Raw genomic sequence first — 57,671 nt, forward strand, 5'->3', positions numbered from 1 at the left:
GCCAATTCACTTAAGCGACTCATCTTCTTAACTTAGTTTAGTAAGCTAAGGCTTGAAGCCCTGTCCGTGTCAGCGAGGGCGTATATTAAGGATCTACAGATTTTGTGCAACCCTTTTTTGAAGAAAATTGAAATTAATTTAAAATCAATAGAGAAGAGCGCATAGACGACTTTATAACTGGACGATACGCAGCTCTTTCGGCATAGAAAAAGAGACATTCTCTTCTCTACCCTGTAACTCTTTAGGGGCGAGCCCCCCTTCACTTACAAGGCGATCAATGACTTCATTAACCAACACTTCAGGCGCTGATGCGCCCGCTGTCACGCCCACACTACTAACACCGTCTAACCAAGCAGGATTGATCTCAGCAGCACTATCAATTAAATGAGCAACAGCCCCCATACGCTCGGCCAACTCTCTTAATCTGTTGGAATTAGAGCTATTTACCGAGCCAACAACCAACACAAGCTGCGACTCTACCGCTAGAGTTTTTACCGCATCTTGTCGGTTCTGTGTCGCATAACAAATATCGTCCTTTTTAGGACCGGTAATCTTAGGGAAATGTGCTTTTAATGCATCAATAACGACTGAAGTGTCATCCATAGACAAGGTCGTTTGGGTCACAAACGCCAGACGCTCTGGATTCTTTACTGGAAGACTGACAACATCGTCAGGGTGCTCAACCAAATAAATAGCCCCTCCCTGACGATTATCATATTGCCCCATTGTACCTTCTACTTCCGGATGGCCATCGTGACCAATCAGAACACACTCCATTCCGTCTCGAGAATAACGAACAACTTCTAAATGCACCTTGGTGACCAAAGGGCAAGTTGCGTCGAATACTTTTAAACCACGATCTGTCGCTTCGTCACGCACTGCCTTAGAAACACCATGAGCACTAAAGATAACAATATTATCATCTGGCACTTGATCTAGCTCATCAACAAACACAGCACCACGAGACTTAAGAGACTCAACGACAAATTTATTATGGACTACCTCATGACGTACATAGATAGGCGCTTCAAACAAATCTAGACACCGATTGACGATCTCAATAGCACGATCTACACCAGCACAAAAACCTCGTGGATTCGCGAGCTGAATAGCAAAGCTCATGCTGCATCCTCAATCGAAATGATTTGTACGCGGAATGTCAATGATCGTCCGGCAAGAGGATGATTGAAGTCCACCAACACCTCTTTCTCACCAATCTCTGCAATAACGCCTGGTAGCTCGTTTTTACTGACATCCGCAAATGAAACCACCATGCCTTCCTCAAGATCCATCGAGAATTGAGTACGCGAAATTCGTTGGATATTACTCTCATTATGGACACCAAACGAATCCTCGGGCGCCATAGTAAATGATGCCTCTTGACCCACTGACATACCTAACAACGCCTTCTCAAAAGCAGGCAACAAACTACCATCACCAAACATAAAGCTCGCGGGTGTTTTAGAAAAATTAGAATCTACAATTTGGCCGTCTTCAAGTGACAACTCAAAATGCAACGTGACTCGACTTTCTGCCGTAACTACACTCATTTTTTTGCATCCTCTTGCTTTTTCGTCACAAAACCTTCGATTAACATCAGAACAACTCCGATTGTGATGGCACTATCAGCAACGTTAAACGCTGGGAAATACCAAGACTGCTGCCAATGAACTTGGATAAAGTCAACCACATGACCGTACACTAACCGATCATAAAGATTGCCAATTGCCCCGCCCAAAATAAAGGTCAAGGCAAGTGACTCCAATCGGTTCGTATTTGCTATTTTCACCAGCCGCCAACTTATTCCTATTACGACAGCTAGGGCGATGACAGAGAAAAACCAACGTTGCCAACCACCCGCTTGCGCAAGAAAACTAAAGGCAGCCCCTGTGTTGTATCTCAGGGTAAGGTCAAAAAACGGTAAAACCGTAATCTCTTGGCCATAGTATAAGTTGGCTTCAACAGCCTGCTTACTAACCCAGTCAACAACAAATAACACGAGTGCCAGCAGCCACCAGCGCTGAACTCTTCTCCAAACAGTCGACACCGTCATTAGGCGTAAAGGCGCTTTTCACCTTCCCCATTAGGCAAATTAGAAATACAGCGATCACACAACTCAGGGTGTGCTTCACGATGCCCCACTTCCTCTCGGTGATGCCAGCAACGTACACATTTTGTGTTCTTACTCAGCTCAACGTGTACTTTTAAACCCTCTAAGTCTGTCGCCACAGCTTCTCCCGTGGCGGCAGAAAGTGGTAGCACTTTCACTTCAGACGCAATTAATACAAAACGCAACTCTTCACCCAACTGGTTTAACGTCGCTTGCAAAGAGTCATCACAATACAGAGTAATCTCAGCACTCAGACTGGCCTTCATTTTGCCTTCACTGCGTGCTGCTTCTAATACTTTGTTAATGGCTACTTTGGATTCTAAAATTTTCTTCCAAAATTCACGCCCCATCAATTCATCGCCTTTTAGCTCTTCAAGCCCTTGGTACCAAGTCTCCAAAAAGATGGATTCACTACGCTTACCAGGCAAGGTTTGCCAAATTTCGTCTGCCGTAAAACTCAAAATAGGAGCAATCCAACGAGAGAAGGCTTCCATCACATGATAAAGAGCCGTTTGAGCAGAACGACGCGCCAAGCTGTTTTCTTGCGTTGTATATTGACGGTCTTTGATGACATCAAGGTAAAAACCACCCAAATCTACAGAACAGAAATTCTGGATTTTCTGGTTTACCGTATGAAATTGATATTCATTGTAAGCAGTATTCAATTCTTTTTGTAACAATGCTGCACGATCTACAATCCAACAATCTAGGGCGATCATATCACTCGATGGCACCATGTCAGTGGCTGGATTAAAACCATTCAAATTCGCCATCATAAAGCGCGCTGTGTTACGAATACGTCGATATGAATCAGCAACGCGTTTTAAAATTTCATCAGATACCGTCATTTCCGTCGTGTAGTCCGTCGCTGCAACCCACAAGCGAATAATATCGGCACCCAAGGTATCCATTACTTTTTGAGGTGATAAAACATTGCCCAGTGATTTGGACATTTTACGACCATCACCATCTACGGTAAAACCGTGAGTCAGTACTTGCTTATAAGGCGGTACACCGCGGATTGCTATAGACGTTTTCAACGAAGACTGGAACCAACCACGATGTTGATCGGAGCCTTCCAAGTACAAATCCGCTGGGAAACGTAATTCGTCACGTTGATCAATAACAGAATAATGCGTTACGCCAGAATCAAACCATACATCGAGCGTATCGGTGACCTTGCTGTACTTATCCGCGTCTTCTCCAAGCAACTCTGCTGCATCCATTTCGAACCAAGCATCAATGCCTTCTTTCTCGATACGTTTTGCCACTTCCTCAATAAGATGGGGTGTTTCTGGATGTAATTCTTGAGTTTCTTTGTTAATAAACAAAGCAATCGGCACACCCCAAGTACGCTGACGAGATACACACCAATCAGGACTGTTATTCAACATCCCTTCCATGCGATTTTGGCCCCAGCTTGGCACCCATTTCACGCCTTCCACGGCGTGTTTAGCCGCATCCAACAAACCTTCTTTGGTCATGCTGATAAACCACTGAGGCGTGGCACGGAAAATCAATGGCGTTTTGGTACGCCAGCAATGTGGATAACTGTGGAAAATCTTTGTTTCAAGTACTAAAGCATGATTACGGTTCAGCGCCTCTAACACCGCACCATCGACTTTATAAACATGCAAACCAGCGAATTCACCTGCCGCTTCGGAGTACACACCGTTGTCCTGCACTAGGTTAATCGTACCGATACCATTTTCACGACCAACGTTGAAGTCATCCACCCCATGGTCTGGCGCTGTGTGTACACAACCCGTACCCGCTTCGGTGGTGACATGCTCACCAAGAATGATAGGGATGTCCCGCTCTAAGAAAGGGTGGTTCAACACAGTACCTTTCAACTCAGCACCCACCGTGTGGCCAACAACAGCAAAGTCAGTTACGCCGTAACGCGCCATCAAACCTTCAACCATATCTTCAGCAACGATCAAGCGCTCTTTGCCTAAGCCCATATCCACTTCAACAAGCGCATAATTAAATTCAGGATGTACAGATACAGCTTGGCTTGCAGGAAGCGTCCAAGGCGTGGTTGTCCAAATAACCACAGACACTTTGCCTTCACCAACCACATCCGCAAATTTCGCTAATAGCGCCGCTTCGTCTTGAGGCATATAACGCACATCGAGAGACAAGGACGTTTTATCTTGGTATTCCACTTCTGCTTCCGCTAAAGCAGAACCGCCGACCACACTCCAGTAAACTGGCTTGAAGCCTTTTACCAAGTGTCCGTTCTCAGCGATTTTACCCAGTGCACGAACAATATTAGCTTCCGTTTGGAAGTTCATGGTTAGATAAGGATTTTCCCAATCACCCATTACACCCAAGCGGATAAAATCTTTCTTTTGCTCTTCTATTTGCGTGTAAGCATATTCACGGCATTTCGCGCGAAACTCTTTATAAGAAACTTTTGCACCGGCCTTACCAATAAGCTGTTCAACTTTGTGCTCGATCGGCAAGCCGTGGCAATCCCAACCTGGAATATAAGGCGCATCAAAACCACTCACGGTTTTGGACTTAACAATAATATCTTTGAGGATTTTGTTAACCGCATGACCAATATGGATACTACCATTTGCGTATGGAGGGCCATCATGGAGCACAAAAGACGGACGCCCTTTACTGACTTCGCGCACTTTTTGGTAAAGATCCATATCCTGCCAACGCTTCAACATTGCAGGCTCACGTTTTGCCAAATCTCCACGCATTGGGAAGGTCGTATCTGGCAAATTCAGTGTCGGTTTGTAATCACTCATGGTTTATCGATTTATCCTCAAAGATCATCTTTTCACTGATTAGCAAAGAAACGTATTGCTTCTTCTTTATCACATTGAATTTGTTTTTCCAGCTCACTTAAGCCGGCCATTTTTCGCTCTGCCCTAATAAATTGACAGAAAGTTACTCGAGCATACTTGTCATACAAGTCACCCTTAAAATCCAGTAAATGCACTTCTAATAGGGCTGTTTTTCCATTCACTGTTGGACGAACACCAATATTGGCAACACCATCATGGCTCTCACCATCGACATCCAACGTGACAGCATACACACCTGACAAAGCCGATCGAACACCTTTTAGGTTAATGTTTGCCGTTGGGAACCCTAGTTTTCGACCCAATTTCTGGCCATGAATAATTCGACCACTTAAGGTTACCGAATGCCCCATGTTCATTTTTGCAGAAACAACGTCACCTCGTTCTAAAGCCTGACGTATCACGGTACTACTGACGCGTTCATTATTGACATTTAAGACAGACGGGGTGTTTTCAACCGCGAAGTCATGTTGTCGGCCAAACACTTGTAGATAATCAAAATCACCTTGTCGATCGCAGCCAAAACGAAAATCATCCCCTACAACTAAATGCTTAATAGACAAGCCATCTAGTAGGATTTTTTGGCAGAACGCCTGAGCATTAAGCTGTTGCAACTTAGGGTTAAAAGGCATGCACAGTACATAATCAATGCCCTGCCCCTGCAGCAAAGCCACTTTATCCCGTAGACGCCCTATTCGCCCTGGCGCAGTATCCGGTGCAAAAAACTCTCTTGGCTGTGGTTCAAAGATCATGATCGCGGCTGGCGCATTGTATTGCTTTGCCAACGTCTTTACACGAGCCAAAATAGCACTGTGGCCTAAGTGAACGCCGTCAAAGTTGCCTATCGTTAGCACACATTTTTGATGCCTTGAACGGATATTATGAATACCGCGAATTAACTCCATATCACCCCGTACAAAAACATTAAGCTGAGTATTGAAAAAATACCCGCGATTATATAGCAGTTAACGACCTTAAGGTAGGCCAGAACTTGAACAAGGACGCTCTCACGCTCGCATTGTCATAAGATCCACTGACCACTAGACAGAGTGCTTTAGACTTGCAGGTCGTAACCCAGCGACGATCGCCGTCACACCATATACAACAACACCCGCCACTACGATCATAAACGTATAACCCACTCTTTCCCAATCACTCATCTGGACCCACTGCCAACCTTGCTGTGAAAAAACATAAAGTGTTGCCCCTAAAGCAAAGGTTGCACTTAACAAAATACGCAACAAGCGCCGCCAATGAACTGAAAACACATGAAAAGATTGCTGATGAAGACCTCGCCATAGCAAGTACGCATTTAACGCGGCAGACAAACTGGTCGCTAACGCTAAACCTACATGACCAAACGGCCATACTAGAATTAGATTAAAGACCATATTAGACACCATCGCGATGATCCCAATACGCACGGGCGTTTTAACGTCTTGCCTTGCGTAATACCCAGGTGCAAGCACTTTAATCAGCATCATAAACACCAACCCTAACGAATACGCCTGTAAACTTTGCGCCGCCATGGTCACATCATTCACCGTCAGCGCTCCACGATAAAAGATCGTTGCGATTAAAGGTTCTGCCAACATAAACAAAGCCAATGATGAAGGAATAGCAATGAGCAATAAAAGACGTAGCGCCCAATCTAAGGTGCCTGAAAACTGACTCGCATCACCGCCTGAAAAACTTCGCGATAAGGACGGCAAAATAACCGTACTGATTGCAATCGCGAAAATACCTAACGGCAATTCATAAAGGCGATCGGATAAATACAACCAAGTAATACTGCCCGTTTGCAAAAATGACGCTAGCACGGTATCCAACAACAAGTTAATTTGACTGACTGAGACACCGAATAAAGCCGGCCCCATCAATATCAGAATACGCCTTACGCCTGGGTGTGAGAAATTTAAACTGGGCATCGGCAACAACTTCAATCTTGCCAGAAAAGGCACCTGAAACAACAACTGGATCAAGCCTGCAGCAAACACCCCCCAAGCCACCGCGATTTCTGATTGCGCAGCAGATTGCGCGAAAAACAAGGTCGCTACAATGAGAGACAAATTAAGGAAAATAGGCGTAATAGCTGGCACAGCGTATTCCCCGTGCGCATTGAGTATGCCGCCAGCCAATGCGGTTAAAGAAATAAACATCAAATAGGGAAAGGTAATGACCAACAAATCCGCTGCTAAAACTGTCTGCTCCACATTTCCAGCAAAACCTGGCGCGAACACATAAACAACCCAAGGCGCACACAGCATAAACAATATGGTCACACACAATAGAACCAATGCCAGTGAACCACTTACGGCAGAAATCAGCGCCCTCACCTCGCTCGGTCCTTCTTTGACGCGATAATCACTTAAAACGGGAACAAACGCTTGAGCGAACGCTCCCTCAGCAAATAACCTTCGGAAGAAGTTAGGGATTTTAAACGCCACATAAAATGCGTCGGCACTTCCACTGGCACCTAACACATAGGCCAACGCCGCATCACGCACCAACCCAAGGATACGCGACAGGAAAGTACACACTGATACTAAGACACCAGAACGCAATAAAGGCAAAGACTTACGTGGTTTATTCAAGCTCACTTTTTTTTCAGACATACCGTTTTCTATTTAAAAGACAAGACAGACAATATAAAGAGCGGACAAAACACCCTAAGAATAACACCGGCTTCACTTTGAGCGCAGTCAAATATATCCGCTCATTTGATTAATATTTGTATAATAGGGTTGTGACCGCGCTAAAAACTGGTAAAATCCGCCGCGAGATTTCAAAGTTAAAACTTGACAATAATTTCATGGCGTAGCAAATTGCTAGGCCATTTCGTATTTAAAAATTAAAGGAGCCAGACCGTGGCAAATTCCGCCGGTTCAAAAAAACGCGCGCGCCAAGCAATCAAAAGCCGCGCTCACAATGGTAGCCTTCGTTCAATGGTTCGCACATACTTGAAAAAAGTAGATGCGGCTATCGAAGCAGGCAATCAAGCTGACGCACAAGCAGCTTACGTTCTAGCAACTTCTAAGCTAGACAAAGCCGCTGACAAAGGCCTATATCACAAAAACAAAGCAGCTCGCCATAAGAGCCGCTTGAGTGCTAAAATCAAAGCACTGGCTTAATACCTATAAAAAACCGGCTTAGCCGGTTTTTTTATGTCTTTTTATTTATGCAAACACATCAAAGCCAAAACACTGACGCTAATCGGCAAATAAAATAAGCAACCAAACAACGCCCGCCAAGAAAAGCGTCAACATCACGGCAGCAGAACCTAGATCTTTTGCGCGACCAGACAGTTCATGATGCTCATTACTAATGCGATCCACGACAGCTTCAACACTTGAGTTAAGTGTTTCTACCACCAACACCATACCAACAGAAAAAATCAGCACAGCCTGCTCTAGCCCTGTATCGCCCAACCAAATGGCCAACGGCAAAGCAATAAGAAACAAAAACGTTTCTTGTCGGAACGCGGCCTCATGACGCCATTGAGCACGCAAACCTTGATAAGAATATTTACTGGCGTCTAAGATGCGCTCTAAGCCTGATTTACCTGGTTTTGCCATTACTGCCTCTTCTGTTTGCGCCTAAATACACTAAAGAATAACCAAATCATCACGATGAATAAGCTCAGACTCGCCTTGATAACCTAGAATGTCACCAATGCTCGACGAAGGCTGACCTAACAACTTCAATGTTTCAGCAACACTGTAATTGACAAGACCTCGTGCCACCAACACACCTTTCGTGTCGACACAAATCACCATATCACCGCGTGAAAATGAACCTTGAGCATCTTTAACACCCACAGACAGAAGACTGGTCCCTTCTTCGCGCAATGCATTGACAGCGCCTTCATCTAATACCAGTGCTCCTCGACTTTTCAGGTGCCCCGCAAGCCACTGCTTGCGCGCAGTCACTCGACAATGCTCTGGTTGCAACCAAGTACCTAACAGCTCACCAGACGCCACCCTAGTAATCACATCCTCCACTCGCCCTGAGGCGATTAAAGTATCAGCACCAGAACGCGCCGCCAGCCGTGCTGCACGCACCTTTGTTAACATGCCGCCACTGCCTAGCACACCCGCACCACCACTTGCCATCGACTCTAAACGATCATCTGAAGCCGAAATATGCGAAATGAGCTGCGCATCTTGGTAATCACGAGGGTTCTTATCAAATAATCCAAGTTGATCGGTCAAAATAATCAACGCATCCGCTTCAACCAAGTTGGCCACCAAGGCACCAAGCGTATCATTATCGCCAAAACGAATTTCGTCGGTCACAACCGTATCGTTTTCATTCACAATGGGTACAACACCAAAGCCAAGCAGAGTACGCAACGAAGAACGTGCATTTAGATAACGTCGGCGATTAGATAGGTCATCATGTGTTAGCAAGATTTGAGCGGTGCATAAATTATGTTTTTCAAAATGCGACTCATACACTCCCACTAACTCCATCTGACCAACCGCTGCCGCGGCCTGCAATTCGTTCACCTGAGTGGGACGAGAGGAAAAGCCCAAACGCTTCATGCCAGCCGCAATTGAGCCAGAGGACACCAGAACCACTTCTTTACCTTGCGCACGCAGTTGAGCAATTTGCGCTACCCAAAGCCCGATTCGAGCCACATCCAAGCCTTGACCATCGTTTGTTAATAAGGCACTACCAATCTTCACCACGACGCGTTGCGCTTGCGCTATTTTCTCTCGCATATCCATGATTTACTGCTTTTCCACTCGCTAGATTAACTTACGTATTCCACTTCCACATCGTAATCGTCTTCGTCAAAATCATCGTCATCCAACGCTTTGCCAGCTAAGCGGCGCTTTTCACGTAGTGACATGATACGATTCCGACCTTCTTCATCGATCAGAGCACGAACCGCTTTCTCTTTCTCTCGCGCTTCTGGGCTTTCTGCCAACAGTTCACGCTGCTCTTCTAATGCTGTCATCAGATCCAGACACAATACTTCTGTGCCTTCCCCTGAAATCGCGGAAATACGGTATGCTTTGCCTTCCCAACCAAGCGCATCAATAACGCTTTGACAACGCTCTTCCAATTCTTCTTCCGGCACCATATCGGTTTTATTCAACACTAACCAACGATCTCGTTCCGCCAAAGCAGGACTAAACTGATGCAGCTCGTTCACCGCAATCACGGCCGCTTCTGCCGGCGTAATTTCATCCCATGGCGCTAAATCGACAATGTGCAATAAAATACGGTTGCGCACCAAGTGCTTCAAAAAGCGAATCCCTAGTCCTGCCCCCTCTGATGCCCCTTCGATGATCCCAGGAATATCGGCAATAACAAAACTCTGATGCTTCTTAACCTTAACCACACCTAGGTTTGGTACTAACGTTGTGAAAGGATAATCAGCGACCTTTGGTTTTGCCGACGACACAGAGCGAATAAAAGTCGATTTACCCGCATTCGGCAAACCAAGCAAACCTACATCCGCCAACACTTTCATTTCAAGCTTTAATGTACGCTCTTCCCCAACCGTGCCTTTTGTCGTTTGACGAGGAGCCCGGTTTGTACTGGATTTGAAACGGGTGTTGCCTAAACCATGATGACCGCCTTGTGCCACTTTGAGTGTTTGACCGTCTCGGACAAGATCACCTAGCGTTTCCCCTGTGTCATCGTCGATCACTGTTGTTCCGACAGGCACCTTGATTTCTAAATCTGGGCCTTTTGACCCCGTCATATCACGGCCTTGGCCACCTTGACCACTTTCCGCGATGTACTTTTTCGTAAAGCGAAAGTCAATCAGGGTATTAAGCGCTTCATCCGCCACCAACACCACACTGCCGCCATTACCGCCATCACCGCCGTCAGGGCCACCTTTCGCAACAAATTTCTCACGCCAAAAACTTAGCGCACCATTTCCGCCTTTACCCGCTCTTACATAGATACTGGCTTCATCAACAAATTTCACAGGAACACCTCTTAGGTGGTTTAATCAATTTCAATGCATTGATTATAGAATTCTTCCAAAAAAAAAGCCCCGCGTCGCGGAGCTTTTTTTAAGTTTTTAGCAAGTAATTACGCAGCAACGACAGAAACTGTACGACGCTTCAACTTACCTTTCACTTCAAACTTCACTTGGCCTTCTGCAACAGCAAACAAAGTGTGATCTTTACCAATTTGAACACCAACACCAGGGTGGAACTGAGTACCACGCTGACGAACAAGGATGTTACCTGGGATCACAACTTGACCACCAAAACGTTTGACACCTAATCGTTTCGACTCGGAATCGCGACCGTTACGAGTACTACCACCCGCCTTTTTATGAGCCATGACTTACTCCTTAAAATTTAATTTAGTTAGGGCTTAGCTAATGCCAGTAATTTTCACTTCTGTGAACCACTGACGATGACCCATACGCTTCATAGAGTGCTTACGACGACGGAATTTCAAGATTTTCACCTTGTCTCCACGGCCATGAGCAACAACTTCTGCTGTTACTTTCGCGCCTTCTACGATAGGTGCGCCAACTTTAACGTCGTCGCCATTGCTAACAAGAAGAACATCATCGAAATTAATCGCACTGCCTTCTTCAAACGCTAGTTTTTCAACTTTAAGGGTTTGGCCTTCTTCTACACGGTATTGCTTACCGCCAGTTTTGATCACTGCAAACATGTTCTTCTCCAATTAGATTTGCCCGGCTACTGAAATTGAATTTGACCTACTTCTAGTGGCAATAAGTCTTCGACCGAATCGGACTAAAATCACTAACCATATGATAGGGAGCAAAATGTGGGCAAATCGGACGCGAGATTGTACAAAATCGCACCATTTAATACAAGTGAATTGCAAATGCTTAGTACATTTTTTGCATTTTGGGTTGACCCTGACACAAGCCTTACCTAGCATGGAGCTAACTTGCTCATTAGCTTGAGAATCTTTAGCCGCGGAACCCCCATGCAACCGACACAAATACACGATGTTGTGGCCAATGAATTTGGTCAAGTGAACGATTACATAATGTCACAACTTAGCAGTGACATTCCCCTTATTGAACAGATTGGTTACTACATTATCAGTAATGGCGGCAAACGGCTTAGACCCTTGCTTGTTTTACTGGCAGCCAAAGCAAGCACACCCTTAGACGACACCCAACAACATCAAGCCATTCAGATGGCAACGATTATCGAATTTATCCATACCTCTACCCTGCTTCATGACGACGTTGTTGATGAGTCTGATATGCGCCGCGGCAAAAAAACCGCGAACGAAGAATGGGGCAATGCACCCAGCGTTCTTGTTGGTGATTTTTTATACTCACGTGCCTTTCAAATCATGGTCGATGTTGGCAGCATGCAATGCATGAGCATTCTTGCAAAAACAACCAATGTCATCGCAGAAGGTGAAGTTCAGCAGCTAATCAATTGTGGCGACCCTGACACCTCAGAAGACAGTTATTTAAAAGTCATCCAGTATAAAACAGCGAAGCTCTTTGAAGGTGCAGCCTTATGTGGTGCGGTCATTGCCAGCGCACCGCCTGAGCATCAAAAAGCCTTACAAGACTTTGGTATGTATGTTGGAACCGCGTTTCAACTTATCGATGATGTGATGGATTACACCAGTACCGCTGAAGAAATGGGGAAAAGTGTCGGTGACGATCTAGCGGAAGGCAAGCCTACTCTGCCTCTCATCTACACAATGCAACATGGCGATGACGAAGCGGTTGAACGTGTCAAACAAGCTATTCTGACTGGAGGCTTGGAACAGCTAGACACCATTATTAAAGATGTACAAGGTTGTGGTGCCATTGAGTACACTCAACAAAGAGCCCAAGAACAAGCAGATCTAGCCATCACGGCTATTGCATGCTTGCCTGACTCTACCTACAAAACAGCGCTTATTGCTTTAGCTAACGCATCCGTCAAACGCCGCAACTAGTTTTGTGCGGCGTTACGGGTCTATGCGATCTATAAAAATCAGCCTACAAAAGGCTCAAGACTTTTTGCGCGGTTGCTTCACTGTACTGTTGCATAAAGCAATGCCCACCTTCCACTTCTATCACACGAATATTGGGGTTTAAGCTCACCGCCAGTTGGTACGCTTCTTTTAAGTAATCAAAGGTTTCCTTGCCCTGCAGAATAACGGTAGGGACTTTCAAGTTCGCAACGGCATGCCACAGCCCCTTGGGGTAACTGGAGAAAATCGCTTCTTCCATCCAAGTAGGGCATGTTAATTGACACTGACCTTGCTCCTCTTGCTTAATCGACGCTTTAATATAATCCTCTAGACATTCTGGCTCCCAGCCTTTAAACGTACCCCGCTCAAAAAAGCTCTTTCGCACGTCATCAATATGATTCCATTGCGTCCGTCGCCGTCTTGCTTGTCTTGCTAAAGGAAAGCGACTTTTTAAACCCGCCATGGTTGCGCCTCGCATCATCCAAATAAGTCGAGGTGGGAACAAAGCAGGGTCTAGCAACACCAACTGGTCAAATAGCTCGGGTTGTTGTTCACTCATCAACAGTGTCATACAACCACCAAAACTGTGCCCCATACCAATGAGTTTTGCTTGAGACAGTTGTGCTCTCTGCGCCTGTAATGCAAGAGAAAAGCGTAAAGCCGTTTTATTCCAACCGACAAACTTCTCACCTGCTGAAGAGCCACCGTGCCCTGCCGCGTCTTGCATGATCAAATTATAGCCTTTTAATTGAGACAAAAAGCGACAGTATGTTTTGACGGCAAAACCGTTTCCATGCAAAAAGTGTACGGTAGGAGAGCCCGCCTCTACAGGTGTCATATACCCTTGAATATGCCTATCTTCAAAAGCATGGCGCCACGTAATGAGATTGTCTTTATTGTTATTTTGATCGCGAATAGAACTCATCATTCTGCCTAAAAACGGATTAGATATAATCTACAACAATACCTGACTATGAAATAAAATCAAAAATGTCATAACAAACGCTTTCCAAAGCCTCTATAAAACCGCTAAATTCGATTGTTGTGTTAGGAAACACAAAGAAATGATTGTTTTTCGTGCAGCAAGATTGGTTTTTTTAGGCTCAAACATTCATATTGGAGTTCCAAACCGCTATAATCAGCTGGATTTTTTTACTGAAAACTGGACCACACCAATCCGCCTGACTACTTTTAGGTCAATGGCTGGACGTGGATATAGGACTATAATGACTACAGCTTCCTCTTTTGAAAAAGACGAACTATTAAAATGCGGCCACGGTGAAATGTTTGGTGCAGGTAACGCCCAACTTCCTGTCGGCAATATGCTAATGATGGATCGCATTACACACATCTCAGCTGAAGGCGGGGAATTTGGTAAAGGCGAAATTTTCGCTGAACTGGATATTAATCCAGACCTGTGGTTCTTTGCATGCCATTTCCCTGGCGATCCGGTTATGCCAGGCTGCTTAGGCCTAGACGCGATGTGGCAACTCGTCGGCTTTTTCCTAGGCTGGAAAGGCAACAAAGGTCGAGGTCGCGCACTGGGTTCTGGCGAAGTCAAATTCACGGGACAAATTCTTCCAACTGCAAAAAAAGTCACCTTTCATATCACATTAAAGCGTGTTATCGAACGCAAATTAGTGATGGGTATTGCAGATGGTAGTGTTAAAGTTGATGGTCGTGAAATCTACACAGCAAAAGATTTGCGTGTTGGTTTGTTTACCTCAACAGATAACTTCTAAAGATTAAGAATGAAAGAGGCACATTTATGCGTCGTGTAGTAGTAACAGGTCTTGGTATTGTTAGCTGCCTAGGCAATGACAAAGAAAGCGTTCTAAACTCCTTGCGCGAAGGCCAATCTGGTATTCGTTTTGCTGAAGATTACAAAGAACATGGCTTTCGCAGCCAAGTATGTGGTCGTATTGACCTTGATGCAGAAGGCATCGACCGTAAGGTTCGCCGTTTCATGGGTGACGCTGCAACGTATGCTTATGTTTCTATGCAACAGGCTATTACCGATGCTGGCTTAACCGAAGAGCAAGTATCAAATGTCCGTACCGGCTTAGTAGCAGGTTCTGGCGGCGCATCTGCGAAGAACTTAGTCGATTCTGCAGACACACTTCGTGCCAAAGGCGTGAAGCGTGTTGGGCCATACCGTGTCACTCAAACAATGGGAAGCACGGTATCTGCGTGTTTGGCGACACCGTTCAAAATTAAGGGTGTTAACTACTCTATTACCTCGGCTTGTTCTACCAGTGCTCACTGTATTGGTAACGCAATGGAGCTGATCCAGCTTGGCAAACAAGATATTGTCTTTGCCGGCGGCGGTGAGGAAGAAAGCTGGACGCAAACCTGCATGTTTGACGCAATGGGCGCGCTGTCTTCTAAATACAACGAGACACCAGAGAAAGCGTCTCGTGCTTACGATGCTAACCGTGACGGTTTTGTTATTGCTGGCGGTGGCGGTATGCTGGTTATTGAAGAGCTTGAACACGCTAAAGCACGTGGTGCAAAAATCTACGCTGAATTAGTAGGTTACGGCGCAACATCTGACGGCTATGACATGGTTGCTCCTTCCGGTGAAGGCGCAGTACGTTGTATGCAAATGGCTATGAGCACCATTGATGGCGACATCGATTATATCAACACCCATGGCACAAGTACGCCTGCTGGTGATATGAAAGAGCTTGAGGCGGTTAACACAACCTTCGGTAAAAATATTCCATTGATCAGCTCTACCAAATCTTTATCCGGTCACTCTTTGGGCGCAGCAGGCGTTCATGAAGCGGTCTACTGTTTGCTAATGATGGAAAATAAATTCATCGCAGCATCAGCGAATATTGATGAGCTTGATCCTGCAGCGGGTGATATTCCTGTTGTTACAACACGTAAAGACGATGCTGATCTTAACCTGATCATGTCGAACAGCTTTGGCTTTGGCGGTACAAACGCTAGCTTGGTATTCAAAAAATACTCAGCATAAGCTAAGCCGTAACGGATCCAAAAAAAACACCAGCCTTAAGCTGGTGTTTTTTTATGTCTCTTTTTCGTGTCGTTTACTTTTAGAGCGCATAGAAAAATCGCTGCATCGATTTTTTACTCTAACGTGTCATTGCCCTTTGGCAATTTTGCCATTTCTGCTCGCATCCAGGTGTCCATTTCATCATGCAAGGCAGAGGTCTTCTTACCTTCTGACTCAATAATAGGCCCAATAACCACACGAATGGACCCTGGAAACTTACGCCAGCGTTTACCAGGCCAGGTATAACCCGCGTTATGAACCACCGGTAAGATAGGTACGCCTGCTGACGTCGCTAACATCGCTGCACCTTTGTTAAACGGTTGCTCTTCATTAGGCGCAATACGTGTCCCTTCGGGAAAGATCAGTACAGAACGACCATCCTCTAAACGCTCTTTACCTTGACTCATGATCTGCTTCAACGCATTAGTACGCTGTGATCGGTCAATGGCAATAGGCTGAACCATACGCAACCCCCAACCAAAAAAAGGCACAGATAAAAGCTCTTTTTTTAGTACTGTCGAGACAGGCGCCATAAGTACCTGCAACACATAAGTCTCCCATTCACTTTGATGATTCGCTACCAATACAACAGGACGATTCTTGTTGATGTGCTCTTGCCCAATGATCTCAACCTTTACGCCACACACCACACGAAAAACGAACAACAACCCTTTATTGTGCAGATTGAGCACAGGTTGCCGAGCATTTTTTGGTAGCAACAACGTAGCGAAAGGAGCGAGTACGCCAAAAAGAATGGTGGACATCATATAGTAAATGGCAAATATGGTTGAGCCAAGCCACGACCTTAATACGCTCATTATTCCCTTACTCCCATTTTATTATCGAATGATTCTTGAGCTTATTCGCCCTATTATTTTGCCAAGTAAGCTTGCTGTTGCTTAAGTGGATTCGCGTACATAGACAAGACGGTTTCTCGTATATCTTGGGGACAACGGTCAAGATAGCTCGAAAAAACACGATCGGGCGACGGCAGTCCTTGCTGAATAGCCAAGGCCGCTTTATTACTCGAATGAATGGCATAATGTGAAATAATTTGACGATCAACCTCAGCCACAAACGCTTCTGGCGTCTCAAAGTCCTCTTTCATCACGTCTCCAAACGTGACAACGACCTTACCTTTCTGACCAACAATGCCGTTTTTGATGCTATCAATGTCTTCGAATTCGGCTTTCTCATAATTACCTGTCGTTGACTTTTGATGCAGCTCACGTGCTTTGTCAAAGGCACAAGGATCGTATTCATAGGAAATGGAAACAGGAACGATTTTTAGATTTGCCATGGCTTGAGAAAAAGGGATTTTCTCTTTCTTTTGGCTAATATAGAACATTTTGATAATCGCAGGATCTGTCTGGTCCAAACCGTCTTTTGCACGCCCTTCTTTTTGAGCAATCCAAATATTGGCTTGATCCTTAATTAGCGAATGCGAAATATACGCTGACAATTGACCAAACGCGGCCATCATCTCACGAATACCATTAGCTGAGCGCTTTACAATAAAGCTCTTATTCAAACGCATCAAATCAGATACAAACGGTCGGCGTAACAAATTATCACCAATCGCAATGCGTACTGTATTTAACCCTGAAAGATAAAGACCGTAGTTCACAAACGCAGGGTCCATGGCAATGTCTCTGTGGTTAGACAGAAACAAATAACCTGTATTTTTATCGAGTTTTTCAATGCCTCGATATTCCACGTTTGTCGTCGTGGTTTTGATCATACGTTCCATGTAGTTGGCAACGATCATTTGAAAGTCGTGTACATTTTTAATCTTGGCAATCTGTCGCTTTAACGCCAATTTCACTCCAAACGCCAAAGGCGCTTGGAGGAATTTAGGCCATTTTGCAAAACGAAAACCAATAATCGTATTAATGAAATCTGGCATTTCTACCAAATTATAAAGCACCTCGGCGACCTCATCGTCGTTGTAGGGGCGTATATCATGAAACTGATCCATTTAATTTTCCGTCAGTAAAAACTGTTGCGTTTTCTTTATTGTAAAAAGGTCTTACAAGGTCTGAATATCAAACCCTATGCTTTCTAGTTCAGCGCGTTTAGACGTTGACGTCACCACCGCTGTGTTTTCATTTTCCTTGGTTAAATACGTCTTAGCGACCTGCTTAAGCTGCTCAAGTGTGACAGCCAAAATTTTGGCACGAAACGCCTCACGATAAGCCAAACTACGACCATGCAGTTGCACATAGAAGTCGCTCTGCGCCTCTCCTGCCGGTGAGCTTGGTTTGTCCATTGAACCAATCACACCCAGAATCGCTTCTTCTAATGCATCTTCACTGTGTGACTCTGTTAATAGCCACTCGATCGATGCGTCAAAATCTGACAAGGTCTCTGTTAAACGAGGGTCGCGGTAAGAATAAAAACGGAACGATCCTGAGCTACCGTCAAAGGTAGCACCGCCACCATACGCACCACCTTGCTCACGAATGGCTCGGTGCAAGAAGCCGTTGCGTAAAAAGCCACCCAATACCGTCAATGCGGCCACATCAGGGTGCTCACCAAAGGCTGTACGATAAGCTTTACTGCAGAAATTAACTTGTGTCGATGTCAACCAAGCTACGTTAATTCGCTCGTCAACAGAGGGAATCGCAAAATCGGACTGAGCCGTTCCAGCAGGGATGTCCGCAAAAGCACTTTGTGTCTCTTCGATAATACTGGATTCATGTTGTGGCTCTGCCACTAATAACACCTGCTTAGAAGCGTGCAATAATTTGCCATGCAAGCGCTTAAATATTGCAAGTACGCGATCAACGGCTTGATCATCGGCTTTCATCGCATCATCCAATGCAATCGCTGAACGAATGCCGGACATACCACCCCATTTCTCTTGCTGTGCCGCCAGACCAGATAACCTGCTGGATGCTGCTGTCATCGCTAAAACATGACCTTGGCCTGTGATGGACTGCTCACGACGCGCGCGTCGCTGAGCAACCAGTTCTTTCACTCGGCTTACTTCATCAAAACGTACATTTAACATGGTGTCTTTGAGCAGTTCGCTCATCGCTTTTACGTTTGACACTAACGCTTTTGAGGACAGAATAAAGTAACCGTTTAACGCTTGTCGGTTCTCAATCGTCGCACGAATGGAATTAGAAGCACCTAATCCACCACACACCTGAGCCTGTCTTTCTTGCACGGCTAAGTAATCGTCTTCACCAATGCCCAACTCGGTCATCATAGAGGAAAACAATGGCAAGTATTCCAACTCTTCTTCGTCTAACGCTGGCAAATCCACCACTAATTGTTGATACACCAAACCATTGGTACCCTGTGGATAAAAGGTAACAGGTAAATCACCTGCCACTTTCTCACAGTCGTATTCAGGCAGACGTGCCGGCACATCCTCTAAGCCAACTTTTGGTAAGATACTCATATCATCAACCTGTGATTGACGCACTTTTAGCGCCGCACTGCGATCGATGATTTGCTGCTTTTCTTCAGCAGATAAAGCGGCTTTTATCTGGCTTAATCGATCTTTTTCTGCTTGGTTACGTCGTGTTTCGAGTGCGTCATCAGGGCTCAGCGTAATGGTTACACGGTGCGCATTAGACAATAACAAGTGCTGAATCAGGTTTGGAATATAGTCCTTGTCTTGTACTTTTTCGCGCATCGCATCAATAACAGGATCAAGATCAAGCTGTGCAATCACGTCACCAGAATGTACCGCTGTGGACAACCCTGCCAAAATAAGCTGCAAACCGTACGGATAACTGCCGCCGCCTATTTCGCGTTGGCTTAACTCCAACTGATGCAACATGGCGTCTACCATATCTTGAGGCACGCCTTTCGATGCAATGTCTTCAAGAGTGGATAAAACTAAGGCTTCAACGTTTGCCGTGTTTTCACGTTTCACGCCTTCTAGACCACACATGAAACTCATTTCTTTATTACTGTCTTCAAGGCCACATAATGGTGAAGGTGCACGTCCCAAATCACTGTTTTCAAGTACGCGCAATAAAGGCGATGCACTGTTGTCCAGTAATACACTCGACAACAGCTGTGCTTCAAATTGTTCGGTCAAATCGGTGCTTTCGCCTAACAACCAACCAACCACAACGTGACTACCGTCTTCTTTTACTTCTTCCGCTGCATACCCTTCTTCAACACGAACAGGCGAAAAATAACGCTTCGCTTTAGGAACGCTGACTTGTTCTTCTAATCGCTCAAAACGACTCAAGACTTTTGTTTCAAATTCTGCCTGTAAGCTTTCAGCAGGAATGTCGCCAAACGTCATAAATACCGCGTTGGAAGGGTGATAATGCGTACGATAAAACGCCAATAAATCCTGGTAAGACAAGTCAGGAATATCACTTGGCTCGCCACCAGAGTTAAAATGATAAGTGTTATTTGGGAATAAATACTTGGTCAGGGTTTGCCACAAGACAGACGTTGTCGAGCTCATTGCGCCCTTCATTTCGTTGAATACAACGCCTTTGAAAGTGAGGTCTGATTCCGCATTGTCTGGCTCAGCAAATTCCAATCGATGGCCTTCCTGAGAAAAATCTAATTCGTCTAGGCGCGAGAAAAACACCGCATCAAGATACACACCTAGAAGATTGTTGAAATCTTTTTTGTTTTTGCTGGCAAATGGGTAAGCCGTCCAATCAGACGATGTAAACGCATTCATAAAGGTATTCAATGAACGCCGAATCATCATAAAGAAGGGATCACGCACAGGAAAGCGCTCAGACCCACACAATACGGTGTGCTCTAGAATGTGTGCAACACCGCAAGAGTCAGTGGGAACGGTTTTCAAACCAACAAGAAACACGTTTTCATCATTGTCGGATGCAATATGGAAATGCTTGGCACCCGTTACCTTGTGTTCAAACTCTTGAACGGTGACATTTAAAGCGTCGATAAATTCACTGCGAAGAAACGTAAACGCAGGATGGTGCGCAGGGCTATTTGCCATTCTCAACCTCGATAAATTAGAATTCGTTGATTACAATATTTTGGGGCAGCTTGAGTAATCTCAAGTCAGCAAAGTGGCGGGATTATAGCAAAAATATCGCTTTTACTGCACGAACTAACGCGTTTACCTAAAGACTACACGTTTCTACGCTTAACGTTTCTGATGTTTTTCCCAATCATCTAGACGCGCCTTCTCTGTCTTTTTGAATAAAATATACACAGCACCTAAGCCGCCGTGATAACGTTGCGCCGTGTGAAACGCCATGACCTGATCAAGGTCTCTCAACCATTTATTAACATAGCTTTTTAACATGGCACGATTATCTGGGTCAGGCGTTCTTTCCCCCTTACCGTGCACTAAAATAGCAACGCGAATATCATTTCGCATACAGTCATCAGCAAACTGATACACTTGCTCACGAGCTTGCGCGACCGTATGGCGATGTAGGTCTAAGCGTGCCTCAATGCCATACTTGCCTTGCCGTAAACGCTTAAACACACCATCCTGAACACCAGCGCGTTTAAATTCCAACATATCATTAGGATCAACCTTTTCGACGAAATCGTGGGTCAAATGGTTTCGATCAGCCTCAGTCACCATGATGGCAGCACTTTGCCGTTCATGAAAATCCACTTGTGGTCCTTTTTTTCTCAAGTAGATTTCACTTTTCTTGAGAGGCTTAATATCGGCTACCTCCTGAGCAAACAAAGATACATCATCGTCACCCACTGAATCTTCTTTTCCTCTCATAACCTGTCACCTATAAAACAACTAAAGCCCCAAAATAGGGGCTTTCTGCTGTACATCATTAAATATTCACTCATTGATGTTCGCGTTAAACCATCAAGATGCTCTTAATACTGAAACGATTTATCAAGAGCGCTGTGATAAAAAGCATAGGTTAACGTTTTTTATCGATCAATGGCACAACCAAAACGGGCACTCGAGATCTTGACAGGACATTTTTTGCCACACTGCCTAGAAACGTTTCAACAAAGCCTTTTTCATGAGTCCCCATCACAATGAGATCCGCATGCAAATCACGCGACGCGTTTAAAATCGCTTCTACAGGATACGATTCAATCACCTTAAGGGATTTCACTTTATCACGAAATACCCGATCCTCTGGTGTAACCTGTGACCAAAACTCATCTTGCTTTTTTTCCAGCTTAGCTAGCGCTTGCCGTTTACGTGCCCTAAGTATAAAAAAAGAAATGCAAAATAAAAAAGCCCCTTAAATGAAGTGACCCCATAAAAGGAGCTTTTTCGTCAACACTAACAGTGACTGCCTATGCATTCCTCAAAAAGGAATGTCATCATCGAAATCGTCAAAATTTGGCGCTGGTTGTGGCTTAGCTTCAGGCGGTCGTTGTTGAGGCTGCGGAGCGGCTTGTTGTGGTGCAGGTTGCGCTGGCGCTTGCTGTGGCGCACTGCCCCAACTACCAAAAGATTGTGGCTGAGCAGGTGCTTGCTGAGGAGCAGATTGTTGCGGTGCTGGCTGTTGAGCATATCCGCCCTGCGGTTGATTAAAGCCCTGCTGTGGCTGCTGACCGTAACCGCCTTGTTGAGGTTGCTGATTGCCATAGCCGCCTTGCGCGCCTGCGTCATAACCACCTTGTTGACCGCCAGCGTTATCACCACGCCCGTCTAAGAGTTGCATCTCATTAGCGATGATCTCCGTTGTATAACGTTTAATCCCGTCTTTTTCCCACTCACGGGTACGTAATGAGCCTTCAACGTAGACTTTTGACCCTTTTTTGATGAAATCACCTGCGATTTGACCCAAGCGATAGTTTCCACGGTCCATAAACGCAACACGATGCCATTCTGTTCGTTCTTGCATTTGTCCACTTTGCTTGTCGCGCCAGCTTTCCGATGTCGCTAAGCTAACATTGGCAACCGCAGCACCTGATGGCATGAAGCGAACTTCAGCATCATTACCCGCGTTTCCAATTAAAATGACCTTGTTAATTCCACGTGCCATGACGTTGTTCTCCAACTAAAAATCAAATAATACGTTTTAAAGACGAATCTGCGGAGCAATGCGCAGTAAAGCGTCTTTATCTAATGTCTTTTTATCTACCTTAAGATAAGCAGTTTGCTCATCTTGGAATATTTGCATACCTTCCACTCCTTGGACTTTTTCAAGCTGATCCGACAACTTGGATAATGTTTCTTCTGTCATATTAGGCGTACTGAACGCAATACTGCTTAGCTGAGGCGGCGCCGGTTGTAAAAAACACACGAATGTCCACACCAGAAAAATAACGCCCACAACCCAAAAGACACCACCATTTGGCGCATACTGGAGCAACCAGCCGCCACCAACACCACCGATAAACGACCCCATAAACTGATGGGTCGAAAACACGCCCATTGCGGTCCCACGGTAACCGACAGGCGCCAATTTACTTACCATCGAAGGCAATAGAGCCTCTAAGGCATTAAAACCGACAAAATAAACCCATAGTAACAACCCAAAGACCCAAAGATACGGTGCCATTTGAAGAAAAATAGAGCTCAGTGCCAATAATAAAAGCACGCCCGTCAGCACACCCTGCATCTTGCCTTTTGATTCCGCAATGATGACTAATGGTAGCATACCTACAAAAGCAAAACCCATGATGACAAGGTACAACCAGCTGTGCTCATCCAATGATAAGTCATAGGTTTGAATAAGTAGATTAGGCACGGCCACAAACAAGGCGGTCAAACTCGCATGTAAAAACAAAACACTGACGTTAAGAAACCTTAACCGGCCGTCTTTCAATACTGCCCCAAGGGCTTGCCAACTGGGTGTTGTGTCTCGACGAAACGCATGTTGAACAATGTTTGGCACAGCAAATACAATGAGAGCAATGCCCAATAAAGACAAAATAAAAGACAAATAAAACAAGCCAGACAAACCAACCAGTGCAAATAACCACGGACCCAGCACGAGAGACAACATAAAAGAAGCGCCAATGCTCACACCGACCATGGCCATCGCTTTACCTCGGTTTTGCTCCCGGGTCACGTCACTCAATAAGGCCATCAAGGTGCTCGCGATAGCACCAGCACCTTGCACCGCACGTCCAACAATTAAGGTGTTAATATCATTCGCATTTGCACAAATTAAACTGCCGACCGCGAACAATAACAAACCGATCACAATCACTCGCTTTCGACCAATCTTGTCTGACCACATGCCCATAGGAATTTGCAAACTTGCCTGAGTCAGGCCATAAACCCCTATCGCTGTACCAATGAGCGCCGCATCAGCACCGGTTAAACCATCTGCCGCAACACTGATAACCGGCATAATAAGGAACAGACCCAGCATTCTAAATAAGTAGACCAAGGCCAAAGCAAGCACTGAACGCCGTTCTAAAAGATCCATAAAGAGGTCACAACCACTTAGCTTAAAGGTTTGAAGAGAAAGATCGTCATTTTACAAAAAATACCGTTGAAGCTCCATTTCAAGTACTGTAAAAATAGACAGTTATTTCATTTACTAACAGATTCATGTCTGTTGATCGACTTCACATTGGAGACTCATGGATACCATTACAATACGTGGGGCCCGCACTCATAATTTAAAGAATGTGGACCTAGACATCCCAAGAGACAAACTGGTCGTTATCACAGGGCTGTCTGGCTCAGGTAAATCTTCTTTGGCTTTTGACACGCTCTACGCAGAAGGCCAACGCCGCTATGTAGAATCGCTGTCAACCTATGCTAGACAGTTCCTTTCTATGATGGAAAAGCCTGACATTGACCACATAGAAGGGCTCTCCCCTGCCATCTCTATCGAGCAAAAATCGACCTCTCATAACCCAAGGTCGACGGTGGGTACCATCACCGAAATTTACGATTATCTTCGCCTCTTATTTGCGCGAGCAGGCCAACCTCGTTGCCCTGATCATGGCGAGCCTTTGGAAGCGCAGACCATATCACAGATGGTCGATAAAGTGATATCGCTCCCTGAAGAGACCAAAATGATGCTGCTTGCCCCCATTGTCAAGGACAGAAAAGGTGAGCAACTTCATGTTATTAGTGACCTGCTATCGAAAGGCTTTATAAGAGCAAGGATAGACGGAATCGTTGTTGATCTCGATGACGCACCAGCGCTAGAAAAAAACAAAAAGCACACGATTGAAGTTGTTATCGATCGTTTTAAAGTACGCTCAGATTTGCAACTTAGATTAGCTGAGTCGTTTGAAACCTGCCTAGGGTTGTCTGACGGTATCGCTAAAGTCATCAACATGGATGATGACCAAGAAGAATACATTTTCTCAAGCAAATTTGCCTGCCCCGTTTGTGGTTATAGCTTGACCGAATTAGAACCACGTTTATTCTCCTTCAATAACCCGAATGGTGCATGCCAAACCTGTGATGGTTTAGGCACTCATCAAATGTTCGATCCAGACAGAATCATTCAAGATGAAACATTGACTCTGGCCGAAGGTGCTATTCGTGGTTGGGGGCGTCGCAGCATTTTTTATTATCAGCAGCTAAACGCACTAGCAAAGCATTACGGCTTTGATATTGAAGCGAAGTATAAAGACATACCTAGCGAGTTCAAAAAGCGCATCTTAAATGGCTCTGGCAAAGACGCAATTGATTTTGTTTATATCAATGAGCGCGGCGATAAGATGACACGCTCGCACCCTTTTGAAGGGGTGATACCAAATTTGCAGCGCCGTTATCATGAAACAGAGTCTGACAGCGTTAGAGATGATTTGTCTCAGTACATTAGCGTACAACCTTGTCCAGACTGTCACGGTTCACGCCTTAATCGAGCAGCAAGAAACGTCTTTATTCAAGAACAAACCTTACCTGAGGTTGTCACCTACCCGATTGCTGAGTGTCTTCGCTACTTTGAGACCTTAGAACTCCCTGGTGCTCGAGGCGAAATTGCCTCTAAAATATTAAAAGAAATACGTGACCGTCTCACTTTCTTAGTCAATGTAGGCTTAGACTATTTAACATTAGACCGTAAAGCAGATTCACTGTCTGGTGGTGAAGCACAACGTATTCGGCTTGCCAGTCAAATTGGAGCTGGACTTGTTGGTGTCATGTACATTTTAGATGAACCCTCAATCGGCCTACATCAACGGGACAACGAACGTCTTATCGCAACACTAACGCGCCTAAGAGATCTAGGAAACACCGTTATCGTTGTAGAACACGATGAAGACGCTATTCGTGTTGCAGATTTTGTCGTTGATATTGGTCCAGGAGCAGGCATACATGGTGGGCAGGTTATCGCCAGCGGTACACCAAAAGACATCATGAAATGCCCTGAGTCGGTAACGGGACAATACCTAACCGGTAAACGCAGTATTGAAGTGCCTTCCATTCGACATCCAGCGAAAGATCAACAATATTTAAACTTGCTGGGTGCAACCGGTAATAATCTAAACAATGTCGACCTCAAAATACCCGTAGGTGTCATGACGTGCGTAACAGGTGTATCGGGATCAGGGAAATCTACCTTAATCAATGGCACCCTATACCCTTTAGCGGCCACAGCGCTGAACGGAGCGACGACACTCAAAGCAGCACCACACGAGAAAATAGAGGGGTTAGCGCTGTTCGACAAATGTGTCGACATCGACCAAAGCCCTATCGGACGCACACCAAGATCGAACCCAGCGACTTACACCGGAATCTTCACGCCAATGCGTGAGTTGTTTGCTGCCACACAAGAGTCTCGCTCCCGTGGCTATAAACCAGGACGATTTAGCTTTAACGTGAAAGGCGGACGCTGTGAAGCCTGTCAAGGTGATGGTGTTATCAAAGTAGAAATGCACTTTTTACCTGACGTATATGTCCCGTGCGATACCTGTAAGGGAAAACGTTATAATCGCGAAACATTAGAGGTTTTATATAAGGGTAAAAATATACATCAGTGCCTGGAAATGACCATTGAAGACGCGCGCGAGTTCTTTGATCCTGTTCCATCTATAGCAAGAAAGCTGCAGACACTAATCGATGTTGGCTTAGGCTATATACGCTTAGGGCAAGCGGCAACAACGTTATCCGGCGGTGAAGCACAACGAGTGAAACTTGCTAAAGAATTATCCAAACGTGACACAGGAACCACGCTTTATATTCTCGATGAACCCACAACCGGACTGCACTTTGCAGACATAGAGCAGCTACTAAAAGTATTGCATAGGTTAAGAGATCACGGAAACACAGTTGTGGTAATAGAACATAACCTTGATGTCATAAAAACAGCGGATTGGATAGTGGATTTAGGACCAGAAGGTGGTAGTGGGGGTGGCTATATCATTGGTGAAGGGACTCCCGAACACATCACTACAATAGACCAGTCGCATACCGGTCGCTTCTTAAAAACAATGCTCAACTCATAAGAGTAGTGAGTGGCTTTGAGCTGACATTGACAAATAAGTCTCTAAGTCAGCTCAAAGCATGGCTTACAAATTCTTTTTAGACCATAAATTTTGTTGAGACCAAAAAAAGCCGAGCATATAGCTCGGCTTTTTTATTACAAACTGATGTTACTCAGCGGCTTCGTCAGCAACTGGACGATCGACCAGTTCAACATAAGCCATAGGTGCATTGTCACCAGAACGGAAGCCACATTTCAAAATGCGAACATAACCGCCAGGACGAGCTTGGTAACGAGGACCAAGTTCTGCGAACAATTTACCTACTGCATCTTTGCTACGAGTACGAGCAAAGGCAAGACGACGATTCGCTACGGAATCAACTTTCGCCAATGTGATCAAAGGCTCAGCAACACGACGTAATTCTTTTGCTTTAGGCAATGTAGTCTTAATGACTTCATGCTCAAACAAAGACGCTGCCATGTTTTTAAACATAGCTTTACGATGTGAGCTAGTACGGTTTAAGTGACGTCCACTCTTACGATGACGCATTTTATATTCCTTACCAAACTACGGTGGCCAGGGAACAATGACCTAGCGAGCTAGAACTTTGCTATCGTCTTTCAAACTAGCCGGTGGCCAATTCTCTAAACGCATTCCCAAAGACAAACCACGCTGTGCTAAAACATCTTTGATTTCAGTTAACGACTTCTTACCAAGGTTTGGCGTCTTAAGAAGCTCAACCTCAGTGCGTTGAATCAAATCACCGATGTAATAAATGTTCTCTGCTTTTAAACAGTTAGCACTGCGAACGGTCAATTCAAGATCATCAACCGGGCGTAGCAAAATTGGATCAATCTCATCCTCTTCTTCTACAACAGGTGCTTCGCTCTCGCTTTCAAGGGCGACGAACACAGCAATTTGTTGTTGTAGAATAGTCGCTGCACGACGAATAGCTTCTTCAGGGTCAATTGTACCATTAGACTCGATGTCTAAAACCAACTTATCTAAATCAGTACGTTGCTCTACACGAGCATTATCGACACTGTAAGCAACACGGCGAACAGGGCTGAATGAGGCATCCAGCTGCAAGCGACCAATTGGACGAGTCTCATCGTCGCCAGCAACACGAGCATCAGCAGGCTCATAACCACGACCACGAGCGACTTTGATCTGCATAGTTAACTCTGCAGTATCATCTAAGTGCGCAATCACATGATCAGGGTTAGCGATCTCTGCATCGGCAACTAACTGAATATCTCCAGCAGTTACGATACCAGGACCTTTTTTACTTAAAGTAAGAGTTGCTTCATCTTGCCCGTGTAGAGCGATCGCAACTCCTTTCAGGTTAAGAAGAATTTCAATTACATCTTCCTTAACCCCTTCGATTGCGCTGTATTCGTGTAATACACCGTCGATTTCGACTTCAACAATCGCACAACCTGGCATTGAAGATAAAAGAATACGGCGCAACGCATTACCTAGAGTATGACCGAAACCACGTTCAAGTGGTTGCAGTGTAACTTTAGCGCGAGTATTGCCTAATTCCTGCACTTCAATGTTGCGTGGGGTTAACAATTCGCTCACTGAACGCTGCATAGATCCACCTATTTCTTAATCCTAGCTACCGACTTACTTAGAGTAAAGTTCGACAATTAGGTTCTCATTAATTTCAGCTGACAAATCGGCACGTTCTGGTACGGCTTTGTAAGTCGCTTCCAGTTTAGTTGCATCAACTTCGATCCAATGGATCGGTGCACGACTTTTAGATAGCTCTAGTGCGCTTTGTACACGCAATTGCTTCTTAGCTTTTTCACGAATTGACACAACGTCACCAGCTTTCACTTGGTAAGACGGAATGTTAACCGTTGCGCCATTAACTAGAATGCCTTTGTGGCCTACTAGCTGACGAGCTTCCGCACGTGTAGAACCAAAACCTGCGCGATATACAACGTTATCTAAACGCGATTCCAAAAGTTGCAGAAGGTTCTCACCAGTTGCACCTTTGATACGAGCAGCAGATTTGTAGTAGTTGCGGAATTGTTTCTCAAGTACACCGTACATACGACGTACTTTTTGTTTTTCACGTAACTGTAAGCCGTAATCAGAAAGACGACCGCGACGTGCGCCATGCACACCTGGTACTGTCTCTGCTTTACATTTCGACTCAAGAGCGCGTGAACCGCTCTTCAATTGCAAGTCGGTACCTTCACGACGAGACAACTTACAAGTTGGACCTATATAACGAGCCATGTATCTGTCTCCTCAATTAAACGCGACGTTTCTTAGGTGGACGGCAACCATTGTGCGGGATTGGCGTCACATCTGTGATGTTGTTAATACGTAAACCTAAAGAGTTCAATGCGCGAACTGCAGACTCACGACCAGGACCAGGGCCCTTAATCATTACATCAACGTTTTTAAGGCCAAATTCTTGTGCGACAGTACCGGCACGCTCCGCTGCTACTTGAGCTGCGAAAGGCGTACTTTTACGAGATCCACGAAAACCAGAACCACCGGCAGTAGCCCAAGACAACGCATTGCCTTGACGGTCGGTGATGGTCACGATCGTGTTATTAAATGAAGCATGTACATGAGCAACACCATCGACGACCGTCTTTTTGACTTTCTTCTTAGTGTTGCGCGTAGCTGGCTTAGCCATATTGCACTTTCCTATTTAATGCTCAGCTTTAGCAAACTTAGTGGCTAAAGCGAAACGCGTTCAAATTACTTACGAATAGGCTTACGAGGGCCTTTTCGTGTACGGGCGTTCGTTTTGGTACGTTGACCACGAACTGGTAGGCTGCGGCGATGACGAATCCCGCGATTACAACCTAAGTCCATCAAGCGTTTGATAGACATACTGACTTCACGACGTAAGTCACCCTCTACAGTATACTTAGCAACTTCGCCACGAAGCTCATCAAGCACTACATCGCTTAATGAACCTATTTTCGCAGTTTCTGCAACACCTGTAGCAGCGCAAATAGCGCGTGAACGAGTGCGACCGATTCCGAAGATGTAAGTCAGAGAAATGACCGCATGTTTATTGTCAGGAATATTGACACCGGCTATACGAGCCATTCACTTTACTCCGTTGTTATTGATGATTAAATATTAATTCATCTTTTACTATCATGAGGGCGGCAGATTATGCCTATCTTTAGGCAATAAATCAACCACCCTTTCCTATCATCGAGCGAGCTCGCTATTAACCTTGACGCTGTTTGTGACGAGGCTCAATGCAAATCACTCGAACTGAACCGTTACGACGAACGATTTTGCAGTTACGACAGATTTTCTTTACAGATGCACGTACTTTCATGTTCAACTCCAACCTATGCATAGCGCCTTAGCGCATTAGGCCATTTGGACCATAACCAGTCAGATTAGATTTCTTCATTAACGACTCATATTGCTGGCTCATCAAATGACTTTGTACTTGCGACATAAAGTCCATGACAACAACAACTACGATTAACATAGATGTACCGCCAAAGTAGAATGGAACATTCCACGCAACAACAAAGAACTGAGGCATCAAAGACACAAGAGTGATGTACAAAGCACCAAACAATGTCAAACGAGTCATTACACCATCAATATATCGAGCGGTATGATCGCCTGGGCGAATACCCGGCAAAAACGCACCGGATTTTTTCAAATTATCTGCCACATCTTTAGGGTTGAACACTAGCGCTGTGTAGAAAAAGCAAAAGAAAACAATTGCTATCGCAAATAACAGCACATAGAGCGGTTGCCCTGGAGCGAGAGCTAAAGAGATATTTTGCAGCCATTCCATACCCTCACCTTGACCAAACCACTGTCCGATCGAAGCAGGGAACAAAAGGATACTTGAAGCAAAAATAGGAGGAATAACACCCGCCATGTTTACTTTAAGTGGCAAATGACTCTTTTGCGCGGCAAATACTTTTTTACCTTGCTGGCGTTTAGCATAATTGACTGTAATACGACGTTGACCACGTTCGATGAAAACAACGAATGCAATAGTCGCTATAGCCAAAACACCAATAAGCAGCAAAGCTAGGATATTGATATCACCTTGACGAGCCGATTCAAACGAACGACCTAAAGCAGAAGGCAGGCCAGCTACGATGCCCGCAAAGATAAGAATGGAAATACCATTACCAATACCTTTCTCAGTTACCTGCTCACCCAACCACATTAAAAAGACCGTACCAGCTACCAAGGTAACCACAGCAACAGCATAAAACTCTAAACCGCTGCTGAATGATATACCTTGACTCGCCAAGCCTACTGCCATACTGGCAGACTGAACAAGAGCAAGTAACACCGTACCGTAGCGAGTATATTGAGTAATCTTACGACGACCCGCCTCACCTTCTTTTTTAAGCTGCTCTAGCTGCGGACTCACAACGGTCAATAACTGCATAATAATAGAGGCAGAAATGTAGGGTAAAATCCCAAGCGCAAAAATACTCATGCGTTCGAGCGCGCCCCCTGAGAATACGTTGAATAAACTCAGAATTGTGCCTTCATTTTGATCAAACAACGCAGAAAGCCTGTCAGGGTTAATACCCGGAACAGGGATATGCGCACCGATTCGGTATACAATAATTGCCAGAAACACAAAACGGATGCGAGACCAAAGCTCGCTTAAACCGTTCTGCATACCAGCGGGTAGTGAGCCACGCTTTGCCATTTATTCCTCGACTTTTCCGCCAGCTGCTTCAATAGCGGCACGAGCACCTTTAGTCACTTTAAGACCACGAACCGTGACGGCTTTGTCGATTGAACCAGACAAAATCACACGAGCTGTCTTAATTTGATGACCAAGAATGTCGGCGCCTTTAAGAGCAGCCAAATCTACAACTTCAGCATTTACAGCAGCAAGCTCGTTAAGACGAACTTCAGCAACATACTTTGCCTGACGTGAAGTAAAACCGAATTTTGGCAGACGTTTCTGCAAAGGCATTTGACCACCTTCAAAACCAGGTTTCACTGAGCCACCAGAGCGAGACTTAAGACCTTTATGGCCACGTCCGCCGGTTTTGCCCAAGCCGCTACCAATGCCGCGACCAACACGTTTAGGAGCATGTTTGCTACCTTCGCCAGGACGAAGTGTATTTAAGAACATGTTATTCTCCTATCACTTTAACCATATAATAAACTTTATTGACCATACCACGAACAGAAGGAGTATCTTCCAACTGACGAGTTTGACCAACTTTACGTAAACCCAAGCCTTTAACAGTTTCACGGTGCTTTGGAAGACGACCGATCGGGCTGCGGGTTAGTTGAACTGTGATGGTATTATTCGCCATAACACATTACCCCAAAATTTGATCGACTGACTTACCGCGTTTCGCTGCGATTTGTTCAGGTGCTTTCATGTCCTGCAAACCTTTAATCGTAGCGCGAACTACGTTTACTGGGTTTGTAGATCCGTAACATTTCGCCAATACGTTGTGAACACCAGCGATTTCAAGAACCGCACGCATTGCACCACCGGCGATGATACCAGTACCTTGAGAGGCAGGCTGCATGTAAACTTTAGATGCACCGTGGTTTGCTTTAACAGGATACTGAAGCGTATCGCCATCAAGCTGTACGGACACCATGTTACGGCGAGCTTGTTCCATTGCTTTTTGGATGGCCTGAGGCACTTCACGTGCTTTACCACGACCAAAGCCTACTTTACCATTTCCATCACCAACGACTGTCAAAGCTGTGAAAGAGAAGATACGACCACCCTTTACAACTTTAGCAACGCGGTTTACTTGAACTAGCTTCTCTTGGAGGTCGCTAGTTTGTTGATCATTAACTGCCATTTGCTACCCCTTAAAACTCTAGACCGGCTTCACGCGCCGCGTCAGCAAGTACTTGAACGCGACCATGATATTTGAAGCCAGAACGATCAAAAGCGACCGAAGTGACACCTGCTTCTTTAGCACGAGTAGCAATCAAAGTACCAACTTCTTTAGCTGCCGCTTTGTTACCAGTCGCTGTAGCACGTAGAGCTTCTTCAAGAGTAGAAGCACTAGCAAGTACTTTACTACCACAAGGAGAAATCACTTGAGCATACATATGGCGTGGTGTGCGATGTACAGTAAGACGATTCGCACCTAATTCACGAATATGCAAGCGAGCACGACGTGCGCGACGAATTCGAGATTGTTTTTTAGTGTTCATGAATGCTTACCTACTTCTTCTTAGCTTCTTTACGACGAATGACTTCATCAGAATAGCGAACACCTTTACCTTTATAAGGCTCTGGTGGACGGAAACCGCGAACTTCTGCAGCGACTTGACCAACGGCTTGTTTATCAACACCTCTGATCACGACTTCTGTTTGAGAAGCACATTCAGCTGTGATGCCTTCAGGTAGTTCGTAATCTACTGGATGAGAAAAACCCAGAGATAGGTTCAGTACGTTGCCTTTAAGCGCAGCACGATAACCAACACCTTGAAGAAGCAATCGCTTCTCAAAACCTTGACTAACACCAACAACCATGTTGTTAACCAAAGCACGAGTAGTACCAGCTAAGGCACGGCTTTGTTTTGCACCATCGCGCGCAGCGAAAGTGATTACATTATCTTCTTTAGACACAACAACGCTTGTGTGAACATTAAACTCTAATGAACCTTTGCCGCCTTTAACAACAACATTTTGGCCATTAAGAGTTAAATCTACACCACTAGGAAGCGTCACGGGACTATTAGCAACTCGAGACATACTAACTCCTAGAATACAGTGCAGATTACTTCGCCACCAATACCAGCAGCGCGAGCTGCACGGTCTGTCATTACACCTTTAGAGGTAGAAATGATTGCAACACCAAGACCAGCTTCCACTTTAGGTAGAGCAGCTGTGCCTTTGTATTGACGCAAACTTGGGCGAGATGCGCGTTTAATTTGTTCAATAACCGGCTTACCTTCGTAGTATTTCAACTCGATTGTAAGTGTCGGCTTCACTGCTTCATCTACGGAAAAGTCACCAACGTAACCTTCTTCGCGTAGTACAGCAGCAATTGATGACTTCATTTTTGATGAAGGCATGCTCACAGAAGTCTTTGAAGCCATCTGTGCATTACGAATACGCGTAAACATATCCGCAAGGGTATCTTGCATACTCATTTAAGAGCTCCTAATTTAAAAACCATTGTGCAGCAAATAGAGCTCGCGCATAGTACACAGCAGCGAGCAGAATGTCCAGTATTTAGACAATCCACTCACTGCAATGTATTATGATAGCGCTCTACTTGCTTACCAACTAGCTTTCTTCAAGCCTGGCACATCACCACGCATCGCTGCTTCACGCAACTTGATACGAGACAGACCGAAGCGACGGTATACACCGTGCGGACGACCTGTTACTTGGCAACGATTACGCTGGCGAGAAGAAGATGAATCGCGTGGAAGTGCTTGCAATTTAAGCGTTGCTTCCCACTTTTCATCGTCCGATGCATTAACGTCACTAATGATCGCCTTTAGAGCCGCACGCTTCTCAGCGAACTTAGCTACTAATTTGGTACGTTTTGCTTCGCGCTGAATCATTGAAATTTTAGCCATGATTCCTACCTCTTATTTCTTGAAAGGGAAACTAAAGGCGGCTAACAAAGCACGACCTTCTTCATCGGTACGAGCAGTCGTTGTGATGGTAATATCCATACCACGTACACGATCTACTTTATCGTAATCGATCTCAGGGAAGATGATCTGCTCTTTAACACCCATACTGTAGTTACCACGACCGTCGAAAGACTTAGGATTAAGTCCACGGAAGTCACGGATACGTGGAATTGCAACATCAACCAAACGGTCAAAGAAATCCCACATACGCTCACCACGTAGAGTCACTTTACAACCGATCGGGTAACCGTCACGGATTTTAAAGCCTGCTACTGATTTACGCGCCTTAGTTACTACAACTTTTTGGCCGCTAAGTGCTTCTAGATCATTTACCGCATGCTCAAGAAGTTTCTTGTCTGCGATAGCTTCACCAACACCCATATTTAATGTGATTTTAGTGATTTTAGGCACTTCCATCACGTTCTTGTAGCTAAACTCTTCAGTAAGAGCTGCTACAACTGTATCTTTATAAACTTGCTTAAGTCTCGCCATGGCTATAATTCTCGCTCTTAGGCGTCGATCGCTTCACTATTTGATTTGAAGATACGTACTTTTGTACCGTCTTCATTCAATTTAAAGCCGACGCGATCCGCTTTACCCGTAGCATTGTTAAAAATGGCTACATTAGAAACCTGGATAGGTGCTTCTTGTTCAACGATGCCACCAGTTGAACCCTTCATAGGGTTTGGCTTCTCGTGTTTCTTAACAGTATTAATGCCAGAAACTAGAACTCGGTTTTCGTCTACTACCTTAACAACTTTACCACGTTTGCCTTTGTCTTTACCGGCAATTACGATAACTTCGTCGTCACGTTTGATTTTGCGCATAATGTCCCCTCTCCCTCTTACAGCACTTCAGGTGCAAGAGAAACAATTTTCATGAACTGCTCATTTCGCAATTCACGTGTTACAGGGCCAAAGATACGAGTACCAATAGGCTGTCCTGAAGCATTCAATAGAACCGCTGAGTTTACATCAAAACGGATTACTGAACCATCGGAACGACGAACACCTTTCTTAGTTCTAACGACAACAGCGTTTAGAACCTGCCCTTTTTTAACACGACCACGAGGGATCGCTTCTTTCACTGTGACTTTAATAATGTCACCGATAGCAGCATAACGACGATGTGAGCCACCCAGTACTTTAATACACTGAACACGCTTTGCGCCGCTGTTATCTGCAACATCAAGCATCGATTCTGTTTGAATCATTACTGCTCTCCAATCAAATTAGATAACAAGTCTCACGAAGGAAGGAGCAGCTTATACAGCTGCTGCTTTCTCAACAACTTGAACGAGATTCCAAGTCTTAGACTTAGAGTAAGGACGAGTTTCCACGACCTTAACGGTATCACCGATCTGGCATTCGTTGTTTTCATCATGAGCGTGTAGTTTAGTCGAACGACGTACAAACTTACCGTATAAAGGGTGTTTCTCTGTACGCTCAACTAGCACTGTAATGGTTTTATCCATCTTATCGCTTACTACTTTACCAGTAGCCATACGCGCTTTTGTTTCTGCCATCTTAGTTACCTGCCTTATCATTTAGCACGGTTTTAACACGTGCGATATTGCGGCGAACCTGCGAGAGCAAATGAGTTTGCGCTAATTGACCTGTCGCCTTCTGCATACGCAAAGTAAATTGCTCGCGAAGTAATTCGACTAGGGTCGCTTGTAGCTCAGCTACAGACTTTTCTTGCAGTTCTTTTGCTTTCATCTACATCACCGTACGCGTTACGAAAGTTGTGGACAGAGGAAGCTTAGCAGCAGCCAACGCGAACGCCTCGCGAGCTAGCTGTTCTGAAACGCCCTCAACTTCATAAAGCATTTTTCCAGGTTGAATCTGAGCAACCCAGTATTCTACGCTACCCTTACCTTTACCCTGACGCACTTCTAGAGGCTTCTGAGTAATCGGCTTATCAGGGAACACACGAATCCAAATTTTACCACCACGCTTGATGTGACGAGTCATTGCACGACGCGCCGCTTCAATTTGACGAGCAGTAAGACGACCACGTTCTGTGGACTTCAATCCGAATTCACCAAAGCTGACTTGGTTCCCGCGAAGTGCTAGACCGCGGTTACGGCCTTTCTGCATCTTGCGGAACTTAGTACGTTTCGGTTGTAACATGACTTACCCCCTACTTAGACTTCTTCTTTTGTGCGCCTTTATCAGCACGCACTTGTTCAATACCGCCCAAGATCTCGCCTTTGAAGACCCAAACTTTAACACCAATGATGCCGTAAGTTGTGGATGCTTCATAAGTAGAGTAGTCAATGTCAGCGCGTAGAGTGTGTAGAGGTACACGACCTTCACGGTACCACTCAGCACGTGCAATTTCAGCACCGCCTAAACGACCACTAACCTGAACCTTGATACCTTTCGCGCCTGCACGCATGGCATTTTGTACCGCACGCTTCATAGCACGACGGAACATAACACGACGCTCAAGTTGGCTCGCAATATTTTGCGCAACCAATTTCGCATCCATTTCAGGCTTACGAATTTCTTCGATGTTGATGTGAACTGGAACGCCCATCATTTCAGAAACGGCATTACGTAGTTTCTCAACATCTTCGCCTTTCTTACCGATCACAATGCCTGGACGGGCAGTGTGAATTGTAATGCGAGCAGTTTGAGCAGGACGCTGAATCTCAATACGAGAAACAGATGCCTGAACCAATTTTTTCTCCAAGAACGCACGAACCTGAAGATCGTTTAACAATAGCTTAGAGTAGTTTTGATTGTTCGCATACCAAGTAGAAGTATGATCTTTAACTATCCCTAGGCGTATACCAGTTGGATGAACCTTCTGACCCATTGGGTTTCTCCTAATTAGTCAGCGACTTTAACTGTGATATGACAACCGCGTTTTAGAATACGGTCAGCACGGCCTTTGGCACGTGGCATGATACGCTTTAGAGTCATAGCCTCATCAACGTATGCCGTAGAAACACGCAAGTCATCTACATCAGCACCTTCGTTATGCTCAGCGTTAGCTATCGCAGACTCCAGTACTTTCTTGACAATTACTGCCGCCTTTTTAGGACTGAACGTTAAAATGTTCAGTGCTTCGCTAACAGATTTGCCGCGGATTTGATCTACAACCAAACGGGCCTTCTGCGCTGAGAGGCGAGCACCCTTCAATGAAGCGCTTACTTCACTCATGTTAATACCCCTTATTACCGTTTGGCTTTCTTGTCCGCAGCATGACCACGATATGTACGGGTCGGAGCGAACTCACCCAATTTATGACCGACCATGTCTTCAGTTACAAGAACTGGAACATGCTGGCGACCATTATGGACAGCGATAGTCAACCCTACAAAATCAGGGAAGATAGTAGAACGGCGCGACCAAGTTTTAATTGGACGGCGTTCGTTTTTCTCTACCGCAGCCTCTACCTTTTTCAACAAATGAAGGTCGATAAAAGGACCTTTTTTTAGTGAACGTGGCACAGTCGTTTCCTCTTATTACTTAGTACGGCGACGTACAATAAGTTTATCAGTACGCTTGTTACTGCGCGTTTTGTAACCTTTAGTAGGCACACCCCATGGCGTAACTGGGTGACGACCACCTTTGCTACGACCTTCACCACCACCGTGTGGGTGATCAACTGGGTTCATCGCCGCACCGCGAACGGTAGGACGAACACCACGCCAACGCGTAGCACCAGCTTTACCAAGCACCTTCAAGCTATGCTCAGAGTTTGATACTTCACCCAAAGTAGCACGACATTCAGTCAATACTTTACGCATTTCACCTGAACGTAGACGAAGTGTCACATAACGACCTTCACGAGCTACTAACTGAGCTGATGCACCAGCAGAACGTGCAACTTGTGCACCTTTACCAGGCTTAAGCTCAATACAGTGTACAGTACTACCAACCGGAATATTTTGCAGAGGCAAAGTATTACCCGCTTTGATAGGCGCATCTGCACCACTAAAGACAACATTGCCAGCTGCCATACCTTTGGAAGCGATAATGTAACGACGCTCACCATCAGCATACATAATTAATGCAATATTTGCAGAACGGTTTGGATCATACTCCAAACGCTCAACTACCGCAGGAATCCCATCTTTATTACGACGAAAATCAACCATACGATAATGCTGCTTATGACCACCACCTACGTGACGCGTAGTGATGCGTCCGTTATTGTTACGTCCACCTGATTTGCTTTTTTTATCTAGCAAAGGAGCATATGGCGCGCCTTTGTGCAAATCGTTGTTAGTAACTTTAACAACGTGACGACGGCCTGCAGACGTTGGCTTACTTTTTACAACAGCCATTGACCTATCTCCCCTTATTCAGCGACCATGAAATCAATGTCTTGGCCTTCTGCCAAACGTACGTACGCTTTTTTAACGTCTTTACGTTTGCCTAGACCACGAACTGTGCGCTTCGTTTTACCTTTATGGTTCAACGTGCGAACAGACTCAACTTTGACTTCAAACAGCGCTTCGATAGCTTGTTTGATTTCAGGTTTTGTTGCATCACCTGTTACGCGAAAAACATATTGACCGTTGCCTTCAGCTACGATCGTTGCTTTTTCGGAAATATGTGGGCCTAACAAAACTTTATAAATGCGTTCGCCGATCATGCTAGTGCCTCCTCAACTTGTTTCAGAGCACCAACTGTCACCAACACTTTGTCGTAAGCAATCAAGCTAACAGGATCAATAGACGCCGCATCACGAACATCTACGTTAGGAATATTGCGAGCCGCTAGGAAAAGATTATCATCTAAGTCATTAGAAATAATCAAAGCGTTCTCAATATTCAAATCTGCCATTTTTGCTATGAAGAGCTTAGTTTTTGGAGCTTCCAATTTAAGTTCTTCAACCACAACAAGACGGTCTTTACGTACAAGTTCAGACCAGATGGTGCGCATTGCTGCACGGTACATCTTCTTGTTCACTTTCTGAGAGTGATCTTGTGGTTTCGCAGCGAAAGTAACACCACCTGAGCGCCATAGAGGGCTACGGATAGTACCTGCGCGTGCACGACCAGAACCTTTTTGTTTCCAAGGTTTGCGTCCACCACCTGCTACTTCAGAGCGAGTTTTTTGAGCGCGTGAGCCTTGACGAGCGCCAGCCAAGTAAGATGTAACTACTTGGTGAACTAGAGCTTCGTTATACTCACGAGCAAAGGCTACGTCAGAAACTTCAACTGTTCCTTCTGTGCCTGTTAGATTCAAGTTCATTGTCTACCCCTCTTAGCGAGCTTTAACAGCTGATTGAAGAATAACATCACCATTCACTGCACCAGGTACGGCACCTTTCACTAGGATAAGGTTACGTTCTGTGTCTACACGAACCACTTCTAGTGATTGTGTAGTGACTTGTGCAGCACCCATATGGCCAGCCATCTTCTTGCCTTTCCAAACACGACCAGGTGTTTGACATTGACCGATGGAACCAGGTGCACGGTGAGACAACGAGTTACCATGTGTAGCGTCTTGCATACTGAAATTATGACGCTTAATGGCACCTTGAAACCCTTTACCCTTTGATTGACCTGTTACGTCAACAACTTGGATAGTTTCGAAATCAGCAACAGTTAGCTCATCACCAACATTGATTTCTTTTTCGTCACCCGCCAGGCGGAACTCCCACAAACCACGACCTGCTTCAACGTTTGCTTTTGCGTAATGTCCTGCAGCAGCTTTGTTTACACGGCTCGAACGGCGAGAACCTACAGTAACCTGAATAGCTTGATAGCCATCAGTTTCTGCTGTTTTCACCTGAGTAACGCGGTTCGGTTCAACCTCGATGACGGTTACTGGCACGGATACACCTTCTTCATTAAAGATACGTGTCATTCCGGCTTTGCGTCCGACTAATTGAATAGTCATTTTTTACCTCATTTGCCAGTTGTGTATGGGGCTATCACCCGCTACGGCTGACCATTCCAGATCATTCCACTATTGTGCATAAGCCGACTGATAACCAGCCGGTTCTCGCACCCCAATACTTTGAGTGATTAACCCAAAGAAATTTGTACTTCCACGCCTGCCGCAAGGTCTAGCTTCATCAAAGCATCAACTGTTTTTTCAGTTGGCTCAACGATGTCTAGAACACGTTTATGCGTACGGATTTCATATTGGTCACGCGCATCTTTGTTTACGTGTGGAGAAATCAATACTGTATAACGTTCTTTGCGAGTAGGAAGTGGAATCGGTCCACGTACTTGCGCACCTGTGCGTTTCGCTGTGTCCACAATCTCTTGTGTTGAAGCATCGATCAGACGATGATCAAACGCTTTCAAACGAATACGGATTTTTTGGCTTTGCATTTCCAACTCCAAATACAATGTTTTAATGGCTTAACTGTACATTTATTAAACCACTATCCTTTTTTAAGGACGGCGAATATTAGCCATTCGAAAACTGGTTGTCAAGTAACCAATTCCAGAACAAACAAAATAAGCCACAAATATAAAAAGGCCACTCGGAGTGCGAGTGGCCTTTTCGACATCAAATAGAATAAGTTAACTACTTATTACTTAATGATTTTCGCTACAACACCAGCACCTACTGTACGACCACCTTCACGGATCGCAAAACGTAGACCTTCGTCCATTGCGATTGGGTGAATTAGTTCAACAGTCATCTGGATGTTGTCACCAGGCATAACCATTTCTACGCCTTCTGGAAGAGAACAAGCACCAGTTACGTCAGTTGTACGGAAGTAGAACTGTGGACGGTAGCCTTTGAAGAATGGTGTGTGACGACCACCTTCATCTTTACCCAACACGTACACTTCAGCTTCAAACTCAGTGTGAGGAGTGATTGAACCAGGCTTAGCCAATACTTGACCACGCTGCACATCTTCACGCTTAGTACCACGTAGAAGAATACCACAGTTCTCACCAGCACGACCTTCGTCTAGAAGCTTACGGAACATCTCAACACCAGTACAAGTTGTCTTTGTAGTATCAACGATACCAACAATTTCAACTTCTTCTTGAATTTTGATGATACCGCGCTCAACACGACCAGTAACAACCGTACCACGACCTTGGATAGAGAATACGTCCTCGATAGGCATGATGAAAGCACCATCGATAGCACGCTCTGGCTCAGGAATGTACTCGTCTAGAGTTTCAACCAATTTCTTAACGGCAGTAGTACCCATTTCATTGTCGTCTTCGCCGTTCAATGCCATCAAAGCAGAACCTGGGATGATTGGAGTGTCATCACCTGGGAAGTCGTATTCAGAAAGAAGGTCACGTAGTTCCATCTCAACCAATTCTAGCATTTCTGCGTATTCTTCAGAATCCGCACCGCCACAGTCTTCAGCCAACAAGTCAGACTTGTTAAGGAAAACTACGATGTATGGAACACCTACTTGGCGAGAAAGAAGGATGTGCTCACGTGTCTGAGGCATAGGGCCGTCAGTCGCACCACAAACAAGGATAGCGCCGTCCATTTGAGCAGCACCAGTGATCATGTTTTTAACATAATCGGCGTGTCCTGGGCAGTCTACGTGTGCGTAGTGACGAGTTGGAGAATCATACTCTACGTGTGAAGTAGAGATAGTGATACCACGCTCACGCTCTTCTGGAGCATTATCGATACCGTCAAAAGCAACAGCGGTTCCGCCGAATACTTCTGCACATACGCGAGTCAATGCTGCAGTTAGGGTTGTTTTACCATGGTCAACGTGACCAATTGTGCCAACGTTAACGTGCGGTTTATTACGTTCAAATTTACTCTTTGCCATGATACATACACCTTAAGAATTAGTAAGTATGATGATTAATCTTCATTTTTGATGATCGCGTCTGCCACACTAGCCGGTGCTTCAGCGTATTTCTCAAACTCCATTGCATAACTCGCACGCCCTTGCGACAAGCTACGCACGTCAGTTGCGTATCCGAACATCTCCCCTAAAGGAACTTCTGCACGAATAATCTTCCCTGACGGGGAATCGTCCATCCCCTGAACAAGACCACGACGACGATTCAGGTCACCCATCACATCCCCCATGTATTCTTCAGGAGTCACAACTTCCACTTTCATTACAGGCTCAAGAACACAAGGATCAGCATCCGCTGCACCTTTTCTTAAGCCTTGAGAAGCTGCAATTTTAAAGGCCATTTCATTAGAGTCAACATCATGGAATGAACCATCGAATAACACCACCTTCATACCCAATAAAGGGTAACCAGCAATAACGCCATTCTTCATTTGCTCTGAAACGCCCCTTTCTACTGCAGGGATGTATTCTTTAGGAATAGCACCACCAACAATCTCGTTAACAAATTCGAGCCCATCTTTATCAGATGGAGTCAATTTCATTACGACGTGACCGTATTGACCACGACCACCAGATTGACGCACAAATTTGTGATTAACCACCACTTCTTTGCGGATTTTTTCCCGATAGGAGACTTGGGGCTTACCAATGTTTGCCTCAACCTTGAATTCACGACGCATACGGTCGACAAGAATATCAAGATGCAGCTCACCCATACCGGAAATAATTGTTTGACCCGTCTCTTCATGCGTTTCCACACGAAAGGAAGGATCTTCTTGCGACAGTTTACCCAACGCAATACCCATTTTATCTTGATCAGCTTGAGACTTAGGCTCGACAGCAACCGAAATAACGGGCTCAGGGAACTCCATACGCTCAAGCACTACGACATCGTTCATATCACAAAGCGTATCACCTGTAGTAACAAATTTCATACCTACAGCAGCAGCAATATCACCTGCTAATACCTCTTTGATCTCTTCACGATTATTTGCATGCATCTGAACCATACGGCCAATACGTTCACGCTTCTGCTTAACAGAGTTGTACACCGCATCACCTGATTTCAGCATGCCAGAATACACACGCATAAATGTCAAAGTGCCCACAAAAGGATCTGTTGCTATTTTGAAAGCTAACGCTGAAAAAGGAGCCTCGTCATCAGCTGTTCTTGCAACAGGGGTTTCCCCATCCTCGAGCGTACCTTCAATCGCTTTTACTTCAAGCGGTGAAGGCAAATATTCTATAACTGCATCCAGAACGGCCTGCACACCTTTATTTTTAAAGGCTGACCCACAAGTCACCAACACTATCTCGTTAGCTAATGTGCGGATACGCAAACCCTTCTTAATCTCCTCGATGGTTAATTCACCCTCTTCAAGGTATTTCTCCATCAAGTCATCGTTTGCTTCTGCAGCAGCCTCAACCATCTTCTCACGCCACTCTAACGCTTCATCAAGCAGATCAGCAGGCACATCCTCAAGTGAGAACGTCATCCCATGATCTTCTTCATTCCACATTATTGTTTTCATCAAGACTAAATCAACAACGCCTTTAAAATCTTCTTCAGCGCCGACATTAATCTGAATAGGTACCGCATTGGCACCAAGGCGAGTTTCAAGCTGACGGACAACAGAAAAATAATCGGCCCCAGTACGATCCATCTTATTGACGAATACCATTCTAGGAACTTCATACTTATTGGCTTGACGCCATACTGTCTCTGTCTGAGGCTGCACACCCGAAGAACCACACAGCACAACAACAGCACCATCCAACACACGCAATGAACGCTCTACTTCAATAGTAAAATCTACGTGTCCTGGCGTGTCGATAATATTAACACGGTACTCGTCAAACTGTTTATTCATCCCACTCCAGAAGCATGTTGTAGCCGCTGAAGTAATTGTGATACCACGCTCTTGCTCCTGCTCCATCCAATCCATTGTTGCAGCGCCATCATGCACTTCACCAATTTTATGAGACAAACCAGTATAAAAAAGAACGCGCTCAGTTGTCGTCGTTTTACCTGCATCAACATGCGCACAAATACCGATATTACGGTAGCGGTTGATAGGGGTCTTACGTGCCACTGTGTATCCTTCTGGGGGTAATTAGAAACGGTAGTGAGAGAATGCTTTGTTAGCTTCTGCCATACGGTGAACGTCTTCACGTTTCTTAACAGCAGAACCTTTGTTCTCAGCAGCATCTAGGATTTCACCTGCAAGACGCAAAGCCATGGATTTTTCACCACGCTTACGAGAAGCATCCACTAACCAGCGCATAGACAAAGCTGCACGGCGAGCTGGACGTACTTCAACAGGGACTTGGTAAGTCGCACCACCAACACGGCGAGATTTAACCTCAACCATAGGCTGGATAGATTCTAGTGCTTTTTCGAAGATAGCCATTGGCTCTTCAGTTTTAGCACGTGTTGCAACAGTGTTAAGTGCATTGTAAACAATGCTTTCTGCAACAGATTTTTTGCCACTAACCATTACGTGGTTAATGAACTTAGCAAGAAGTTGGCTTCCGTGTTTAGGATCCGGAAGGACCTCACGCTTGGCGACAACGCGTCTTCTAGGCATTGCAATATCCTCTTCAGGTTCGCCCGAGACAATCAAATTATTGCTCGGCCTTACTGTATTAAAAAATTATGTCTAAACGATGTATTAAGTAGCTTATGCTTACTTAGGACGTTTAGTACCGTATTTAGAACGGCCTTGCTTACGATTTTGTACGCCTGAAGTATCTAAGCTACCACGTACTGTGTGGTAACGAACACCTGGTAGATCTTTTACACGACCGCCACGAATCAGCACAACGCTGTGTTCTTGTAGGTTGTGACCTTCACCACCGATGTAGGAAGTTACTTCAAAGCCGTTAGTCAAGCGAACACGACATACTTTACGCAAAGCCGAGTTAGGCTTCTTAGGAGTAGTAGTATATACGCGAGTGCAGACACCGCGGCGTTGCGGACAAGCTTGTAACGCAGGAACGTCACTCTTTGCCACTTTACGTTTACGTGGTTTACGAACCAACTGGTTAACGGTTGCCATTAGACAAGCTCCACAAATCCAATTCTTATGGCGGAAATCGCCAAAATTAAGGAGGCGCAAGTGTAATTTGCGCCTATAAAACAGTCAATAGGGAGGCGACTAAAAAATCACCTCCCTTGCGATTTAACAACAAATATCTAGTCTTTCAGTGCGGCACTCAATGCTTCTTCCACATCGGATGCACTTACTGTTGAACTTCCTTCTTTTGCTGCCAATGCAAGCTCTTTCTTACGCTTGCGTTCATTGTGGTATGCCAAACCTGTACCCGCTGGTATCAAGCGACCTACAACAACGTTTTCTTTAAGGCCACGTAAGTGATCTTTCTTACCAGTTACAGCACCTTCTGTTAAGACTCGAGTAGTCTCTTGGAAGGAAGCGGCTGATATAAAGGACTCTGTAGCCAAAGAAGCTTTGGTGATACCTAGAAGCACACGCTCAAACTTGGCAGGGAATTTACTCTCTGCTTCTGCTTTCTCGTTGGCATCTAGAAGTTGAGTGTACTCAACTTGATCACCTTGAATAAGATCCGTATCGCCAGATTCACCGACCTCCACTTTTCGCAGCATTTGGTTAACGATAACTTCAATGTGCTTATCGTTAATCACAACGCCCTGTAGACGGTAAACTTCTTGCACTTCATTGGTGATGTAATCAGCTAATGCCTCTACACCTTGAAGACGCAAAATATCATGAGGGCTTAGAGGGCCATCGGCGATAATCTCACCTTTTTCCACTTCCTCACCATCAAAGATATTGATCTGACGCCATTTTGGAATCAAAGTCTCTACTGGATCATCACCATTTTGCGGGGTAATAACGAGACGAATCTTACCTTTTGTTTCTTTACCAAAGCTCACCACACCACTTGTCTCTGCCATAACAGCAGGATCTTTCGGGCGACGTGCTTCAAATAGATCTGCCACACGTGGCAAACCACCGGTAATATCTTTGTTACCAATCGACTCTTGCGGGATACGCGCTAGCACTTCACCTGTCTGAACGGTTGCACCGTGATCTAAGCTCAATAACGCTTTCTCAGGCAACATGTACTGTACAGGTGAATCTGTACCCGGAATCAACACAGGATTACCTTCTGCATCAACCACGGCAATCATTGGACGCAAGTCTTTACCTGCAGCAGGACGATCACGAACTTCCATCACTTCAATGGTCGTTAAGCCAGTCATTTCGTCAGATTGGCGACGAATAGTGACATTCTCTTCCATACCACTGAATTCAAGACGACCTTCCATCTCAGATACGATTGGGTGTGTATGTGGGTCCCAGTTAGCAACGATTTGACCCGCTGTCACTTGATCCCCTTCACGAACACTCAATACCGCACCGTATGGTAGCTTGTAGCGCTCTTTCTCACGGCCCGCTTCGTCAGCAATGGCCAGCTCTGAAGAACGAGAAGCAACGACAAGGTGACCTGTGTGACGCTCAATACTCTTCATTTTATTGAAACGAACGGTACCTGCGCTCTTCACTTGCACACTATCGACCGCAGATGCACGCGATGCTGCACCACCGATGTGGAAAGTACGCATCGTCAGCTGTGTACCAGGCTCACCGATGGATTGTGCTGCCACAACACCAATCGCTTCACCAATATTCACTTGATGACCGCGAGCCAAATCACGACCGTAACACTTCGCACAAACGCCATGGCGAGTATCACAAGTGATTACAGAACGGATAATCATTTCATCCACACCGGCCGCCTCAATAGTACGAACGTCATGCTCGTCAATTAAAGTGCCTGCAGAAAGAACCAAGTCACCCTTCGCATCAATCACGTCTTGCGCAACCACACGACCCAGCACTCGCTGACCTAGCGGAACAACAACGTCACCACCTTCAATCATAGCCGCAACGGAAATACCGTTTGTCGAACCACAATCGATTTCAGTGACTACTAGATCCTGTGCAACATCAACAAGGCGGCGCGTCAAGTAACCAGAGTTAGCGGTTTTCAATGCTGTATCGGCAAGACCCTTACGAGCACCGTGAGTAGAGGTAAAGTACTGAAGTACTGAAAGACCTTCACGGAAGTTCGCAGTGATCGGCGTTTCAATGATGGAACCATCTGGTTTCGCCATCAAGCCACGCATACCGCCAAGCTGACGCATCTGAGCCACACTACCACGGGCACCGGAGTCAGCCATCATATAAACGGAGTTGAAGGATTGTTGCTCAACCGTTTCACCCGCTTTGTTGACTGTTGTCTCTTTCGCCAAGTTTTTCATCATGGCTTCAGTAACGGTTTCGTTAGTACGAGACCATAAATCGATTACCTTGTTGTACTTCTCGCCTTGCGTTACAAGACCATCAGCATATTGGTATTCGATTTCTTTTACTTCCGCTTCTGCTTTCGCAATGATATCAACTTTCTCTGGCGGAATAACAAAGTCATCCACACCAACAGAAGAACCAGATGCTGTCGCGTAAGCAAAACCTGTGTACATTAATTGGTCAGCAAAGACACAACTCTCTTTCAAGCCAACTTTACGGTAACACTCGTTGATCAAGTTCGAGATCGCTTTCTTCTTCATGGTTTGGTTAACCACAGAGAACGGTAGGCCATCAGGCACAATATCAAACAACAGCGCGCGACCTACAGTTGTATCAGCAATAAACGTCGAAGGTACTTTATCGCCATCTAACGTTGTATCCACTTGGCTAATACGAACTTTGACTTTGGCATGCAATTCAACTTGTTTCGCACCATACGCACGGTGTACTTCTTTGATGTCAGAAAACGCCATGCCTTCACCCTTGGCATTGATTTTCTCACGAGTCATGTAGTACAAACCCAATACAACGTCCTGCGACGGAACAATGATTGGCTCACCGTTTGCTGGAGAAAGGATGTTGTTCGTAGACATCATCAAAGCACGGGCTTCAAGCTGCGCTTCAATCGTCAACGGAACGTGAACCGCCATTTGGTCGCCATCGAAGTCAGCGTTGTAAGCCGCACAAACCAATGGGTGCAACTGAATTGCTTTACCTTCAATCAACATAGGCTCAAACGCTTGGATACCCAAACGGTGAAGTGTTGGCGCACGGTTCAACATCACTGGATGTTCGCGGATAACCTCATCAAGGATATCCCACACTTCAGGCGTTTCACGCTCAACCATTTTCTTCGCTGCTTTGATCGTCGTCGCCATGCCACGAAGTTCAAGTTTAGAGAAAATGAATGGCTTAAACAGCTCAAGTGCCATTTTCTTAGGTAAACCACACTGATGTAGACGCAGTGATGGACCTACAGTAATTACAGAACGACCAGAGTAATCAACACGCTTACCTAGCAAGTTCTGACGGAAACGACCCTGCTTACCTTTGATCATATCAGCCAAAGATTTCAGAGGACGTTTATTAGACCCTGTAATCGCACGTCCACGACGACCATTATCAAGCAAAGCATCAACAGACTCTTGCAACATACGCTTTTCGTTGCGTACGATGATGTCTGGAGCAGAAAGCTCAAGTAGGCGTTTTAGACGATTGTTACGGTTGATCACTCGACGGTAAAGGTCGTTCAAATCAGACGTCGCAAAACGGCCGCCTTCAAGCGGAACCAATGGACGAAGATCTGGCGGAAGAACAGGCAATACATCCAGTACCATCCACTCTGGGTTGTTACCAGAATGATAGAATGCTTCAACCAGCTTAAGACGCTTAGAAAGCTTCTTAATACGAGTTTCAGAATTTGTGCTGTTTAGCTCTTCACGCATGCTCTCAATTTCAGCAGGCATGTCTAGATCACGCAACAACATTTGAACCGCTTCAGCACCCATACGGGCATCAAATTCGTCACCGAATTCTTCTAGCGCTTCAAAATATTGCTCGTCGTTTAGCAACTGGCCTTTATCAAGCGTTGTCATACCTGGATCGATCACAATGAAAGATTCAAAGTACAGAACACGCTCAATGTCACGCAACGTCATATCCATGATAAGACCGATACGTGATGGAAGCGATTTTAGGAACCAAATGTGAGCAACTGGCGAAGCAAGCTCAATGTGTCCCATGCGTTCACGACGCACTTTCGACAGAGCCACTTCAACGCCACACTTCTCACAAATAACACCACGGTGTTTTAAACGCTTGTATTTACCACACAAGCATTCGTAGTCCTTAATAGGACCAAAGATTTTTGCACAAAACAAACCGTCACGTTCTGGTTTAAACGTACGATAGTTGATGGTTTCCGGCTTCTTAACTTCACCGTACGACCATGAACGAATCATATCGGGTGATGCCAAGCCAATGCGGATCGCATCAAACTCGTCAGATTGTCCTTGTGATTTTAGAAGACCTAATAAGTCTTTCATGTAGTATTCGCCCCACTCATAAGGCTGGGGAGTCTTGCTCCCCAGCAGGTCAAATGTGATTCGTGCTTATTCGGTTTCCAACTCAATATCGATACCAAGAGAACGAATCTCTTTAACCAATACGTTGAAGGACTCAGGCATGCCAGGCTCCATTCTGTGATCACCGTCGACGATGTTTTTATACATCTTCGTACGACCATTCACATCATCGGACTTAACCGTCAACATTTCTTGTAGCGTGTAGGCGGCACCGTATGCTTCTAGTGCCCATACCTCCATCTCACCAAAACGCTGACCACCAAACTGTGCTTTACCACCCAGTGGCTGCTGAGTAACCAAACTGTAAGAACCGGTAGAACGTGCGTGCATTTTATCGTCAACCAAGTGGTTCAACTTAAGCATGTACATGTAACCAACCGTTACAGGGCGCTCGAAAGCATCACCAGTACGACCATTAAACAACTTAACTTGGCCACTTTCATTAATGCCAGCCAATCGAAGCATACGTTTAATTTCTGCTTCTTTTGCACCGTCGAAAGCACCAGATGCCATTGGTACGCCACCTTTAAGGTTGCCCGCCAAAGTCAAAATCTCTTCGTCTGTAAAGCTGTCTAGGTCTTCAGTACGAGCGCATTTCAAGTCGCCTTCGTGGCCGTTGTAGATTTCGTCAAGGAAGCTGCGCAGTTCTGCAACGGCTTCTGCTTTCTCACGTTCTACTGCCAACATTTCATTGATCTTACGACCCAAACCTTTAGAAGCAGCACCTAAGTGAGTTTCCAAAACCTGACCTACGTTCATTCGCGACGGAACACCTAGCGGGTTCAACACGATATCAACGGGATCACCGTTCTCGTCATACGGCATATCTTCAACTGGCATGATCTTAGAGATAACACCCTTGTTACCGTGACGACCGGCCATTTTATCACCAGGCTGGATTCGACGTTTGATTGCAACATACACTTTAACGATTTTAAGAACGCCAGGCGCAAGATCATCACCTGTTTGCAATTTACGTTTCTTATCTTCGAATTTAGCATCAAGCTCTTTACGACGCTCAATCAAAGCCGCCTGTGCTTTTTCAAGCTGCTCGGTCGCTTCTTCATTAGCAACACGAATTTTGAACCACTCAGGGTGATCTAGATTCGCTAGATACTCTTCTGTGATAATCGCGTTGCGAGCCAAACTTGGACCGCCTTCCGCTTGCTGACCCACGAGTGTTTCAGCCAAACGTTCAAAGGTCGCTTTTTCAACGATACGGAACTCTTCGTTCAAGTCTTTACGAACTTGATCAAGCTGAGATTTCTCGATGAACTTAGCACGTTCATCTTTCTCGATACCATCACGAGTAAAGACCTGCACATCGATAACCGTACCGCGTGTACCAGTCTTAACGCGCTGTGACGTGTCTTTCACGTCAGACGCTTTCTCACCAAAGATAGCTCGCAGAAGCTTCTCTTCAGGCGTTAGCTGAGTTTCACCTTTCGGTGTTACCTTACCAACAAGGATGTCGCCTGGCTCAACTTCAGCACCGATATAAACAATGCCAGATTGATCCAGTTTGGACAGAGCGCCTTCACCTACGTTTGGAATATCAGAAGTGATTTCTTCTGGCCCAAGCTTGGTGTCACGTGCCACACACGTCAGTTCTTGTATGTGAATCGACGTGAAACGATCTTCTTCAACAACGCGCTCAGATACTAAGATCGAGTCTTCGAAGTTGAAACCATTCCAAGGCATAAAGGCAATACGCATGTTTTGGCCCAATGCCAAATCACCCATATCAACAGAAGGACCATCGGCCATGATGTCACCAGAAGCGACCTTTTCACCTTTCATCACCAAAGTACGTTGGTTGATACAGGTGTTTTGGTTAGAGCGCACGTATTTCGTCAGGTTGTAGATATCCACACCTGCCTCACCGGCAATCGTCTCTTCTGAATTAACACGAACAACAATACGGCTCGCATCAACAGACTCAATGACACCGCCACGGGAAGCAACGATACAAACACCAGAGTCTTTCGCGACATTTTTCTCCATACCTGTACCCACAACAGGCTTATCAGCCTTAAGTGTTGGTACCGCCTGACGCTGCATGTTCGAACCCATTAAGGCACGGTTGGCATCATCGTGTTCTAGGAACGGAATCAACGACGCCGCTACAGACACAACCTGACGAGGAGAAACGTCCATTAGATTTACTTTTTCTTTCGGAATCAGAGTGGTTTCATGCATATGACGCACCTGAACCAACTCATCTACCAAACGGCCTTCTGCATCAACATTTGCTGACGCCTGAGCGATAACATACTTCGCTTCATCAATGGCCGAAATATAAACAGTCTCATCTGTCATCTTACCGTCGATAACTTTACGGTAAGGCGTCTCTAGAAAGCCGTAGCTATTCGTACGCGCATAAGTTGACAACGAGTTAATCAGACCAATGTTTGGACCTTCCGGTGTCTCGATCGGACAAACACGACCATAGTGCGTAGCATGTACGTCACGTACCTCAAAACCAGCACGTTCACGAGTCAAACCACCCGGCCCCAATGCAGAAACACGACGTTTGTGTGTCACTTCAGACAAAGGGTTGTTTTGGTCCATAAACTGAGATAACTGGCTAGAGCCAAAGAACTCTTTAATCGCTGCGGCAACAGGCTTCGCGTTAAGCAAGTCTTGCGGCATAAGACCATCCGCTTCTGCCATTGACAAACGCTCTTTCACGGCACGCTCAACACGCACTAAGCCAACACGGAATTGGTTTTCAGCCATTTCGCCAACAGAACGAACTCGACGGTTACCCAAGTGGTCAATATCATCCACCATGCCGTTACCGTTACGGATATCCAGCAAGGTTTTCAATACAGCAACGATGTCATCATTATCAAGGATGCCCGCGCCAGTATCTTCATCACGACCTAAGCGACGGTTAAATTTCATTCGACCTACGCCGGACAAGTCATAACGATCTTCAGAGAAGAACAAGCTCTGGAATAAACCTTCAGCAGATTCTTTCGTTGGCGGCTCGCCAGGACGCATCATGCGGTAAATTTCAACCAAGGCTTCTAATTGATTACTCGTTGGATCAATACGAAGCGTGTCCGAAATAAACGGACCGTTGTCTAAGTCATTGGTATAAAGTGTTTCTACTTCTGTGATACCGGATGCAACAAGTGCTTCTAGTAGATCAACAGACAATTCAGTGTTTGCTTCAGAAATCAGCTCACCCGTTGAAGGATGAACAAGATTCTTCGCCGTCACCTTACCAAGCATGTACTCAAGCGGTACGGAAAGACGCTCTAAACCGGCTTTTTCCATAACACGAATATGCTTAGCCGTGATACGACGGCCTTCTTCAACGATTAACTCGCCGTTTGCATCTGCAATATCAAATAATGCTGTTTCACCACGAAGGCGATTAGCAACAAGATCCATCTCAAAACCATCACGCTGTAAGTAAAAACGTGTTGTTTCAAAGAAAGCATCTAAGATTTGTTCTGTACCATAACCCAAAGCACGCAATAAAATCGTTGCTGGCAATTTACGACGACGGTCAATACGAACGAAGACGCAATCTTTTGGATCAAACTCGAAGTCCAACCAAGAACCGCGATAAGGAATAATACGAGCAGAGTGTAGCAATTTACCTGAAGAGTGAGTCTTGCCACGATCGTGATCGAAGAACACACCAGGAGAGCGGTGTAATTGAGAAACAATAACACGCTCGGTGCCGTTAATAACAAAGGTACCATTGTCTGTCATGAGTGGAATTTCACCCATGTAGACTTCTTGCTCGCGAATGTCTTTGATCGCTTTGTTAGAGGACTCTTTATCATAAATGATGAGTCGAACTCGAACACGCAGAGGCGCTGCATAGGTAACACCACGCAACTGACACTCTTTAACATCAAAGACTGGCTTGCCTAAACGGTAATCGACGTATTCAAGCGCCGCATTGCCGGAAAAGCTGACCATTGGAAAGACAGATTTAAAGGCCCCATGCAGACCTAATTCCCCACGCTCTGCTAGGCTTTTGCCTTCTTGCAGAAAATTACGGTAGGATTCAAGCTGAATTGCCAGCAAGTATGGCACATCCAAAACGGGCGGCAGTTTACCGAAATCCTTACGGATACGTTTTTTCTCAGTATATGAGTAAGCCATCAGCATTCCCCAGCTTGTGCACATTGACGCAAAAGGCCCAAATCAGGCCTTACCATATATGGGAGCATTATCTCCCACGTGAAAATTCTTTAAGTTTTATTTGAGTTTTAGAAACCCAAAAAGGCCGGTGACAATAATGTCACCAGCCATTTCGACTATTGGTCGAAATCTGGAAATACAAGTATCATTACTTGACTTCGACAGAGGCACCAGCTTCTTCAAGCGCTGCTTTAAGAGCGGCAGCATCTTCTTTAGACACGCCTTCTTTAACAGTCGCTGGAGCGCCGTCAACGATAGCTTTAGCTTCTTTCAAGCCTAGACCAGTCGCTGCACGAACAGCTTTAATTGCATTTACTTTCTTATCGCCTGCAGCAGTTAGAACAACGTCAAATTCAGTTTGTTCTTCAGCAGCAGCACCTGCATCAGCAGCAGGGCCAGCAGCTACAGCAGCTGCTGCAGATACGCCAAATTTTTCTTCCATTGCTGAAATTAGTTCAACAACGTCCATCACAGACATTTCTGCTACTGCATTGATGATATCTTCTTTAGTTAGAGCCATGACTCAGATTCCTAGCATTCTTAAAATTACCCGAAGGTAATAAAACAAAATATTTATCAAGAAGGGATACGGGATACCGTATTACGCCGCTTCTTGCTCTTTTTGATCGCGAACCGCTGCAAGAGTACGTACAAACTTGCTTGTTGCGCCCTGAATAACACTCATCAGTTTCGCAATTGCTTCGTCGTATGTAGGCAGTGTTGCCAAACGATCAATGTCGCCAGCTGGGATCAACTCACCGTTGAACGCCAACGCCTTTACTTCAAACTCTTTTTGATCTTTCGCGAAAGATTTCAACAAACGAGCAGCCGCACCTGGGTGTTCGTTAGAGAAAGCGATCAACGTTGGACCAACAAAGCTCTCAGTTAGACATTCGAAGTCAGTGCCTTCCACTGCACGGCGAGCCAATGTATTACGTACTACACGTACATAAACACCTGCTTCACGCGCTTCTTTACGAAGTGCGGTCATGCTGCCCACGGTAACACCGCGAGAATCAGCCACGACTGCAGACAACGCAGTTTTAGCAACTTCGCTAACTTCGGCGACAATGGCTTTTTTGTCTTCTAGACCTAATGCCACTGGTTTTCTCCTGGATTAGCAGGGAGATAACTCCCCTATTTTTTACCAACTCTCCGATTTCTCGAAGTACTTGCTGGTGAGTTAGATCCAGTTAATCTGAATCGGGCCACACCATCTGCGCAGGACATACGTTTTTCAACGTTGTTATTAAACCCGTAAGGGTTCCTGCGGTCTTTGACGGCCTACTCAACACTTCTCAGCGAAGGCAGACCCCAAAGCGCATAATTTAGATGCTTACTTTACAGAAGTAAGTGCACCTAAATCAATTTGTAAGCCAGGTCCCATTGTAGAGGACAAGACTACTTTTTTCAGGTAAACACCTTTAGAAGAAGCAGGCTTAGCACGACGCAAGTCAGCCAAAAGTGCTTCTAGATTACCTCGGACAGCATCCGCAGCGAATTCAATAGAACCAACTGCAGCATGGATGATACCGTTTTTATCTGTACGGTAACGAGCTTGACCTGCTTTAGCATTTTTAACGGCTGTTGCAACGTCAGGTGTTACTGTGCCAACTTTAGGGTTAGGCATTAGACCACGTGGACCCAATACCTGACCTAGTTGACCAACGATACGCATTGCATCTGGAGAAGCAATAACAACATCAAAATCAAGGTTACCGGCTTTAACTTGCTCAGCCAAGTCTTCGAAACCAACAACATCTGCGCCAGCTTCTTTTGCTGCTTCAGCATTTGCACCTTGTGCAAATACAGCAACACGAACGTCTTTACCTGCACCGTGAGGCAATACAGTAGAACCACGAACAACCTGATCAGATTTACGTGGGTCAACACCTAGGTTAACAGAAACGTCGATAGACTCTTTGAACTTAACAGTAGAAAGCTCAGACAAAAGAGCAACAGCCTCTTCTACAGAGTACAGTTTTGTTGCTTCTACTTTTTCTGCGATCAAGCGAGCGCGTTTAGTCAATTTAGCCATTAGTTCACACCCTCAACTTCTAGACCCATAGCGCGTGCGCTACCAGCAATTGTACGAACTGCTGCGTCCATATTCGAAGCAGTCAAATCAGCCTGCTTAGCATTAACGATCTCTTCTAGTTGAGCACGAGTAACCGTACCCACTTTTTGAGTGTTAGGACGTGGAGAACCGCTCTTCAAACCCGCTGCTTTCTTAAGCAACACGGCTGCAGGAGTCGATTTTGTTTCAAAGGTGAAACTACGATCACTGTATACAGTAATGATAACAGGTGTTGGAAGACCTGGCTCAACGCCTTGTGTTTTAGCATTAAACGCTTTACAGAATTCCATGATATTCACACCATGTTGACCAAGTGCTGGACCAACTGGTGGACTTGGGTTCGCTTGACCCGCTTTAACTTGTAGCTTGATATAAGCTTGGACTTTCTTAGCCATTTTCTTAACTCCAATTGGGTCACCGCCCGAAGGCTACCCGTTCAACAAAATCAGGCTTTCTCAACCTGACTAAATTCCAAATCAACTGGAGTAGAGCGCCCAAATATAAGCACTGCCACCTTGATTCGGCTTTTATCATAATCCACTTCTTCAACCACACCATTAAAGTCTGCAAAAGGCCCTTCATTAACACGAACCACTTCACCCACTTCAAACAAGGTTTTTGGACGAGGTTTATCAACCCCATCACTGACACGCTGAAGAATGGCATCGGCCTCTCGCGTTGTAATCGGTGAAGGCTTATCTGCCGTACCACCAATAAAACCAAGCACACGAGAAGTGCCTTTTACCAAATGCCAAGAGTCATCATTCATATCCATCTGCACTAAAACATAACCTGGATAGAACTTTCTTTCGCTCTTACGCTTTTTGCCATCTCGAATCTCTACCACTTCTTCGGTAGGAACCAAGATGTCACCAAAATTCTCTTCTTGCCCCATAACCTGCACTCGCTCAATCAGCGAACGCATTACGTGCTTTTCGTACCCTGAGTACGCCTGTACTACATACCATCGTTTGGTCACGAGCAACTCCTAACTAATTACCGAGGAAACGATCCAACCAAGGAGCGAATCCACCCCCCACAGCACGAGAGACATAAAAATAACAACCGCCAACACTATTAAAGTAGTTTGCACAGTCTCTTGTCTGGTTGGCCACACAACCCTGCGAATCTCAGTCTTAGCTTCTTTAGCTAAAGTAAAAAAAGACTGACCTTTTACAGTTTGCAGTGCAATATAACCAGCGACACCAGCTAACACCAAGATAGCGATTAAGCGATACAATAGTGACTCAGCAGAAAAATAGTTATTACCAATCACGCCTACCGCAACTAGCAGAACAACAATCGCCCACTTAAACACATCTCCGCGAGATGCTTGAGCTTCAGTACTCGAACTCATACTTCAGGTGATCCCTAACTAAGAAACAGGATACGAAAAATGGCAGGCCAAGAGGGACTCGAACCCCCAA

Annotated in this window: 64 protein-coding genes and 1 tRNA gene (1 of these 65 running past the window's edge); 5 read left to right on the forward strand and 60 right to left on the reverse strand. The window is 45.3% G+C overall.

All coding sequences use genetic code 11. From position 1 onward, the window contains the following. Positions 1–171: 171 nt before the first annotated feature. From ispH to murJ, 6 genes are all read right to left on the reverse strand, one after another. Positions 172–1,122, reverse strand: a complete 951-nt coding sequence (gene ispH / locus LG368_RS09045; protein WP_226754417.1) for a 4-hydroxy-3-methylbut-2-enyl diphosphate reductase — start codon at positions 1,120–1,122, stop codon at positions 172–174. Continuing rightward, positions 1,119–1,550 carry an FKBP-type peptidyl-prolyl cis-trans isomerase gene (locus LG368_RS09050; protein WP_226754418.1) on the reverse strand — a complete coding sequence of 144 codons (432 nt, stop codon included), beginning with the start codon at positions 1,548–1,550 and terminating at the stop codon, positions 1,119–1,121. Before LG368_RS09050 ends, ispH begins: the two co-directional genes overlap by 4 nt. Then, the gene (gene lspA / locus LG368_RS09055; protein WP_226754419.1) at positions 1,547–2,053 is read right to left on the reverse strand and encodes a signal peptidase II; all 507 of its coding nucleotides are present in this window, start codon (positions 2,051–2,053) and stop codon (positions 1,547–1,549) included. Before lspA ends, LG368_RS09050 begins: the two co-directional genes overlap by 4 nt. Further along, positions 2,053–4,875: an isoleucine--tRNA ligase gene (gene ileS / locus LG368_RS09060; protein WP_226754420.1), complete on the reverse strand. Its 2,823-nt coding sequence runs from the start codon at positions 4,873–4,875 to the stop codon at positions 2,053–2,055. The genes lspA and ileS overlap by 1 nt, the downstream gene beginning before the upstream one ends. 32 nt (positions 4,876–4,907) lie before the next feature. Continuing rightward, on the reverse strand, positions 4,908–5,837 hold the full coding sequence (gene ribF / locus LG368_RS09065; RefSeq protein ID WP_226754421.1) for a bifunctional riboflavin kinase/FAD synthetase: 930 nt from the start codon (positions 5,835–5,837) through the stop codon (positions 4,908–4,910). Positions 5,838–5,972: 135 nt separating this feature from the next. Then, a complete protein-coding gene (murJ, locus tag LG368_RS09070; protein ID WP_226754422.1) occupies positions 5,973–7,547 on the reverse strand; it encodes a murein biosynthesis integral membrane protein MurJ in 1,575 nt (524 codons plus the stop codon). A 252-nt stretch (positions 7,548–7,799) separates the two neighbouring features. Between murJ and rpsT the strand changes: the two genes are divergently transcribed. Further along, positions 7,800–8,063, forward strand: coding sequence for a 30S ribosomal protein S20 (rpsT, locus tag LG368_RS09075; protein WP_111608659.1), 264 nt, complete (start codon positions 7,800–7,802; stop codon positions 8,061–8,063). 78 nt (positions 8,064–8,141) lie between these two features. On the opposite strand, the gene LG368_RS09080 is transcribed toward rpsT, so the two are convergent. The 5 genes from LG368_RS09080 to rplU form a co-directional block, all read right to left on the reverse strand. Continuing rightward, positions 8,142–8,507 (reverse strand): diacylglycerol kinase, encoded by a 366-nt coding sequence (locus tag LG368_RS09080; protein WP_226754423.1) that lies wholly within the window; start codon positions 8,505–8,507, stop codon positions 8,142–8,144. A 30-nt stretch (positions 8,508–8,537) separates the two neighbouring features. After that, the gene (proB, locus tag LG368_RS09085) at positions 8,538–9,662 is read right to left on the reverse strand and encodes a glutamate 5-kinase (protein WP_226754424.1); all 1,125 of its coding nucleotides are present in this window, start codon (positions 9,660–9,662) and stop codon (positions 8,538–8,540) included. Positions 9,663–9,688: 26 nt separating this feature from the next. After that, on the reverse strand, positions 9,689–10,879 hold the full coding sequence (cgtA, locus tag LG368_RS09090) for an Obg family GTPase CgtA (protein ID WP_226754425.1): 1,191 nt from the start codon (positions 10,877–10,879) through the stop codon (positions 9,689–9,691). A 107-nt stretch (positions 10,880–10,986) separates the two neighbouring features. Then, positions 10,987–11,244: a 50S ribosomal protein L27 gene (rpmA, locus tag LG368_RS09095; protein WP_111608656.1), complete on the reverse strand. Its 258-nt coding sequence runs from the start codon at positions 11,242–11,244 to the stop codon at positions 10,987–10,989. A gap of 33 nt (positions 11,245–11,277) precedes the next feature. Beyond that, on the reverse strand, positions 11,278–11,586 hold the full coding sequence (gene rplU, locus LG368_RS09100) for a 50S ribosomal protein L21 (RefSeq protein WP_211537614.1): 309 nt from the start codon (positions 11,584–11,586) through the stop codon (positions 11,278–11,280). Between the two features lie 282 nt (positions 11,587–11,868). Between rplU and ispB the strand changes: the two genes are divergently transcribed. Then, positions 11,869–12,849, forward strand: a complete 981-nt coding sequence (gene ispB, locus LG368_RS09105) for an octaprenyl diphosphate synthase (protein ID WP_226754426.1) — start codon at positions 11,869–11,871, stop codon at positions 12,847–12,849. A gap of 43 nt (positions 12,850–12,892) precedes the next feature. On the opposite strand, the gene LG368_RS09110 is transcribed toward ispB, so the two are convergent. Then, positions 12,893–13,795, reverse strand: coding sequence for an alpha/beta fold hydrolase (locus LG368_RS09110; RefSeq protein ID WP_226754427.1), 903 nt, complete (start codon positions 13,793–13,795; stop codon positions 12,893–12,895). 298 nt (positions 13,796–14,093) lie between these two features. Between LG368_RS09110 and fabA the strand changes: the two genes are divergently transcribed. Further along, positions 14,094–14,609 (forward strand): 3-hydroxyacyl-[acyl-carrier-protein] dehydratase FabA, encoded by a 516-nt coding sequence (fabA, locus tag LG368_RS09115; protein WP_226754428.1) that lies wholly within the window; start codon positions 14,094–14,096, stop codon positions 14,607–14,609. Positions 14,610–14,635: 26 nt separating this feature from the next. After that, positions 14,636–15,850: a beta-ketoacyl-ACP synthase I gene (fabB, locus tag LG368_RS09120; RefSeq protein WP_226754429.1), complete on the forward strand. Its 1,215-nt coding sequence runs from the start codon at positions 14,636–14,638 to the stop codon at positions 15,848–15,850. Between the two features lie 113 nt (positions 15,851–15,963). Here fabB and LG368_RS09125 read toward each other — a convergent pair whose 3' ends face one another. The 7 genes from LG368_RS09125 to LG368_RS09155 all read right to left on the reverse strand — a co-directional run bounded on the left by LG368_RS09125 (position 15,964) and on the right by LG368_RS09155 (position 24,219). After that, positions 15,964–16,707 (reverse strand): lysophospholipid acyltransferase family protein, encoded by a 744-nt coding sequence (locus LG368_RS09125; protein ID WP_226754430.1) that lies wholly within the window; start codon positions 16,705–16,707, stop codon positions 15,964–15,966. 53 nt (positions 16,708–16,760) lie between these two features. Further along, entirely contained in the window at positions 16,761–17,867 is a 1,107-nt protein-coding gene (locus LG368_RS09130; RefSeq protein ID WP_226754431.1) for a 1-acyl-sn-glycerol-3-phosphate acyltransferase, read from the reverse strand. A 51-nt stretch (positions 17,868–17,918) separates the two neighbouring features. Then, a complete protein-coding gene (locus LG368_RS09135; protein ID WP_226754432.1) occupies positions 17,919–20,840 on the reverse strand; it encodes an insulinase family protein in 2,922 nt (973 codons plus the stop codon). Positions 20,841–20,990: 150 nt separating this feature from the next. Continuing rightward, on the reverse strand, positions 20,991–21,590 hold the full coding sequence (gene smrA, locus LG368_RS09140) for a DNA endonuclease SmrA (RefSeq protein ID WP_226754433.1): 600 nt from the start codon (positions 21,588–21,590) through the stop codon (positions 20,991–20,993). A gap of 151 nt (positions 21,591–21,741) precedes the next feature. Continuing rightward, a complete protein-coding gene (locus LG368_RS09145; RefSeq protein WP_338086315.1) occupies positions 21,742–22,056 on the reverse strand; it encodes a universal stress protein in 315 nt (104 codons plus the stop codon). Between the two features lie 84 nt (positions 22,057–22,140). Further along, complete coding sequence (gene ssb, locus LG368_RS09150) at positions 22,141–22,824, reverse strand: single-stranded DNA-binding protein (protein WP_226754434.1); 684 nt, start codon at positions 22,822–22,824, stop codon at positions 22,141–22,143. A gap of 36 nt (positions 22,825–22,860) precedes the next feature. Further along, positions 22,861–24,219 (reverse strand): MFS transporter, encoded by a 1,359-nt coding sequence (locus LG368_RS09155; protein WP_226754435.1) that lies wholly within the window; start codon positions 24,217–24,219, stop codon positions 22,861–22,863. Positions 24,220–24,376: 157 nt separating this feature from the next. Here LG368_RS09155 and uvrA point away from each other — a divergent pair, with 157 nt between their 5' ends. Further along, on the forward strand, positions 24,377–27,202 hold the full coding sequence (uvrA, locus tag LG368_RS09160) for an excinuclease ABC subunit UvrA (RefSeq protein WP_226754436.1): 2,826 nt from the start codon (positions 24,377–24,379) through the stop codon (positions 27,200–27,202). A 147-nt stretch (positions 27,203–27,349) separates the two neighbouring features. Here uvrA and rplQ read toward each other — a convergent pair whose 3' ends face one another. The 41 genes from rplQ to LG368_RS09365 all read right to left on the reverse strand — a co-directional run. After that, positions 27,350–27,730, reverse strand: coding sequence for a 50S ribosomal protein L17 (rplQ, locus tag LG368_RS09165; protein WP_226754437.1), 381 nt, complete (start codon positions 27,728–27,730; stop codon positions 27,350–27,352). A gap of 42 nt (positions 27,731–27,772) precedes the next feature. Then, positions 27,773–28,777 (reverse strand): DNA-directed RNA polymerase subunit alpha, encoded by a 1,005-nt coding sequence (locus LG368_RS09170; RefSeq protein WP_114412694.1) that lies wholly within the window; start codon positions 28,775–28,777, stop codon positions 27,773–27,775. A gap of 33 nt (positions 28,778–28,810) precedes the next feature. Further along, positions 28,811–29,431 (reverse strand): 30S ribosomal protein S4, encoded by a 621-nt coding sequence (rpsD, locus tag LG368_RS09175; protein ID WP_226754438.1) that lies wholly within the window; start codon positions 29,429–29,431, stop codon positions 28,811–28,813. A gap of 16 nt (positions 29,432–29,447) precedes the next feature. Next, positions 29,448–29,840 carry a 30S ribosomal protein S11 gene (gene rpsK / locus LG368_RS09180; RefSeq protein WP_148834676.1) on the reverse strand — a complete coding sequence of 131 codons (393 nt, stop codon included), beginning with the start codon at positions 29,838–29,840 and terminating at the stop codon, positions 29,448–29,450. A gap of 65 nt (positions 29,841–29,905) precedes the next feature. Beyond that, positions 29,906–30,262 (reverse strand): 30S ribosomal protein S13, encoded by a 357-nt coding sequence (rpsM, locus tag LG368_RS09185; protein ID WP_226754439.1) that lies wholly within the window; start codon positions 30,260–30,262, stop codon positions 29,906–29,908. A gap of 127 nt (positions 30,263–30,389) precedes the next feature. Then, positions 30,390–30,503, reverse strand: coding sequence for a 50S ribosomal protein L36 (rpmJ, locus tag LG368_RS09190; RefSeq protein WP_110577380.1), 114 nt, complete (start codon positions 30,501–30,503; stop codon positions 30,390–30,392). A gap of 27 nt (positions 30,504–30,530) precedes the next feature. After that, positions 30,531–31,862, reverse strand: a complete 1,332-nt coding sequence (gene secY, locus LG368_RS09195; protein WP_226754440.1) for a preprotein translocase subunit SecY — start codon at positions 31,860–31,862, stop codon at positions 30,531–30,533. Continuing rightward, a complete protein-coding gene (gene rplO / locus LG368_RS09200; RefSeq protein ID WP_226754441.1) occupies positions 31,863–32,297 on the reverse strand; it encodes a 50S ribosomal protein L15 in 435 nt (144 codons plus the stop codon). A gap of 1 nt (position 32,298) precedes the next feature. After that, positions 32,299–32,484: a 50S ribosomal protein L30 gene (gene rpmD / locus LG368_RS09205; protein WP_226754442.1), complete on the reverse strand. Its 186-nt coding sequence runs from the start codon at positions 32,482–32,484 to the stop codon at positions 32,299–32,301. 6 nt (positions 32,485–32,490) lie between these two features. Next, entirely contained in the window at positions 32,491–32,991 is a 501-nt protein-coding gene (gene rpsE, locus LG368_RS09210) for a 30S ribosomal protein S5 (RefSeq protein WP_226754443.1), read from the reverse strand. Positions 32,992–33,001: 10 nt separating this feature from the next. Continuing rightward, positions 33,002–33,352: a 50S ribosomal protein L18 gene (gene rplR / locus LG368_RS09215; protein WP_226754444.1), complete on the reverse strand. Its 351-nt coding sequence runs from the start codon at positions 33,350–33,352 to the stop codon at positions 33,002–33,004. 10 nt (positions 33,353–33,362) lie between these two features. Beyond that, the gene (gene rplF, locus LG368_RS09220; protein ID WP_226754445.1) at positions 33,363–33,896 is read right to left on the reverse strand and encodes a 50S ribosomal protein L6; all 534 of its coding nucleotides are present in this window, start codon (positions 33,894–33,896) and stop codon (positions 33,363–33,365) included. A gap of 8 nt (positions 33,897–33,904) precedes the next feature. Continuing rightward, a complete protein-coding gene (gene rpsH, locus LG368_RS09225) occupies positions 33,905–34,297 on the reverse strand; it encodes a 30S ribosomal protein S8 (RefSeq protein WP_226754446.1) in 393 nt (130 codons plus the stop codon). 129 nt (positions 34,298–34,426) lie between these two features. Next, positions 34,427–34,732, reverse strand: a complete 306-nt coding sequence (rpsN, locus tag LG368_RS09230; protein ID WP_226754447.1) for a 30S ribosomal protein S14 — start codon at positions 34,730–34,732, stop codon at positions 34,427–34,429. Positions 34,733–34,744: 12 nt separating this feature from the next. Continuing rightward, positions 34,745–35,284, reverse strand: a complete 540-nt coding sequence (gene rplE / locus LG368_RS09235; protein WP_226754448.1) for a 50S ribosomal protein L5 — start codon at positions 35,282–35,284, stop codon at positions 34,745–34,747. A 17-nt stretch (positions 35,285–35,301) separates the two neighbouring features. Continuing rightward, positions 35,302–35,619, reverse strand: coding sequence for a 50S ribosomal protein L24 (rplX, locus tag LG368_RS09240; RefSeq protein ID WP_211536687.1), 318 nt, complete (start codon positions 35,617–35,619; stop codon positions 35,302–35,304). 17 nt (positions 35,620–35,636) lie between these two features. After that, positions 35,637–36,005, reverse strand: a complete 369-nt coding sequence (gene rplN, locus LG368_RS09245; RefSeq protein ID WP_226754449.1) for a 50S ribosomal protein L14 — start codon at positions 36,003–36,005, stop codon at positions 35,637–35,639. A gap of 51 nt (positions 36,006–36,056) precedes the next feature. Continuing rightward, a complete protein-coding gene (gene rpsQ, locus LG368_RS09250) occupies positions 36,057–36,317 on the reverse strand; it encodes a 30S ribosomal protein S17 (protein ID WP_226754450.1) in 261 nt (86 codons plus the stop codon). A 1-nt stretch (position 36,318) separates the two neighbouring features. Continuing rightward, on the reverse strand, positions 36,319–36,510 hold the full coding sequence (gene rpmC / locus LG368_RS09255; RefSeq protein ID WP_113918287.1) for a 50S ribosomal protein L29: 192 nt from the start codon (positions 36,508–36,510) through the stop codon (positions 36,319–36,321). Then, positions 36,511–36,924 carry a 50S ribosomal protein L16 gene (gene rplP, locus LG368_RS09260; RefSeq protein ID WP_110577369.1) on the reverse strand — a complete coding sequence of 138 codons (414 nt, stop codon included), beginning with the start codon at positions 36,922–36,924 and terminating at the stop codon, positions 36,511–36,513. 10 nt (positions 36,925–36,934) lie between these two features. Next, positions 36,935–37,615, reverse strand: coding sequence for a 30S ribosomal protein S3 (gene rpsC / locus LG368_RS09265; protein WP_226754451.1), 681 nt, complete (start codon positions 37,613–37,615; stop codon positions 36,935–36,937). 14 nt (positions 37,616–37,629) lie between these two features. Then, the gene (gene rplV, locus LG368_RS09270) at positions 37,630–37,962 is read right to left on the reverse strand and encodes a 50S ribosomal protein L22 (RefSeq protein WP_110577367.1); all 333 of its coding nucleotides are present in this window, start codon (positions 37,960–37,962) and stop codon (positions 37,630–37,632) included. Between the two features lie 14 nt (positions 37,963–37,976). Further along, positions 37,977–38,252: a 30S ribosomal protein S19 gene (gene rpsS / locus LG368_RS09275; protein ID WP_115898955.1), complete on the reverse strand. Its 276-nt coding sequence runs from the start codon at positions 38,250–38,252 to the stop codon at positions 37,977–37,979. Between the two features lie 15 nt (positions 38,253–38,267). Continuing rightward, on the reverse strand, positions 38,268–39,092 hold the full coding sequence (gene rplB / locus LG368_RS09280) for a 50S ribosomal protein L2 (RefSeq protein WP_226754452.1): 825 nt from the start codon (positions 39,090–39,092) through the stop codon (positions 38,268–38,270). A gap of 14 nt (positions 39,093–39,106) precedes the next feature. Next, positions 39,107–39,403, reverse strand: coding sequence for a 50S ribosomal protein L23 (rplW, locus tag LG368_RS09285; protein WP_012071934.1), 297 nt, complete (start codon positions 39,401–39,403; stop codon positions 39,107–39,109). Further along, positions 39,400–40,005: a 50S ribosomal protein L4 gene (gene rplD, locus LG368_RS09290; protein WP_226754453.1), complete on the reverse strand. Its 606-nt coding sequence runs from the start codon at positions 40,003–40,005 to the stop codon at positions 39,400–39,402. Before rplD ends, rplW begins: the two co-directional genes overlap by 4 nt. A 12-nt stretch (positions 40,006–40,017) precedes the next feature. Then, a complete protein-coding gene (gene rplC / locus LG368_RS09295; RefSeq protein ID WP_226754454.1) occupies positions 40,018–40,656 on the reverse strand; it encodes a 50S ribosomal protein L3 in 639 nt (212 codons plus the stop codon). Positions 40,657–40,784: 128 nt separating this feature from the next. Continuing rightward, the gene (gene rpsJ, locus LG368_RS09300; RefSeq protein WP_012071937.1) at positions 40,785–41,096 is read right to left on the reverse strand and encodes a 30S ribosomal protein S10; all 312 of its coding nucleotides are present in this window, start codon (positions 41,094–41,096) and stop codon (positions 40,785–40,787) included. 206 nt (positions 41,097–41,302) lie between these two features. Then, positions 41,303–42,526 carry an elongation factor Tu gene (gene tuf, locus LG368_RS09305; RefSeq protein WP_226754455.1) on the reverse strand — a complete coding sequence of 408 codons (1,224 nt, stop codon included), beginning with the start codon at positions 42,524–42,526 and terminating at the stop codon, positions 41,303–41,305. Between the two features lie 35 nt (positions 42,527–42,561). Further along, positions 42,562–44,655, reverse strand: a complete 2,094-nt coding sequence (gene fusA / locus LG368_RS09310; RefSeq protein ID WP_226754456.1) for an elongation factor G — start codon at positions 44,653–44,655, stop codon at positions 42,562–42,564. Positions 44,656–44,676: 21 nt separating this feature from the next. Next, positions 44,677–45,150 carry a 30S ribosomal protein S7 gene (gene rpsG / locus LG368_RS09315; protein ID WP_211536695.1) on the reverse strand — a complete coding sequence of 158 codons (474 nt, stop codon included), beginning with the start codon at positions 45,148–45,150 and terminating at the stop codon, positions 44,677–44,679. A 99-nt stretch (positions 45,151–45,249) separates the two neighbouring features. Further along, positions 45,250–45,621, reverse strand: a complete 372-nt coding sequence (rpsL, locus tag LG368_RS09320) for a 30S ribosomal protein S12 (protein ID WP_013659444.1) — start codon at positions 45,619–45,621, stop codon at positions 45,250–45,252. A 137-nt stretch (positions 45,622–45,758) separates the two neighbouring features. Then, complete coding sequence (gene rpoC / locus LG368_RS09325) at positions 45,759–49,961, reverse strand: DNA-directed RNA polymerase subunit beta' (protein WP_226754457.1); 4,203 nt, start codon at positions 49,959–49,961, stop codon at positions 45,759–45,761. 66 nt (positions 49,962–50,027) lie between these two features. Further along, positions 50,028–54,128: a DNA-directed RNA polymerase subunit beta gene (rpoB, locus tag LG368_RS09330; protein ID WP_226754458.1), complete on the reverse strand. Its 4,101-nt coding sequence runs from the start codon at positions 54,126–54,128 to the stop codon at positions 50,028–50,030. Positions 54,129–54,315: 187 nt separating this feature from the next. Then, entirely contained in the window at positions 54,316–54,687 is a 372-nt protein-coding gene (gene rplL, locus LG368_RS09335; protein WP_226754459.1) for a 50S ribosomal protein L7/L12, read from the reverse strand. Between the two features lie 81 nt (positions 54,688–54,768). Continuing rightward, positions 54,769–55,269 (reverse strand): 50S ribosomal protein L10, encoded by a 501-nt coding sequence (rplJ, locus tag LG368_RS09340; protein ID WP_226754460.1) that lies wholly within the window; start codon positions 55,267–55,269, stop codon positions 54,769–54,771. A 234-nt stretch (positions 55,270–55,503) separates the two neighbouring features. Then, entirely contained in the window at positions 55,504–56,205 is a 702-nt protein-coding gene (gene rplA, locus LG368_RS09345; protein WP_226754461.1) for a 50S ribosomal protein L1, read from the reverse strand. Beyond that, positions 56,205–56,639 (reverse strand): 50S ribosomal protein L11, encoded by a 435-nt coding sequence (rplK, locus tag LG368_RS09350; protein ID WP_226754462.1) that lies wholly within the window; start codon positions 56,637–56,639, stop codon positions 56,205–56,207. The genes rplA and rplK overlap by 1 nt, the downstream gene beginning before the upstream one ends. Positions 56,640–56,689: 50 nt before the next feature. After that, complete coding sequence (gene nusG, locus LG368_RS09355) at positions 56,690–57,223, reverse strand: transcription termination/antitermination protein NusG (protein ID WP_226754463.1); 534 nt, start codon at positions 57,221–57,223, stop codon at positions 56,690–56,692. Between the two features lie 9 nt (positions 57,224–57,232). Beyond that, positions 57,233–57,601, reverse strand: a complete 369-nt coding sequence (secE, locus tag LG368_RS09360; protein ID WP_226754464.1) for a preprotein translocase subunit SecE — start codon at positions 57,599–57,601, stop codon at positions 57,233–57,235. A 40-nt stretch (positions 57,602–57,641) separates the two neighbouring features. Next, positions 57,642–57,671 (reverse strand) — tRNA-Trp (locus LG368_RS09365); it runs 46 nt beyond the window's last position.

The organism is Marinomonas algarum (assembly GCF_020532605.1).
GTDB classification, from domain to species: domain Bacteria; phylum Pseudomonadota; class Gammaproteobacteria; order Pseudomonadales; family Marinomonadaceae; genus Marinomonas; species Marinomonas algarum.

Coding starts and splice junctions, on each gene's coding strand:
- ispH (WP_226754417.1), bottom strand. CDS start 1,122: ATGAGCTTTGCTATTCAGCTCGCGAATCCACGAGGTTTTTGTGCTGGT.
- LG368_RS09050 (WP_226754418.1), bottom strand. CDS start 1,550: ATGAGTGTAGTTACGGCAGAAAGTCGAGTCACGTTGCATTTTGAGTTG.
- lspA (WP_226754419.1), bottom strand. CDS start 2,053: ATGACGGTGTCGACTGTTTGGAGAAGAGTTCAGCGCTGGTGGCTGCTG.
- ileS (WP_226754420.1), bottom strand. CDS start 4,875: ATGAGTGATTACAAACCGACACTGAATTTGCCAGATACGACCTTCCCA.
- ribF (WP_226754421.1), bottom strand. CDS start 5,837: ATGGAGTTAATTCGCGGTATTCATAATATCCGTTCAAGGCATCAAAAA.
- murJ (WP_226754422.1), bottom strand. CDS start 7,547: ATGTCTGAAAAAAAAGTGAGCTTGAATAAACCACGTAAGTCTTTGCCT.
- LG368_RS09080 (WP_226754423.1), bottom strand. CDS start 8,507: ATGGCAAAACCAGGTAAATCAGGCTTAGAGCGCATCTTAGACGCCAGT.
- proB (WP_226754424.1), bottom strand. CDS start 9,662: ATGGATATGCGAGAGAAAATAGCGCAAGCGCAACGCGTCGTGGTGAAG.
- rpmA (WP_111608656.1), bottom strand. CDS start 11,244: ATGGCTCATAAAAAGGCGGGTGGTAGTACTCGTAACGGTCGCGATTCC.
- rplU (WP_211537614.1), bottom strand. CDS start 11,586: ATGTTTGCAGTGATCAAAACTGGCGGTAAGCAATACCGTGTAGAAGAA.
- ispB (WP_226754426.1), top strand. CDS start 11,869: ATGCAACCGACACAAATACACGATGTTGTGGCCAATGAATTTGGTCAA.
- LG368_RS09110 (WP_226754427.1), bottom strand. CDS start 13,795: ATGATGAGTTCTATTCGCGATCAAAATAACAATAAAGACAATCTCATT.
- fabA (WP_226754428.1), top strand. CDS start 14,094: ATGACTACAGCTTCCTCTTTTGAAAAAGACGAACTATTAAAATGCGGC.
- fabB (WP_226754429.1), top strand. CDS start 14,636: ATGCGTCGTGTAGTAGTAACAGGTCTTGGTATTGTTAGCTGCCTAGGC.
- LG368_RS09125 (WP_226754430.1), bottom strand. CDS start 16,707: ATGAGCGTATTAAGGTCGTGGCTTGGCTCAACCATATTTGCCATTTAC.
- LG368_RS09130 (WP_226754431.1), bottom strand. CDS start 17,867: ATGGATCAGTTTCATGATATACGCCCCTACAACGACGATGAGGTCGCC.
- LG368_RS09135 (WP_226754432.1), bottom strand. CDS start 20,840: ATGGCAAATAGCCCTGCGCACCATCCTGCGTTTACGTTTCTTCGCAGT.
- smrA (WP_226754433.1), bottom strand. CDS start 21,590: ATGAGAGGAAAAGAAGATTCAGTGGGTGACGATGATGTATCTTTGTTT.
- ssb (WP_226754434.1), bottom strand. CDS start 22,824: ATGGCACGTGGAATTAACAAGGTCATTTTAATTGGAAACGCGGGTAAT.
- LG368_RS09155 (WP_226754435.1), bottom strand. CDS start 24,219: ATGGATCTTTTAGAACGGCGTTCAGTGCTTGCTTTGGCCTTGGTCTAC.
- uvrA (WP_226754436.1), top strand. CDS start 24,377: ATGGATACCATTACAATACGTGGGGCCCGCACTCATAATTTAAAGAAT.
- rplQ (WP_226754437.1), bottom strand. CDS start 27,730: ATGCGTCATCGTAAGAGTGGACGTCACTTAAACCGTACTAGCTCACAT.
- LG368_RS09170 (WP_114412694.1), bottom strand. CDS start 28,777: ATGCAGCGTTCAGTGAGCGAATTGTTAACCCCACGCAACATTGAAGTG.
- rpsD (WP_226754438.1), bottom strand. CDS start 29,431: ATGGCTCGTTATATAGGTCCAACTTGTAAGTTGTCTCGTCGTGAAGGT.
- rpsK (WP_148834676.1), bottom strand. CDS start 29,840: ATGGCTAAGCCAGCTACGCGCAACACTAAGAAGAAAGTCAAAAAGACG.
- rpsM (WP_226754439.1), bottom strand. CDS start 30,262: ATGGCTCGTATAGCCGGTGTCAATATTCCTGACAATAAACATGCGGTC.
- rpmJ (WP_110577380.1), bottom strand. CDS start 30,503: ATGAAAGTACGTGCATCTGTAAAGAAAATCTGTCGTAACTGCAAAATC.
- secY (WP_226754440.1), bottom strand. CDS start 31,862: ATGGCAAAGCGTGGCTCACTACCCGCTGGTATGCAGAACGGTTTAAGC.
- rplO (WP_226754441.1), bottom strand. CDS start 32,297: ATGTTCTTAAATACACTTCGTCCTGGCGAAGGTAGCAAACATGCTCCT.
- rpmD (WP_226754442.1), bottom strand. CDS start 32,484: ATGGCGAATAATACCATCACAGTTCAACTAACCCGCAGCCCGATCGGT.
- rpsE (WP_226754443.1), bottom strand. CDS start 32,991: ATGGCAGTTAATGATCAACAAACTAGCGACCTCCAAGAGAAGCTAGTT.
- rplR (WP_226754444.1), bottom strand. CDS start 33,352: ATGAACACTAAAAAACAATCTCGAATTCGTCGCGCACGTCGTGCTCGC.
- rplF (WP_226754445.1), bottom strand. CDS start 33,896: ATGTCTCGAGTTGCTAATAGTCCCGTGACGCTTCCTAGTGGTGTAGAT.
- rpsH (WP_226754446.1), bottom strand. CDS start 34,297: ATGAGTATGCAAGATACCCTTGCGGATATGTTTACGCGTATTCGTAAT.
- rpsN (WP_226754447.1), bottom strand. CDS start 34,732: ATGGCTAAAATTTCAATGATTCAGCGCGAAGCAAAACGTACCAAATTA.
- rplE (WP_226754448.1), bottom strand. CDS start 35,284: ATGGCGAGACTTAAGCAAGTTTATAAAGATACAGTTGTAGCAGCTCTT.
- rplX (WP_211536687.1), bottom strand. CDS start 35,619: ATGCGCAAAATCAAACGTGACGACGAAGTTATCGTAATTGCCGGTAAA.
- rplN (WP_226754449.1), bottom strand. CDS start 36,005: ATGATTCAAACAGAATCGATGCTTGATGTTGCAGATAACAGCGGCGCA.
- rpsQ (WP_226754450.1), bottom strand. CDS start 36,317: ATGGCAGAAACAAAAGCGCGTATGGCTACTGGTAAAGTAGTAAGCGAT.
- rpmC (WP_113918287.1), bottom strand. CDS start 36,510: ATGAAAGCAAAAGAACTGCAAGAAAAGTCTGTAGCTGAGCTACAAGCG.
- rplP (WP_110577369.1), bottom strand. CDS start 36,924: ATGTTACAACCGAAACGTACTAAGTTCCGCAAGATGCAGAAAGGCCGT.
- rpsC (WP_226754451.1), bottom strand. CDS start 37,615: ATGGGTCAGAAGGTTCATCCAACTGGTATACGCCTAGGGATAGTTAAA.
- rplV (WP_110577367.1), bottom strand. CDS start 37,962: ATGAGTGAAGTAAGCGCTTCATTGAAGGGTGCTCGCCTCTCAGCGCAG.
- rplB (WP_226754452.1), bottom strand. CDS start 39,092: ATGGCTGTTGTAAAAAGTAAGCCAACGTCTGCAGGCCGTCGTCACGTT.
- rplW (WP_012071934.1), bottom strand. CDS start 39,403: ATGATCGGCGAACGCATTTATAAAGTTTTGTTAGGCCCACATATTTCC.
- rplD (WP_226754453.1), bottom strand. CDS start 40,005: ATGAACTTGAATCTAACAGGCACAGAAGGAACAGTTGAAGTTTCTGAC.
- rplC (WP_226754454.1), bottom strand. CDS start 40,656: ATGACTATTCAATTAGTCGGACGCAAAGCCGGAATGACACGTATCTTT.
- rpsJ (WP_012071937.1), bottom strand. CDS start 41,096: ATGCAAAGCCAAAAAATCCGTATTCGTTTGAAAGCGTTTGATCATCGT.
- tuf (WP_226754455.1), bottom strand. CDS start 42,526: ATGGCAAAGAGTAAATTTGAACGTAATAAACCGCACGTTAACGTTGGC.
- rpsG (WP_211536695.1), bottom strand. CDS start 45,150: ATGCCTAGAAGACGCGTTGTCGCCAAGCGTGAGGTCCTTCCGGATCCT.
- rpsL (WP_013659444.1), bottom strand. CDS start 45,621: ATGGCAACCGTTAACCAGTTGGTTCGTAAACCACGTAAACGTAAAGTG.
- rpoC (WP_226754457.1), bottom strand. CDS start 49,961: ATGAAAGACTTATTAGGTCTTCTAAAATCACAAGGACAATCTGACGAG.
- rpoB (WP_226754458.1), bottom strand. CDS start 54,128: ATGGCTTACTCATATACTGAGAAAAAACGTATCCGTAAGGATTTCGGT.
- rplL (WP_226754459.1), bottom strand. CDS start 54,687: ATGGCTCTAACTAAAGAAGATATCATCAATGCAGTAGCAGAAATGTCT.
- rplA (WP_226754461.1), bottom strand. CDS start 56,205: ATGGCTAAATTGACTAAACGCGCTCGCTTGATCGCAGAAAAAGTAGAA.
- rplK (WP_226754462.1), bottom strand. CDS start 56,639: ATGGCTAAGAAAGTCCAAGCTTATATCAAGCTACAAGTTAAAGCGGGT.
- secE (WP_226754464.1), bottom strand. CDS start 57,601: ATGAGTTCGAGTACTGAAGCTCAAGCATCTCGCGGAGATGTGTTTAAG.